This is a genomic window from Pirellulales bacterium (assembly GCA_035939775.1).
In the GTDB taxonomy this organism is placed as follows: domain Bacteria; phylum Planctomycetota; class Planctomycetia; order Pirellulales; family DATAWG01; genus DASZFO01.
In genome coordinates, this window is record DASZFO010000123.1 from 1 (window position 1) to 57,671 (window position 57,671).

43 protein-coding genes (1 of these 43 running past the window's edge) are annotated in these 57,671 nt (G+C 61.0%); 28 read left to right on the plus strand and 15 right to left on the minus strand.

The features are described 5' to 3' along the window. Together VGY55_07800 and nadD are read right to left on the minus strand one after the other, a co-directional pair. Window positions 1–866, minus strand: an 866-nt coding sequence (locus VGY55_07800) for a dihydrodipicolinate synthase family protein (GenBank protein ID HEV2969877.1), incomplete at its 3' end; no start/stop codon positions are given. A gap of 40 nt (window positions 867–906) precedes the next feature. After that, a complete protein-coding gene (nadD, locus tag VGY55_07805) occupies window positions 907–1,530 on the minus strand; it encodes a nicotinate-nucleotide adenylyltransferase (GenBank protein ID HEV2969878.1) in 624 nt (207 codons plus the stop codon). Between the two features lie 173 nt (window positions 1,531–1,703). Between nadD and priA the strand changes: the two genes are divergently transcribed. The 3 genes from priA (at window position 1,704) to VGY55_07820 (ending at window position 4,959) form a co-directional block, all read left to right on the plus strand. Continuing rightward, complete coding sequence (gene priA / locus VGY55_07810; GenBank protein HEV2969879.1) at window positions 1,704–3,986, plus strand: primosomal protein N'; 2,283 nt, start codon at window positions 1,704–1,706, stop codon at window positions 3,984–3,986. A gap of 12 nt (window positions 3,987–3,998) precedes the next feature. Then, window positions 3,999–4,412 (plus strand): VOC family protein, encoded by a 414-nt coding sequence (locus VGY55_07815; GenBank protein ID HEV2969880.1) that lies wholly within the window; start codon window positions 3,999–4,001, stop codon window positions 4,410–4,412. A gap of 199 nt (window positions 4,413–4,611) precedes the next feature. Continuing rightward, complete coding sequence (locus VGY55_07820; GenBank protein ID HEV2969881.1) at window positions 4,612–4,959, plus strand: hypothetical protein; 348 nt, start codon at window positions 4,612–4,614, stop codon at window positions 4,957–4,959. Window positions 4,960–5,062: 103 nt separating this feature from the next. Here the strand turns inward: VGY55_07820 and VGY55_07825 are convergent, their stop codons facing one another. From VGY55_07825 to VGY55_07840, 4 genes are all read right to left on the minus strand, one after another. Then, window positions 5,063–5,434, minus strand: coding sequence for a nucleotidyltransferase domain-containing protein (locus VGY55_07825; protein HEV2969882.1), 372 nt, complete (start codon window positions 5,432–5,434; stop codon window positions 5,063–5,065). Between the two features lie 179 nt (window positions 5,435–5,613). Then, entirely contained in the window at window positions 5,614–7,716 is a 2,103-nt protein-coding gene (gene glgX, locus VGY55_07830; protein ID HEV2969883.1) for a glycogen debranching protein GlgX, read from the minus strand. Window positions 7,717–7,878: 162 nt separating this feature from the next. Next, the gene (locus tag VGY55_07835) at window positions 7,879–8,667 is read right to left on the minus strand and encodes a hypothetical protein (protein ID HEV2969884.1); all 789 of its coding nucleotides are present in this window, start codon (window positions 8,665–8,667) and stop codon (window positions 7,879–7,881) included. 330 nt (window positions 8,668–8,997) lie between these two features. Continuing rightward, window positions 8,998–9,384 carry a hypothetical protein gene (locus VGY55_07840; protein ID HEV2969885.1) on the minus strand — a complete coding sequence of 129 codons (387 nt, stop codon included), beginning with the start codon at window positions 9,382–9,384 and terminating at the stop codon, window positions 8,998–9,000. Between VGY55_07840 and VGY55_07845 the strand changes: the two genes are divergently transcribed. Both VGY55_07845 and VGY55_07850 read left to right on the plus strand, forming a co-directional pair. Next, the gene (locus tag VGY55_07845; GenBank protein ID HEV2969886.1) at window positions 9,364–9,942 is read left to right on the plus strand and encodes a DUF4142 domain-containing protein; all 579 of its coding nucleotides are present in this window, start codon (window positions 9,364–9,366) and stop codon (window positions 9,940–9,942) included. The two genes, VGY55_07840 and VGY55_07845, sit on opposite strands and share 21 nt — an antisense overlap. 1,010 nt (window positions 9,943–10,952) lie before the next feature. Beyond that, the gene (locus VGY55_07850) at window positions 10,953–13,196 is read left to right on the plus strand and encodes an arylsulfatase (protein HEV2969887.1); all 2,244 of its coding nucleotides are present in this window, start codon (window positions 10,953–10,955) and stop codon (window positions 13,194–13,196) included. Window positions 13,197–13,403: 207 nt separating this feature from the next. Here the strand turns inward: VGY55_07850 and VGY55_07855 are convergent, their stop codons facing one another. After that, entirely contained in the window at window positions 13,404–14,267 is an 864-nt protein-coding gene (locus VGY55_07855) for a dienelactone hydrolase family protein (protein ID HEV2969888.1), read from the minus strand. Window positions 14,268–14,448: 181 nt separating this feature from the next. Between VGY55_07855 and VGY55_07860 the strand changes: the two genes are divergently transcribed. The 5 genes from VGY55_07860 to VGY55_07880 all read left to right on the plus strand — a co-directional run bounded on the left by VGY55_07860 (window position 14,449) and on the right by VGY55_07880 (window position 19,926). Next, complete coding sequence (locus VGY55_07860; protein HEV2969889.1) at window positions 14,449–15,711, plus strand: efflux RND transporter periplasmic adaptor subunit; 1,263 nt, start codon at window positions 14,449–14,451, stop codon at window positions 15,709–15,711. A 116-nt stretch (window positions 15,712–15,827) separates the two neighbouring features. After that, a complete protein-coding gene (locus tag VGY55_07865; protein HEV2969890.1) occupies window positions 15,828–16,535 on the plus strand; it encodes an ABC transporter ATP-binding protein in 708 nt (235 codons plus the stop codon). A gap of 125 nt (window positions 16,536–16,660) precedes the next feature. Beyond that, entirely contained in the window at window positions 16,661–17,908 is a 1,248-nt protein-coding gene (locus tag VGY55_07870; GenBank protein HEV2969891.1) for an ABC transporter permease, read from the plus strand. A gap of 156 nt (window positions 17,909–18,064) precedes the next feature. Beyond that, on the plus strand, window positions 18,065–19,633 hold the full coding sequence (locus VGY55_07875) for an ABC transporter permease (protein HEV2969892.1): 1,569 nt from the start codon (window positions 18,065–18,067) through the stop codon (window positions 19,631–19,633). Between the two features lie 59 nt (window positions 19,634–19,692). After that, entirely contained in the window at window positions 19,693–19,926 is a 234-nt protein-coding gene (locus VGY55_07880; protein HEV2969893.1) for a hypothetical protein, read from the plus strand. A gap of 99 nt (window positions 19,927–20,025) precedes the next feature. On the opposite strand, the gene VGY55_07885 is transcribed toward VGY55_07880, so the two are convergent. Then, window positions 20,026–20,331: a type II toxin-antitoxin system RelE/ParE family toxin gene (locus VGY55_07885; protein HEV2969894.1), complete on the minus strand. Its 306-nt coding sequence runs from the start codon at window positions 20,329–20,331 to the stop codon at window positions 20,026–20,028. Continuing rightward, window positions 20,328–20,609, minus strand: a complete 282-nt coding sequence (locus VGY55_07890; protein HEV2969895.1) for an addiction module protein — start codon at window positions 20,607–20,609, stop codon at window positions 20,328–20,330. Before VGY55_07890 ends, VGY55_07885 begins: the two co-directional genes overlap by 4 nt. 326 nt (window positions 20,610–20,935) lie before the next feature. Between VGY55_07890 and VGY55_07895 the strand changes: the two genes are divergently transcribed. Next, the gene (locus tag VGY55_07895; protein ID HEV2969896.1) at window positions 20,936–22,597 is read left to right on the plus strand and encodes an ATP-binding protein; all 1,662 of its coding nucleotides are present in this window, start codon (window positions 20,936–20,938) and stop codon (window positions 22,595–22,597) included. A 343-nt stretch (window positions 22,598–22,940) separates the two neighbouring features. Continuing rightward, window positions 22,941–27,932, plus strand: a complete 4,992-nt coding sequence (locus VGY55_07900) for a PVC-type heme-binding CxxCH protein (GenBank protein HEV2969897.1) — start codon at window positions 22,941–22,943, stop codon at window positions 27,930–27,932. Between the two features lie 32 nt (window positions 27,933–27,964). Here the strand turns inward: VGY55_07900 and VGY55_07905 are convergent, their stop codons facing one another. The 4 genes from VGY55_07905 to VGY55_07920 form a co-directional block, all read right to left on the minus strand. Then, entirely contained in the window at window positions 27,965–28,366 is a 402-nt protein-coding gene (locus tag VGY55_07905) for a PIN domain-containing protein (protein HEV2969898.1), read from the minus strand. An 11-nt stretch (window positions 28,367–28,377) separates the two neighbouring features. Further along, window positions 28,378–28,611, minus strand: coding sequence for a hypothetical protein (locus VGY55_07910; GenBank protein ID HEV2969899.1), 234 nt, complete (start codon window positions 28,609–28,611; stop codon window positions 28,378–28,380). Window positions 28,612–28,775: 164 nt separating this feature from the next. Further along, window positions 28,776–30,644, minus strand: a complete 1,869-nt coding sequence (locus tag VGY55_07915) for a caspase family protein (protein ID HEV2969900.1) — start codon at window positions 30,642–30,644, stop codon at window positions 28,776–28,778. 138 nt (window positions 30,645–30,782) lie between these two features. Beyond that, complete coding sequence (locus VGY55_07920) at window positions 30,783–31,457, minus strand: DUF1080 domain-containing protein (GenBank protein ID HEV2969901.1); 675 nt, start codon at window positions 31,455–31,457, stop codon at window positions 30,783–30,785. Between the two features lie 343 nt (window positions 31,458–31,800). Here VGY55_07920 and VGY55_07925 point away from each other — a divergent pair, with 343 nt between their 5' ends. Both VGY55_07925 and VGY55_07930 read left to right on the plus strand, forming a co-directional pair. After that, entirely contained in the window at window positions 31,801–32,847 is a 1,047-nt protein-coding gene (locus VGY55_07925) for a DUF1559 domain-containing protein (protein ID HEV2969902.1), read from the plus strand. A 67-nt stretch (window positions 32,848–32,914) separates the two neighbouring features. Continuing rightward, window positions 32,915–33,349 carry a hypothetical protein gene (locus VGY55_07930; GenBank protein ID HEV2969903.1) on the plus strand — a complete coding sequence of 145 codons (435 nt, stop codon included), beginning with the start codon at window positions 32,915–32,917 and terminating at the stop codon, window positions 33,347–33,349. A 309-nt stretch (window positions 33,350–33,658) separates the two neighbouring features. On the opposite strand, the gene tatC is transcribed toward VGY55_07930, so the two are convergent. Further along, window positions 33,659–35,056, minus strand: a complete 1,398-nt coding sequence (tatC, locus tag VGY55_07935; GenBank protein HEV2969904.1) for a twin-arginine translocase subunit TatC — start codon at window positions 35,054–35,056, stop codon at window positions 33,659–33,661. Between the two features lie 333 nt (window positions 35,057–35,389). Between tatC and VGY55_07940 the strand changes: the two genes are divergently transcribed. The 14 genes from VGY55_07940 (at window position 35,390) to VGY55_08005 (ending at window position 57,460) form a co-directional block, all read left to right on the plus strand. After that, on the plus strand, window positions 35,390–37,744 hold the full coding sequence (locus VGY55_07940; GenBank protein HEV2969905.1) for a PQQ-binding-like beta-propeller repeat protein: 2,355 nt from the start codon (window positions 35,390–35,392) through the stop codon (window positions 37,742–37,744). A 70-nt stretch (window positions 37,745–37,814) separates the two neighbouring features. Next, complete coding sequence (locus VGY55_07945) at window positions 37,815–38,867, plus strand: MoxR family ATPase (protein HEV2969906.1); 1,053 nt, start codon at window positions 37,815–37,817, stop codon at window positions 38,865–38,867. Continuing rightward, window positions 38,824–39,726 (plus strand): DUF58 domain-containing protein, encoded by a 903-nt coding sequence (locus tag VGY55_07950; GenBank protein ID HEV2969907.1) that lies wholly within the window; start codon window positions 38,824–38,826, stop codon window positions 39,724–39,726. The genes VGY55_07945 and VGY55_07950 overlap by 44 nt, the downstream gene beginning before the upstream one ends. A 12-nt stretch (window positions 39,727–39,738) precedes the next feature. Continuing rightward, window positions 39,739–42,042 (plus strand): VWA domain-containing protein, encoded by a 2,304-nt coding sequence (locus tag VGY55_07955; GenBank protein HEV2969908.1) that lies wholly within the window; start codon window positions 39,739–39,741, stop codon window positions 42,040–42,042. Beyond that, entirely contained in the window at window positions 42,039–44,465 is a 2,427-nt protein-coding gene (locus VGY55_07960; protein HEV2969909.1) for a hypothetical protein, read from the plus strand. The genes VGY55_07955 and VGY55_07960 overlap by 4 nt, the downstream gene beginning before the upstream one ends. An 8-nt stretch (window positions 44,466–44,473) precedes the next feature. Beyond that, on the plus strand, window positions 44,474–48,073 hold the full coding sequence (locus tag VGY55_07965) for a hypothetical protein (protein HEV2969910.1): 3,600 nt from the start codon (window positions 44,474–44,476) through the stop codon (window positions 48,071–48,073). Between the two features lie 48 nt (window positions 48,074–48,121). Next, window positions 48,122–48,958 carry a hypothetical protein gene (locus VGY55_07970; GenBank protein ID HEV2969911.1) on the plus strand — a complete coding sequence of 279 codons (837 nt, stop codon included), beginning with the start codon at window positions 48,122–48,124 and terminating at the stop codon, window positions 48,956–48,958. Between the two features lie 145 nt (window positions 48,959–49,103). Beyond that, window positions 49,104–50,138, plus strand: coding sequence for a prenyltransferase/squalene oxidase repeat-containing protein (locus VGY55_07975; protein HEV2969912.1), 1,035 nt, complete (start codon window positions 49,104–49,106; stop codon window positions 50,136–50,138). 76 nt (window positions 50,139–50,214) lie between these two features. Then, window positions 50,215–51,489: an NPCBM/NEW2 domain-containing protein gene (locus VGY55_07980; protein HEV2969913.1), complete on the plus strand. Its 1,275-nt coding sequence runs from the start codon at window positions 50,215–50,217 to the stop codon at window positions 51,487–51,489. A 109-nt stretch (window positions 51,490–51,598) separates the two neighbouring features. Beyond that, window positions 51,599–52,063: a GntR family transcriptional regulator gene (locus VGY55_07985; protein ID HEV2969914.1), complete on the plus strand. Its 465-nt coding sequence runs from the start codon at window positions 51,599–51,601 to the stop codon at window positions 52,061–52,063. 144 nt (window positions 52,064–52,207) lie between these two features. Then, complete coding sequence (locus tag VGY55_07990; protein HEV2969915.1) at window positions 52,208–53,140, plus strand: ABC transporter ATP-binding protein; 933 nt, start codon at window positions 52,208–52,210, stop codon at window positions 53,138–53,140. Then, window positions 53,137–54,582, plus strand: coding sequence for a hypothetical protein (locus VGY55_07995; protein HEV2969916.1), 1,446 nt, complete (start codon window positions 53,137–53,139; stop codon window positions 54,580–54,582). The genes VGY55_07990 and VGY55_07995 overlap by 4 nt, the downstream gene beginning before the upstream one ends. Window positions 54,583–54,798: 216 nt before the next feature. Beyond that, complete coding sequence (locus VGY55_08000; GenBank protein ID HEV2969917.1) at window positions 54,799–56,181, plus strand: hypothetical protein; 1,383 nt, start codon at window positions 54,799–54,801, stop codon at window positions 56,179–56,181. Between the two features lie 931 nt (window positions 56,182–57,112). Then, entirely contained in the window at window positions 57,113–57,460 is a 348-nt protein-coding gene (locus tag VGY55_08005) for a P-II family nitrogen regulator (GenBank protein HEV2969918.1), read from the plus strand. An 82-nt stretch (window positions 57,461–57,542) separates the two neighbouring features. On the opposite strand, the gene VGY55_08010 is transcribed toward VGY55_08005, so the two are convergent. Further along, a protein-coding gene (locus tag VGY55_08010) for a hypothetical protein (protein HEV2969919.1) crosses the window boundary here: on the minus strand, window positions 57,543–57,671 show its 3' end. It continues 1,215 nt past the right edge of the window; 129 of the gene's 1,344 nt are visible here — the last part of the coding sequence; the start codon falls outside the window, past its right edge — the gene reads right to left on this strand; the stop codon is at window positions 57,543–57,545.

Below are 57,671 nucleotides of genomic sequence, written 5' to 3' on the forward strand. Positions count from 1 at the left end.
ACCGCCGCGCGGTCGGATTGCTGGCGTTCGCTGAGCGGTTGGCGGCTGGGGCCGAGGTGGATGCCGCGGAGTTCGACTGCGGCGCGGAAGCCTTCGGGGAAGTCGGCCGAGTAGAGCATCGCGTCGAAGAGTTCGAGCAGGCGGTATTGGAGCTTCATCGCCTCTTCGGTCCGGCCAGAGCGGGTCAGGTCGTAGAGCGAGCACATCACTTCGGGGACGACGCCGGCCGTGGCGTGCGTGCCGCCATCCACGCCGATCAATAGCGATGGAACCAGGAGCGCTTCCCAGCCGGTGAGGAACGCAAAACCGGGGCGCGCTGGCCGGACCGCGGCGATCATCCGCATCATGAAGGTCAAGTCGCCGGAGGAATCTTTGATCCCCGCGATCCGCGGCAGCTCGGCCAGGCGGCGGATCGTCGGCACGTCGATCGGGCTGGCGAATATCGGGATGTTGTAAAGCGTCACGTCGATCGGGCTGTTCAGGGCGATCTCGCGGAAGTAGGCGTAGACCGATTCCGGGCCGAGCCGGTAGTAGAATGGCGAGACAATGGCGACCGCCCGCGCCCCGAAGCCGGCGTAGGTCTCGCAGGCTCGGATCGTTTCGCGGGTGTTGGCCTCGGCCGCGCCGGCCAAGACGAGCACGCGGCCCGCCGCCTGCTCGCACACAATCTGCACCACGCGCCGCCGTTCCTCCGCGGTGAATCGCGTGAACTCGCCGGTCGAGCCGTTCGGGTACAGGCCGTGGACTCCCTTGGCGATGAGCCAGTCGATGTATCGCCGCAGCTCGGTCTCGTCGATCTGGCCGGCGTTGTCGAGCGGGACCATGTGCGGGACGAAAATGCCCTCGATTTTTGGTGCGGCGGTCACGGGTATCTCCTTTTTGGGCAACGGCGGAAAGATGCCGCCGCTACGGGCTTGTTGCCGGCGCGCGGTAGAGGCCGTTCGCCTCGATGTATTTCTCCACGGATCGAGGAGTGCGGTAACGGATGCTCAGGCCGGCGGCAACGCGCCGGCGGAGGTCGCTCGCGCTCAAGTCGATGACTGGCATCTCGACGCGTAGCCGGCGGATGGCTTCGAGGCGGTCGGCCGGCACGAGCGGAGCGAGGACCGCGTAATCGGGCTCGGCGGCCCCGGCGCGTCGGACGACGATCGGCGGCGCCAATTTGCAAATCCGGCCCGGCTCGCGCCACGTGCCGAATTCGGCGAGTGAATCGCCACCCATCAGGAAGAAGAGTTCCGCCTCGGGCTGCTGCCCGCGGACCGATTCGAGCGTATCGACCGTGTAGCTCACGCCGCCGCGCTCCGTTTCGATCGTCGAGACGGCGAACGCCTCATGCCCGCCAGTCGCCAGTTTGAGCATATCGACGCGGGCGGCGGCCGATGCGACGGCGCCGCGTTGCTTGTGCGGCGGCACCGCGGCCGGCACGAACCAGACCTGATCGAGCCGGCACTGTTCCCGGCAGCATTCCGCGAGGAGCAGATGCCCGAAATGGACCGGATCAAAACTGCCGCCGTAGATGCCGAGCCGCATGGGAGCATTAGACAGTCGGCGCGGCGGGTTGTCTAATGGTCGCGGGATGGGCAACCGAAACTGTCGCAGCGGACTTCGCCAGAATTCCGATGGCGAGCCGCGGCGACCGGATTTCTGGCGAAATCCGCTACGAGATGTGCTCCGACTCGCACGATGTGTACAATTGAATAGTTATGCCACAGCAGAATTTGTTCGAGATCGAGCCGGTCGCCGCTTGGGAAGATGACGATGCGCGCGAGCGGTTGGTGGCGAGCGTCATTTTTCCGAGCGCTCCGGATCGCCCGTTTGATTACCTGGTGCCGGACGATATGCGCGATCGCCTGACCGGCGGAATGCGGGTGCGGGCGCCGTTTGGCCGCGGGAATCGCGCGGTTGTCGGCTATTGCGTCCGGTTGACCAATCAGGCCGACGTGCGGCGGAAGTTGAAACCGCTCGCGGACGTGATCGACCGCCAGAGTTTGCTTTCGCCGGCGATGCTTCGCCTCACGGAATGGATGGCCGGCCGGTATCTTTCGACCTGGGGACAAGCGTTGGAAACGGTGCTTCCGGCCGCGGTTCGCGAAAGAGCCGGCACGCGGCGCGTGAAGCTGATCTCGCTCGCGCCGGACGCCGCTGGTCGGATCGGTGAATTGAAGTTGTCGGAAAAACAGGCCGCGATCGTGCGATTTCTCTCCGAGCGCGGCGCGCCGGTCACTCCGAAGGAACTAACCACAGCGCTCAACTGCACCGCCGCCCCGATTGGCACGCTCCAGCGGAAAGGAATCGTCACCGTCGAATCGCGAATCGCCGCGCCCGACGAAGCGCGCGATCCGCCCGCGCCGCGCGAACCGAACCACGTGCTCAACGACGATCAGCGCCTGGCGCTCGAAGCGATGCTCGCGGCGATCCATTCCGGCCGGCAGGAAACGCTCCTCGTGCATGGCGTCACCGGGAGCGGTAAGACCGAGGTTTACATCCAGGCGATTCAAGAGGTCGTGCGTTTTGGCCGGCAGGCGATCGTGCTCGTACCGGAAATCAGCCTCACTCCGCAAACTCGCGAGCGGTTCCGCGCCCGCTTCGACCAGGTTGCGGTGTTGCACAGCCATCTGCGCGAGGCCGAGCGGCATTTGCATTGGCAGCGAATCGCGCGCGGAGAAGTGTCGGTGGTCGTCGGCGCGCGGAGCGCCGCCTTCGCGCCGATCCCGAACCTCGGCCTGATCGTCATGGACGAAGAGCACGAATCGACCTTCAAGCAGGAAACCACTCCGCGTTACCATGCCCGCGAAGTGGCCCTCTGGCGGGCGAAATCGGAAGGGATTCCGCTGATTCTCGGTTCGGCCACCCCGTCGCTCGAAAGCTGGTATCGAGCTCAGCAGGGGGAATTCCGGCTGATCGAGATGCCGCGGCGGGTGTTCGATCGGCCGATGCCGCTGGTGGGCACGATCGATCTCCGCGACGAGTTTCACAATCGGCGCACGCGCGGAGCGGTCGGCCGGCAGATGCACCAGGCGATCGACGCGGCCTTGCGCGACGGCGGCCAGGTGATCCTGCTGCTCAATCGCCGCGGCTTCTCGACGCACATCCAGTGCCCCAAGTGCGGCATGGTGGTCCGCTGCCCAAATTGCGAATTGGCGCTCACGCATCATCGCCAGGGAGAGTTGGCGATTTGCCACTACTGCGATTATCGCACGGCCGCACCGCGCGAATGCCCCGAGTGCAGTTTTCCAGGGATTCAATACGCGGGCGTGGGGACTCAAAAGCTCGAGGCGGAGATTGCTTCCCGGTTCCCGCAGGCGCGTATTCTGCGGATGGACACCGACACCATGCAGTCGCACGGCGCTCATGCCAAGGCGCTCGACGCCTTCCGCGATGGCAAGGTAGATATTCTGCTCGGCACGCAGATGATCGCCAAGGGGCTCGATTTTCCGCGCGTGACGCTCGTCGGCGTGATCAACGCCGACACGGCGCTGCACCTGCCGGACTTTCGCGCGGCCGAGCGGACATTTCAACTCGTCACGCAGGTGGCTGGCCGCACTGGCCGCGGCGAGCATGGCGGCCGGGTGCTCGTGCAAACCTTCAGCCCCGATCATCCGGCGATTAGGGCGGCCGTGCGACACGATTACCCGATGTTCGCCCGGCAGGAGTTGCCGATCCGCGAAGCGCTCTTATATCCGCCCTACTCGGAAATGGTTCGGATCATCGTCCGCGGGCCGGATGGCAAGGCGACCAAGGAATTTGCCGCCGAGCTGGCCGAGCGATTCAAAGTCGAGTTGGGCCAGGTAGCCACCGCGTGGCGGATGCTCGGGCCAGCGCCGGCCCCGATCGCGAAGCTCCGCGGCCTGCAACGATTTCACGTTCAACTTCAAGCAACCGACGGCGAAAAACTCCGCGCAGTCGTTCGCGATGTAATGTCTGCCGCCCCGCGGAATGGCCCGATTCAATGGACCGCCGACGTCGATCCGCTGGATATGATGTGAGGCAATTCAATCATGACTCATGTCACGGGAATCTTGGAAACGGCGTTGTACATAGGCGATCTGGTCCGCTCCGTTCGGTTCTATCAAGAACTGTTCGGTTTCGAGCAGATCGAAGGGGACGAGCGATTCCGTGCGCTGGATGTCGCCGGGCGGCAAGTGCTGTTGCTATTCCGCGAGGGCGCCTCGACGAGTGGGGCGAAGACCTCCGGCGGATTCATCCCGCCCCACGACGGCCACGGCCATTTGCACCTGGCGTTTTCGATCAATGCCGACGATTGGGATGCCTGGCTAGCGCGCTTGGCGGACCAGAACATCGCCGTCGAAAGCCGCGTCGATTGGCCCCGCGGCGGCCGAAGCATCTACTTCCGTGACCCCGACGGCCATTTGGTCGAACTCATCACGCCGGGGTGTTGGAAGACTTATTGATTCGTAATCCTGACAGAAAGTCCGCGCTATGCATTTTCTCACGCCAACCGAATGTTCCCAATGGTGCGAGGGCATGGAGTCGCCATTGGATGAGAGCCGGCGCCCGACGAGAGAGTTGAACTGCACTCATCGACTTTGCTGCCGCTTTCCACCGTCTTTCACGCAGTTGCAATGGTTCAGCCGTTGCATCGAGTCCGCGATGTTGCCGCGCCGGGAGTGTCTGCTGTGGGTGACCGATTGGGGTATCTCTCACTCGATGGAGAACCTCCACGCTTATTACCGTTTCCGCCAGTCGTACGGCGATTTACGATTGCTGCACGAGGCGCCGGGCCATCTTTGTCTCGACTACGAGCGGCCCGAGGTGGTTACTCTGATTCATTATTGCGTTTTGTTCGCTTGGGACGTTCATTTGATTCCGAGCGTTGGTTTTGGCCGAGCCTTTGTTTGTCATGACGAATGGGTCGAACTTGGTTTCACCGATCGGAGATTGTTCGAGGAGACGAAGCGACAACTTGAGACCGCAAAGCTCAAGGTTTCAGTCTTGTGATGCAGCCCAATGTTGCACCGGAGCTTCCTCGAGATATGCGTCCGGAACGGTCGCTCGGGCGCAGGCGAGGTTGCTGCGGGCCCTGTTGAGCCATTCGCGCGGGTCATTTGGCCGCAGTCGCTTTCGCGGCATACACGACTTTGCCTTCCCTCAATGCCGGATAGATCACTAGACAGAATTCGTCCCGATAGCGCTCAACCTCTTCTGGGGTGACGACGATGACGTCAACCGCTTCGGCCGCCCCATGCATACCGAGGTAGATTCTCTCGACGAGCTGGCCGCGATCGAATCGCCCGCGCTTGATCACCAATAGATCGACGTCGCTGTTCGGTCCCATCGATCCCCGCGCAGCCGAGCCGAACAGAATAATCTTCTCGGGTTGCGCAACATCAACGACTCGCCGGACAATGTCGCGGAGGACCGCCCGTTTCACCGTTTTCGTTTTGGAATGGTCGTTAGTGCGGGAGCGAGGCATGATCTCCTCAGGGAGAGATGACCCGCGCGCGGTCTTGCGGCAAGTCGCGCGGAGAACCAATTGTGGCCGGCAGTGCCAGTATATCTTGCAAGCTGCGAGCGGGCAAAAAATCCGCGCCGTTCGCTGTGGTGTCAAATAACCGCGCCGAACATCGACGGACTGAAATATTTAACGTCCGGTCATCCCGTCGACACGAAGCAAACTAGCGAGCGGCCTTCGAGTTCGAGCATGGAGGTTGCGGGCGCAACCGGGCCATCTAGTTGCGGACAAATGTCGTTCGGCGGGGCGGCGGCGGTGTCGATGAATTGCCGCCAGGCGATGCCGCGGACTAGTGATGGGATCGTGAAGGTGCGCGGATTTGGCCCGGCGTGGAACAGGAGCATCACGTGCCGGCCCGGGTTGCGGGCGTCTTCTGGCTTCCCGGGCGCGCCGAATACGCAGATCAAGCTCGGATCGTTCCGCTCCCAGATCATCGCCGTCCCTTCGGCGCTAAACCAGCTCACGTCGGGGAATTCCCCCGGCCGGGTCGGCTCGCCGCGGAGGAAATCTTTGCGGCGCAATGTCGGATTCGCCCGCCGCATCGCGATCAATCCAGTGACAAACCGGACCAGATCGGCGTGTTTCTCGATCAGCTTCCAATCGAACCACGAGGTTGGATTGTCTTGGCAATAGGCGTTGTTATTGCCGCGCTGCGTGCGGCGGAATTCGTCGCCCGAGAGCATCATCGGCACGCCTTGACTGAGGAGCAGCGTAGCCAGAAGGTTCTTGACCTGCCGCTCGCGGAGTAGCTCGATGTTGCGGCGGCGCGTCGGGCCCTCGATCCCATAGTTGTCGCTGTAGTTGTTGTCGTCGCCGTCGCGGTTTCCTTCGCCGTTTTCCTCGTTGTGCTTTCGGGAATAGCTTACCAGATCGTTCACCGGAAAGCCGTCGTGCGAGGTGATGAAATTGATGCTGTGATACGGCTGCCGGCCACCGGCTTGATAAAGGTCGGCCGAGCCGGCGATCCGCGTGGCCAGGTGGCCCGTCATGAACGACTCGCCGCGCCAATAGCGGCGGATCTCGTCGCGAAACTGGCCGTTCCATTCCGACCACCGCAGCTTGCCGAACGAACCGACTTGATAGGCGCCGGCGGCGTCCCAGGCCTCGGCGATGATCTTCGTGTCGGCCAGGAGGGGGTCTTCGGCGATCCGCTCGACCAGCGGCGGATTGGGCACGAGGTCGCCGTTCCGATCGCGGCTCAAGATCGAAGCCAGATCGAAGCGGAAGCCGTCGATGTGAAAGTTGTGCACCCAGTGCCGCAGGCAGAGAAAGATCAGCTCGCGAACGATCGGGTGATTGCCGTTGATCGTGTTGCCGCAGCCGGAATAGTTTCGATAATAGCTGCCGCCGTTGCCGAGCATGTAGTAGACGCGGTTTTCGAGCCCCTTGAAGCTCAGCGTCGGACCGAGTTCGTTCCCTTCGGCCGTGTGGTTGAACACGACATCGATGATCACCTCGATCCCGGCGCAGTGCAGCGCCTGCACCATCTGCTTGAACTCGACCACCTGCGCGCCTGGCTCGCTGCTGGCGGAATACCCATGATGCGGCGCGAAGAACGCCAGCGGATCGTAGCCCCAATAGTTCGGCCGGGCCAATTCGTGCCCGTGCGGACTTTGCATCGGGAAGTCGTGCACCGGCATCAATTCGACCGCCGTCACTCCCAGCGATTTGAGATAAGGGATTTTTTCGATCACGCCGAGATAAGTTCCCGGATGATCGACGCCGCTAGTCGCGTCGCGGGTGAAGCCGCGGACGTGCAATTCGTAAATCACACTGTCCGACAGGTTGCGGCGCAAATGCCGATCATCCTGCCAATCGAAGTGATCGTCGATCACGACGCATTTCGGCGGGCGGACGACGCCGTCGGGCGATGGCAGGAACCGGCCCGCCAGCGCGCGAGCGTAAGGATCGATCAGCCGCGCGCGACCGTTAAAGCGCTGCCCGCGTTCGGGGTCAAATGGCCCGTCGGCCTGAAAATGGTAGAGTTGCCCCGGCGAGACGCCCGGAATATAGATGCTCCAAACGTCTCCCCAGCGGTCGGTGTCGCGATCGAACGGGATCACCTCGGCCGGCTCTGGATCATCTTGGTGGTTGTAAAGCAGCAGCCGCATGGCGGTCGCCGAACGGCTGAACACGACGAATTGGACCCCACCTTCGTGGAGAATCGCGCCGTAGGGAAGCGGATAGGTAAACTGCAACGCCGGATGCGGGTGAGGGGCGGCTTTGAGCACGGTTCCATCCATCTCCAAGGGGTGAGCTTCTGAGTCGTGCATCGTACCCACTACCATACCACTTGAGTCGCGGCGCGGCGGATCGCCGGCGAACAACTGACCGTGGTTTCGGAGATTCTTTGACGGATCAACTCGGTTAGCGAAAGTAGAACGGCTGATGAAACCGGGAAGGAATCATCGGCGAAAAACTCGATGACATTCCTCGCACGATTTTGATAGTCGCGCGAATGCCTGCCGGGTCCCTTCGGCATCGCCCGCATGAATTGCCCGATTGACGCCACCGGCCGCGTCGCGCATCTCAAAGCAGTATTGCTCCCAATTCGGGATATCGGCGGGCTTCTTGATGGCATCGTGGTCGGTCGCCGCCTCTTGGGCAATGACGGCGAGCGCGGCCGCGGCCCCAGCCGAGGTTTTCGTCTGGGCCTTGAATCGTTCCGGCTGCACGGCCCGTTTGAGATTGCTATTGATGATCGGCACTTCCTTCATCAGCAGGCCGAGCGGGGCGACCGGATGCCAACGAAGTTCCGGCGCGGCTGAGGCCTGCGATGGCTTTCCGCCGGCTGCCAGCTTCAGGCTATCGATTGCCGTGCGGGCTGCGGCAAAGTCAGCGGCTTTCGCCAGCGATTGCGCGGCCGACAAAATCGACGAGGCCGACCGCTTCAGCGCGTGATCTTGGTCGCTCATCCCAAGGCCCAGCGCAATCACGGCCGCGACGTCGGCTTCCTTGGCGATCCGACTTTGGAGCGCGTCGTCAAAATCGTCTGGCTTGGCCAGCGATTCGTCGACGCGAGCGATTATCGAATTGAGCTGGTTCGCGAGGTCTTCCGCCGGGGCGAAACTGGAGACCTTCGCGCCGGCCGAGGGATTATCTGGCGCGGCCGGGGACGCGCCGCGGAGAATGATTGCAAATAGCCCGGCCGTAGAGATCATTCTTAAAACTAGAAACCGAATCGAGTTGCTCATCGTTGCCTCATCATTTGGCGTGACGGCGATCAATAGGTCGGCAAGGCCCTATCGTGCATTCGGCCGCTAGCGTGTGTCAAGCGTTCGCCAATGGGTGTTCGCTTGCGAATGACGTGTGCTGCTCTCAAACCGAGTTGGAACGGCGATGGCTGATAGCAGACCGCTGCGGCTCTCCCCAATCAGATTGGCCCGGACAAACTCAGCGCGGCCAAGCCCTGGCCACGGTCGCAGAGCAATCAAGGGCAGAGAATCTGGTCGCTCGAGAAGTCGCAACCACCGCGAGCATGGCCCTTTTCGCTAGCGGCCCGCGAAACCAGAGCTGTCATCGCTTCAGCCGGAGGCGAGCCATGCGGCACGGAACGCCGATTGCAGAGCATCCGGTCTAATCGCTTGACGCGCCGCTATTTTTGGGCTGGCGGCGATTTCAAGTGGGCGGGCGGAATTGTAGCGCACACGATCCGTATGCCCAACAGAAGGAGCATGGAAATGAGAAGTTTTGTAGCAAGCACATGTCTCGCGGTCGCCGTTGCCGCCCTGGCGCTCGGCTTTGTCAGTCAAGCTGTGGCCCAGCGGAACGACCGGAACCAGAACCAGGATCAACAAAGGAATCAACAACAAAGACAGGATCAAGGCCAAGACCCCGCCCAGCCCGGCCAAAACAGCCAGGCCCACATTGACAAAATGGCGGCCAACGCCATGCAGCAATGCAGCCAGCAAGAAATCGACCTCGCCAACTTCGCCTTGAAGCATACTCAGAATGAGGAGGTGCGCAAGTTTGCCCAGAAGGCCATCGAAGACCATACGAATCTGGACAATCAATTGCAGCGCTTCACCAGCGCGGAAGGCCGCGGGCAACCCGGCAATCAGACAAGCGCTCAGCCGGGCACTTCTGCTGCCGCGCAGCCGGGCACCGAAACCGTCGGTCAACCTGGAACTCAGCCGGGCGCCCCAGCGAGCACCGAGCCGGGATCGAAGGCGAACGAATTTGAAAAGATTCGCCAGGAGATTGGCAACCAAGTCGTCCAGAGCATCGAACGTGAACTCGGTCAGTATCAGGGAAGCGATTTTGACCGCGCTTATGTTGGCCAGCAATTCTGGGCTCACGTGGTGTTCATCGCCTCGGCAACGGCCGGGGGAAACCACGTCTCGCCAGACCTGAAGCAAGTCGTCGACCAAGGGACCAAAACGGCTCAGATGCATCTCGACGACTGCCGCAAGCTGATTCGAGATCTTTCGGCCAACGTGGCCCGAAGCGCGGGAACGACCGAGCGGTGACAAACGGCCTGTGGGGCCAATAACCGCCCGCCAAATCGAGCGGCCGCTCCGGGATGTATTCATCTCGGAGCGGCGCTCTTTTGCGCTCGCGGGACTGTCCCCCTTTGCGCGGGCACCGTCGCCGCGATGGTCGGCGGAGCAAAACGGAGACTGTCCCGTTTGCTAGGCGGTTCTCTATTAGGCTCTAACCAAGGCAGGACTGGTGGCGGGTTCGCGTGGTCACCACGACTTCCCACTGAACTGACCCAAGAACCGGTGGTTTTGTGTGAGAACGCAAAGAATAACGGATTCTTCCCACGAGTTCGTGCAAACGACGGCGGATTGGCCGACCGTGTTTCAACGGCGGTCGATCCGAGCGACGTAGTTTCGCGCCCTCGGTGGTTCGAACCGACGGGCCGGATCCCCCAAAAACAGGAGCGGTTGGCGTTAACGACGGCTCAAATCCCGTCGTCTCGGCTTCTTTGAGAAAAAAGCTATTCGGCCAAAACGTCGAAGGGCTTTCTTCCTTGATTTTCTGGCTCTTTTAGCACATCGAGCATAGTTCAACCCGATTTGATCTGACGTAGTGGCGTTCTTGCGCGTTCGCCGCAGCCCAAATCGGACTTCCCTCTTTCGACGGTTCAAACGGCTTGGAACTGGTAGCTAACGCATCTTGGGCCATATATAATCGCTGTCAATTGCATTGCCGGATGTTCGTAGCGACGTGCGTTGGCTAGCTCGGTAATTCATCGTCGCGGCTCGGCGAAATGTCACGCGGAAGAATCTGGGGCCAACAAGGTGCGACACAAACCGGCCCGGTGACGTCGCATTCACACAGCGAGGATGAGTACTCCATGAAGCGAACAACGACCGCGTTGGTAATTCCGGTCTTGGCGTGCGGTGTCCTGCTCGGCTGGCTCACCGCCGACGGGGGGCCGGCGTCGCTCTTGGCCCAGGACAGGCAACCGCCCCAAGGATCGACGGTCCTGCCCTTCCCGCCCACGCCGTCCGCGTCGACGGCCGGGCTGACAATGAAGGACTCGAACTACAAGAAGCGCGTTGAGCCAAAGCACCTGGCTGCGGATGCGCCCAACATTCTCATCATCCTCATGGACGATGTCGGCCCGGGACAGGCCTCGACGTATGGCGGCGAAATCAACACGCCGACGCTCACCCGCGTCGCGCGGATGGGCATCTCCTACAACCGTTTTCACTCCACGGCGATGTGCTCTCCCACGCGCGCGGCGCTTCTCACGGGGCGCAATCACACGCGCGTCTGCAATGGCCAGATTGCCGAACTGGCCAACGACTTTGACGGTTTTAGCGGCAGCATCCCGAAGTCGGCGGCGACCGTGGCCGAAGTGCTCAAGGATTATGGCTACAACACCGCGGCCTGGGGCAAATGGCACAACACGCCCGCCCAATTGACGACATCGAAAGGCCCATTCGATTACTGGCCCACCGGCTATGGCTTCGAGTATTTCTACGGCTTCCTTGCGGGAGAGGCGTCGCAGTACGAGCCGCGTCTGGTGCGAAACACTACCGTGTTGGACCCGCACACATATGAGCACCCGGGTTATCATCTCTCCGACGACATTGCCACCGACGCCATCAAATGGCTGCGCGAACAGCAGGCCTTCACGCCCGACAAGCCGTTCTTCATGTATTGGGCTCCGGGGGCGGCGCACGGCCCACACCAAGTCCCTAAGGAGTGGGCCGACAAATACAAGGGCAAGTTCGACGACGGCTGGGACAAATATCGCGAGCGCGTCTTCATCAGTGCCAAGGCGAAGGGTTGGATTCCGCAGAATGCGCAGGACACTCCGCGCGCCAAGACAATGGCTTCCTGGGACTCCATTCCCGAAGCGGAAAAGCCTTTCCAGCGCCGCCTGATGGAAGTCTACGCTGGCTTTGCCGAACACGCCGACTACCATGCCGGCCGCGTCATTGATGAAATCGAAAAGGAAGGGAAACTGAACAACACGCTCATCTTCTACATCTGGGGCGACAACGGCGCGTCGGCTGAAGGTCAGGACGGCACGATCTCCGAACTGCTCGCACAGAACGGTATTCCAAGCACGATTCAGCAGCATATCAAGGCGCTGAACGAACTTGGCGGGCTCGAAGCGCTCGGCTCGGCGAAGACCGAAAACATGTACCACGCCGGGTGGGCCTGGGCCGGTGGCACGCCTTACAAGTCCACCAAACTCGTCGCCGCGCATTTCGGTGGCACGCGCCAGCCGATGGCCGTTTCGTGGCCGGCAAAGATCAAGCACGACGACACTCCGCGCCCGCAGTTCCATCATGTCATCGATATCGTGCCGACGATCTACGATGTGGTGGGCATTACCCCACCGCGCGTGGTCAATGGAATCGATCAAATGTCAATGGATGGCGTCAGCATGGCCTACACTTTCGCCGATGCGAAAGCCAAGGGCCGCAAGACGACGCAGTTCTTCGACATCATGGGCAGCCGTGGCGTCTATCACGACGGTTGGTATGCCTGCACTTTCGGACCGCGCATTCCGTGGGTGTCGGGATTGCCCAAGGGCATCGCCACCTGGAACCCGGAGAACGACGTGTGGGAGCTTTACAACCTCGATGACGACTGGTCGCAAGCGGACGACCTCGCCGAGAAGATGCCGGAGCGGGTCGCCTACATGAAGAACCTCTTCCTAATTGAGTCGGCGAAGAACCAGAATTTGCCCATCGGCGGCGGTCTGTGGACGGCAGTGTTTCATCCGGAAGACGCGCCCTCCACACCCTATACCGAATGGACGTTCAGCGGACCGATCGTTGGGATGCCGGAGTTCGCCGCGCCGAAGCTCGGGAAACTCGACAACACCGTCAGCATGAAAGTCGAGGTGCCCGCGAACGCCAACGGAGTGCTCTACGCCCTCGGCGGATTTTCCGGCGGCCTGTCCTGCTACGTGAAGGACGGCGTGCTGTGCTACGAATACAATCTGTTCGAGATTGACCGGACGCATATCAAGGCGAAAAGCAAGCTGCCGGCTGGCAAGGTGCGGATTGAAGTCGAGTCGAAGCTCGCCGCGCCACACCGAGGCGCCCCGCTGGACGTGACGCTGAAGGTGGATGGCAAGGTCGTGGCGCAAGGTCGGGTGCCGATCACGGCCGCTCTCGCCTTCACCGCCAACGACTGCCTCGACATCGGCAGCGACCTTGGCTCGCCTGTGTCGATCGACTATTTCGACCAGGCGCCGTTCGCCTTCAATGGGAAGATCGTCACGACGAAGATCATGTATCCAAAAAAATAGGCCCGGTTTGCCCTTGCGAGCCGTCGCAAGACGGCAGGTGCGACGGGGGGTGTCGTGGACATCGGATTTCGCGCGCGACGCGTAGGCGTTTGGTTCGTCGCCGGATGGCCTTTTACTGACTCCGCACGACGCCACTGTGCGCACGATCCGACAGACGCGCGCACGCCGTGCGGTGTAGACTTCGGCGACACTGTCGAATCGCGGTCCCTAGGCCGCCCCGTATTTCTTGAACCATTCGAGCATTCGCTGCCAGCCGTCTTGGGCAGCCGCTTGGTTGTAGCTAGGGCGATAATCGGCGTTGAAGCCGTGGTCAGCGTCCGGATAGACGTGGATTTCCGTCGGCTCCTTCGACTCCTTCAGCGCCGAGCGCATCTTCTCGATGCTGTCGGCGGTGATGCCCTTGTCCTTGCCGCCGTACAGGCCGAGCACGGGCGCCTTGAGCGACCCAGCCATATCGATCGGGTTCTTCGGGTGGAGGTCGTCGGCTTGCCCGACAAGCCGGCCGTACCAAGCTGCGCCGGCCTTGAGGTTCGGATTATGGGCGGCATAGAGCCACACGATTCGCCCGCCCCAACAAAACCCCGTGATCGCTAACTTGCCGACGTCGCCCTTGCCGGACTCCTTGGCCCATGCCACCGCCGAATCGAGATCGGACATGACCTGCGCATCGGGCACTTTGGAAACCACGTCCTTGATGATCTTCTGAAAGTCGCTGACCTTCGATACGTCTCCCTGCCGCGCATACAACTCCGGCGCGATTGACAAATAGCCGAGTTTTGCCAGTCGGCGGCAAAGATCCTTGATATGCTCATGGACGCCGAAGATTTCCTGCACGACGAGCACGACGGGAAACGGACCTCCCTTATTTGGCATCGCCCGATAAGCCGGGATTTGTCCATCCGGGACCGGGATTTTCACCTCGCCCGCTTCGAGACCGGCCGAATCGGTTGTGATGGTCTCGGCCGAAATCGGCTGCACCGCCAGGGCAAAGCCGGTGGCCAGCGTCGTAACCACGAATTCGCGTCGCGAGAAATCACTCTTCGTCAAAAAGCTACGTGCGTCGTCGTGCATGATCCGGTCCTCCTATCAGTTGATGGCTTGGGCATTGAAGCGAGCAAAACGAGACCCGACGGGAACAACGTGCGCATGATACTGAAACCATCGGCCGCTGTCCAAGTTCCGATGCTGGATCGCGGCCTCCCGATGAGTCGGAATTGACGCCCGGTGCTCGGCCCTATCTAATCAAGCGAGTATGGCAACCGAAACGAAGACCGACCGCGATCCAGTTCCGCCGACCGAACGCGTGGCGCAGCCCGTGCAGTCGTCCGGCGGTCATCATGCTGCCGCAGGGCGACGCGCCGCCGATGGCAGTTTGCTATCCGACCGCGTGAAATCGCTGCAACTGCCCGCGAATGTCACCGCCGGCCGCTTCCGCTGGCGGTCGCTCATCAAATGGCTGGTTGTACTGGTCGTCATCGGCGGCGCGATCGTCGCCGGCCAGCGAATTCTCGGCGGCGGCAAGACCGACGATGCTAAATCGGCCCCCGTCTCCCAAGCGGCTGCGCAATCCGCCGGCCAACCTGGTGCGACGGCGCCGGATCCCGCTGCGGGGGACGTCGTCCTCGAATCCAAGGGCTACATCATTCCCGTCCACGAGATCCTCGTCAGCCCGAAGATCTCGGGAATGATCGAGAAGCTCGACATCATCGAAGGCCAGCATGTAGAGCAAGGAAAGGTGCTGGCGGTATTGGAGAGCGTCGATTACAAGGCCGACATGGATCATTGGCAGGCAATGCTCGACAGCGCCAAGCAGCGGCTCTTGGAACTGGAGCACGGCAGTCGGCCGGAGGAGATTGAAGAGGCCCGCAACGACGCGGCCGAAGCGAAAGAGCAGCTCACCCAGTTGAAGTCAACCTGGGAGCGAACCAAGCGATTGCACGACACGGGCACTCGGGTGGTGACCGACAACGAATACGAAATCTCGGAGAGCGCGTATCTGGCGATGGTACGGCGCGTCGAGCGATTGACAAGCGCTTACAACCTGATGAAGCTCGGCCCGCGGGTCGAGAAAATCGATGCGGCCCGCGCCGACGTCGCGCTCGCTCAGGCCGACTACGACAAAGCTAAATGGCGATTCGACAATTGCATCGTTCGCGCGCCCGTCTCGGGCACGGTCCTCAAGAAGAACGCCGAGGAGGGGAACATCGTCAACCCGATCGTGTTCAATGGCTCCTACAGCATCTGCACGATGGCGAACCTCGCCGATCTGGAAGTGGACCTGACCATTCAGGAGCGCGACATCTCGAACGTATTCGTCAACCAGCGCTGTAAGGTCCACACCGACGCCTATCCCGATCGCATTTGCGACGGCTTCGTGTCGCGGCTGATGCCGACAGCCGATCGGGCCAAGGGAGCGATCCCCGTGCGCGTGAAGCTCAAGATCCCGCCCGAGGAGGAAGGCGTCTATCTCAAGCCCGAGATGGGCGCGGTCGTGTCGTTTTACAAGAAGGGCTGAGGCAAGTACGAAGTGCGAAGTACGAAGTACAAAAACGGAACGCTCGGCCGTCATTACTTCCGGTCGTTCGCTCTTCGAATCATCGTCCAAATTCGTACTTCGCGCTTCGTGCTTGCATGAATATAGTTCGGGTTAGCGGCGTGCATAAGTTCTTCACGCGCGGGAGCGAGCAGGTCGACGTGCTCAACGATCTGACGCTCAGCGTGCCCGACGGCGAGTTCATGGCCCTGATGGGCCCGAGCGGCTCGGGGAAGACTACGCTCTTGAACCTGATCGCCGGGCTCGATCGGCCGAGTCAGGGAGAGGTTTGGGTCGGCGAGGAGTTGATCTCGCGGATGTCGGAGAGCCAATTGGCCCGCTGGCGCACCCGGCATATCGGCTTCGTGTTTCAGTTCTATCATTTGCTCTCGGTGCTGAGCGCTTATGAGAACGTCGAGCTGCCATTGCTGTTGCTGCCGATCTCCGCGTCGGCGCGGCGGCGGCAGGTGCTGACCGCGCTGGAACTTGTCGGCCTCGGCCATCGCATGCACCATCGACCCGGCCAGCTTTCCGGCGGCCAGCAGCAGCGCGTCGGCATCGCACGCGCGATTGTTACCGATCCGACCCTGATCGTCGCCGACGAGCCGACCGGCGATCTCGATGCCAAAAGCGCCGAGGAGATTCTCGATCTTCTGACGGAACTGCACACCACGCTGCAAAAGACCATCATCCTTGTCACGCACGATATCCGCGCCGCGAATCGCGCTCACCGCATTTTGCACCTGGAAAAGGGTCAACTCGTGGCCGACGAACCGACCCGGATCATGGCGTCGCTGGCGCCGTGACGGTTTGCGAGTGGCGACTTGCAAGTGATCGGTGAGACTGGGCGACCGCGGCGAGGCCTCGGTATTTCTCCCTCTCCCTCTGGGAGAGGGCCGGGGTGAGGGGCTGCATCGCCGTTGGCTTAACTATGCAATTCATCCGCCTCATCCTGAAAAACCTTCGCCGCAACCTGCTGCGAACAACGCTGACCTCGCTCGGCACGATATTGCTCGTGTTCGTGGTGACGCTGGTCTGGTCGATCCTCTCGTTTCTCGATCAGGCGACGGCCGAGAAGAGCAACAACTTCAAGGCGATCATCACCGAGCGCTGGCAAATCCCCAGCCGGATGCCATTCGCCTATGCCGCGGCGCTCGCCGACGGCGGCGCGCGGCATCCCGAAGACGTCCGCCCGCTGGATTCGATGAGCTGGCAGTTCTACGGCGGCACGGTCGATCCGGGGAAGATGACTCGCGAGAGCATGATGTTCGCCTTTGCTCTCGAACCGAAGAAGCTGGCCACGATGATGGACGACCTCGATTCGCTTCCGCCCCCCGAGGCCCGCGAGTTGCAGGAGAACATCAAGAAGCTCGAGACGAACAAGCGCGGGATCATCATCGGCAGCGAGCGATTGACGGCGCTCAATAAGCGCGTCGGCGAGCGGGTCAAGATCTTCAGCATGAATTACAAGGACATCGATCTGGAGTTCGACATCGTCGGCACGTTTCCCGACGGCCGTTACAATCAAACGGCCGCGATGAATCGCGACTACCTAAACGACGCGATCGACGACTATCCGCGGACCCACGCCGGCCAGCGGCATGCAATGGCCGACAACAGCCTGAATCTCGTCTGGCTCCGCGTGGCCGATTCGAATTCATTCCAACGGATTGCCGGTCAGATCATGGCATCGCCAAATTTCACGAGCCCGGCCGTGAAGTGCGAGACGGCATCGTCGGGCATCGCTTCGTTTCTCGATGCGTACAAGGACCTGATCTGGGGCATGCGCTGGCTCCTTTCGCCGGCCATCTTGTTCACGCTATCGCTGATCCTGGCCAATGCGATCAGTATCAATGTGCGCGAGCGGCGAATGGAGGTGGCCGTGTTCAAAGTGCTTGGCTTCCGGCCGGGGCACATCCTGGCGCTGGTGATCGGCGAGGCGGTGACGATCGGCGCGCTTTCGGGCTTGACGAGTGCCGCCGCGACTTACTTTGTAATCAATAAGGGGCTCGGCGGGCTGAAATTCCCGATCGCCTTTTTCCCAGCGTTTCTCATCCCGATCGAAGCGATCTGGTGGGGTTTGGCGATCGGGGCGTTCACGTCGCTAGCCGGTAGCATCCTGCCCGCCTGGACGGCTTGTCGGATCAGAGTGTCGGAGGTGTTTGCGAGAGTGGCGTGAGAATTCCTTGTTCCCAGGCTCCAGCCTGGGAACACGATGCCCGGCAGGCTCTGCCTGCCATGCAGTGTCAGTTGACGTCGACCGCCGAGCGATCGCGAGGCAGAGCCTCGCAGGCAGTGGGTTCCCAGGCGGAGCCTGGGAACGAGAGGATTTCGAATGAATATCGCCCCCCTTGCGTTAGCACCGCTCGACCTCACCCCCGCAGTCTATATGCGCGTGGCGGGGTTCATCGGCATCTGCGCGGTCTGGCTAATCGCGGGCAAGATCCCCTTCAAATACAACCTCCGCAATCTGGCCGTGCGCTGGCGGACGACGCTCCTCACGGCGCTGGCCTTCACGCTGGTCGTCGCCCTGCTGGTCGTTATGCTGGCCTTCGTCAACGGCATGACCCAATTGACCGAGCAAAGCGGCCAGCCGGGTAATGTGATCGTGCTGTCCGACGGCGTGACCGACGAGCTGATGAGCAATTTGGGGTACGCCGATTCCGCCGATGTGGCGCTCCAGCGGGGCGTGCTTCGCGACGAGCGGAATCGGCCGCTGGCCAGCCGCGAAGTGTATCTCGTCGTCAATCAGCCGATCGCGCATAAAGCTCCAGAGACAATCCCGCCGCCGAGCGAAAGCGCGACCAACGCGCGGGGACTGCCGCAGTTGGTGGAAGCCGCCGAGAAGAAAGGATCGGTGCTCCTCGCCGCGAACACAAACGAACGGGAACTCTCGCCGTTTGTGGAACCCTCGAAAAAGAGCGGGACTTCCACTGTCGTTAAGCAGTCTAATGCAGACGCAGTCGCCAAGATGCTCTCACAATCCGGCGCGGGGAAGCGGCGGTTCGTGCAGGTCCGCGGCCTGGAAGACCCGACGATGGCGGCAAAGGTTCACGGTCTCGCCCTCTTCCCTGGCGGTCGGTGGATTTCCGATTCGGGCGTGGTGCGGTTGCGGCCTCCCGGCGCCGACCACGATGAGGTTGCCTTCGAGGCGGTGCTCGGCGAAGGAGTCGCCGGCGAATTGGGCAAAGACCGCGGCAAGGAACAGCTCCAGGTCGGCGATCTGTTCGATCTCGGCCCGCGGAAATGGATCGTCGTTGGGATCATGCGCTCGTCCGGCTCTACGTTCGGCTCGGAAGTCTGGGCGAAAGCCGCGCTCGTTGGCCCCGAATTCGGCAAGCCGAACCTGTTCACTTCGATCGTGCTCCGCACCGCCGACGCGGCCGCCGCCGAACGGCTGGCCACGGACATGAAGAACTATAAGAAGGCCGCCCTGCAAGCGATGACCGAGACCGAATACTTCTCGAAGCTCTCGGCCACGAACAAGCAGTTTCTCGTGGCGATCATCTTCGTCACCGTGGTCATGTCGGTCGGCGGGGTGTTCGGCGTGATGAATACGATGTTCGCCGCGATCGCCCAACGCACCCGCGATATCGGAGTTCTACGGTTGATGGGCTTCGCCCGCTGGCAGATTCTCTCGTCGTTCTTCATCGAATCGATGGCGATCGCGATCGTGGGCGGCTTGGCGGGCTGTGCGCTCGGTTCGTTGGTCGACGGCTGGACGGCCACGAGCGTCGTCAGCGGCGGCCAAGGCGGCGGCGGCAAATTCGTCGTACTGCAGCTCATGGTCACGACCGACACTTTGGGCCTCGGCATGCTCGTCACACTCTTGATGGGCGGCCTCGGCGGATTTCTCCCCGCCCTCTCCGCCGTGCGGCTGACGCCGCTGGAGACGCTGCGGTGAGTCGAATCTTCGTAAGCCAACCGCGTGCGCTGTCTGCCCAGTTGTCGTACCTTTAATTCATGGTCAACGTTCAACTCGACGATGCCGTCGCCGCAGCTCTGAGCGCGAAAGCCGCCGCCGAAGGATTGATGGTTCGGGCGTATTTGCAGACCGTCTTGCTCACCGCCAAGCGCCCGCCGGGGCCGCGTCTGTCATTGGAGGAGCTTGAACGCCTCCTTGACGAGGAGGCAACGATCGGCCCCTCTCCATCCGATTACTCTTCAAGGGCCGATCTCTACAGTGATCACGACTGATAGCGTGCGTAATCGACACCGGCGTCACGGTGCGTGTCGATTGGCAAGCGAATTCCTGTTGGATTGATTCCACAGTTGATTGGTCAAGCGCGTCAAAACTCAGCGGCGGCCGAGCCAATAATTGGGCTCGCGGCTGGCATGGGCGACGGCCGTGACCACGATTTCGTCCGGGAGGACTTCGTACACGACCGCGTAGCGAAACGCTTTGAGCAATGCACGGCGGTAAGGTTGATTGTCAGGCAATGTTTCGAGCTTGGCGAACCGAATTGGAGCAGTAGCGATGTCATTCAGCCGCTGCGTCAGATCATCGAGAAAGCGCCCACCCAAATCGGGCGACTGCTCGTTCAAATAGCGACGAGCGGCATCGATTTCCGCTTCCGCTTCCGCGAGGATGCGGAGGATCATTTCGCCGCCTCGCCCGCTTGCTTTCGCCGTTGGTCCGCGAGTACGTCAGCCCCAGGTCGGGCCGTCGTCGCCCCAATCCGGTACGCCTCAGAACGACGCTGTAATTCGCGTAAGAATTCATCGCCGGAAACTGCGTCCGGGCTGGTCGCCCCAACGGCATCCGGAATATCGTCCGCGGTTGGCGGTTCGAGACTCCGCTCCAGTGCGGCCACCACGAAAGCCCGATCCTCCGGCGGCAAGGCGAGAGCCTCGTGCAATACGTGTTCGCGTAACGTCATGGCGAAAACTCCATTTGATTCCCTGATGACGCTATTTTCCCACGCTTTGCTACTGCTGTCGAGTTGTCCTGCTAATTCTTGCTCAAACTGCTTGACAGCGTCGCGTACCCTTGCAATAATCTCGCGAGCGAGGCTGATCGCGTTCCGGCTTGATGTCGGGATGAAAGCGAGCGGCACTACGCGGGCCTGGATCAGGAGCCTTCTGCTCGGTCCGATCTCCCCTCGCCAATGACGCGGATTTTAATTGCGCGCAATTCGTGCGTGGTCCGCATCGTTTGTTCATTTCCGGTCCCGGCTAAATGTCGGGCAGAAAGGAAGTGTGTGTTATGGCGTCGGATTATTCCATCGTGAGGCAGGATCGGTTCATAGAAGCGACGCGTGATAGTGGCTACAAGGGTACCGACAGTGCCCTGTCGGAGTTGATCGACAACTCCATTCAGGCCGGAGCAACCGCCGTTACAATCAATATGCTGACCGCCGAACCGGAGCCGACCGGAATTGGCCGACCGGCCATGCCGCGCGTGGTCGAGGTGGCAATCGGAGACAACGGTCGCGGAATGAGCGTGGAAACGCTTCGTCGGGCGCTTCGCTTCGGCGACAGTTCCCGCTTCAATGACCGGACGAGCTTGGGACGCTTCGGCATGGGCTTACCCAACGCAAGCGTGAGCCAATGCACGCGAGTTGAAGTTTACTCGTGGCGGCGCGGGTGCAAGCCAATATGGACCTATGTTGATGTTGATGAAATCTCGAAAGGCAAAATGACGGAGGTCCCTGAGCCTCGTGAGGCGGCGATTCCGCCAGCTTATGCCGCATTGTTCGACTCTCCGTCGGGCACGGTTGTGATCTGGAAGAAACCCGACCGTCTCGACCATGACCAAAGATGTGAGACCTTGATACGCCATCTCCGGCCCTCGCTTGGGCGTATATTTCGGTACTTCTTAATTCAGGATTTTGAGCTCACAATCAACGGTGCTCAGATCGGGCCGTTTGATCCACTCTATCTGCTTCCCCAAGCGCGACTCGATGGCGATCTGCTGGCGACAAAGCATGGTGACACGCTTACGTTCGATGTCCCGATTCCCGGACAACCGGGGCAGATCTCGGCGGTCGAAGTCACGATCTCACTTCTGCCGGAAGAATGGCAGGTTAGATTTGGGCCTGGAAAGACCAAAGATCAGAAGGAGGCGCTTAGGCTTCGTCAGATCGAGACAACGGCAGGGTTTAGCGTCGTGCGCGCAAATCGTGAGATCGATTTGATTCACAGCCCATACCATGCGCGCCACTGGAAGGACCGCTGGTATCGAGTGGAAATACGCTTTGAGCCAGAATTGGACGAGGTATTCGGTGTTACCCATACAAAGCAACATGCTCGAATCGTGCGCGGTTCACCGCTCTTTAATCAAATGGAGACAGCGATTAAGGCCAATGTCAACACGCTCCTGGACATCATCGAGCATCGAAAGCCAACAAGACGTTTGGCCGATCCTACGCCAGCGGAGGAGTTGGTCAAGCGAATCGAGCCGCGTTTGAAGCCGTTGGAGGGCATTGAGGATAAACCAAGCGGGAAGATTCGTGACGAGATTAACGCGTTCATCCAAGAGCGGGTGGCAGCCGGTGCGACCGGCGACGTCGCGGACCAACTTGACCGGCGACTCTCGCAGTTCCCCGTGATTGTAGAACTCGAACAATTGCCCGGGGCACCGGTCTACCGGATTAAGGTGGTCGGCCGCACGATTGTCGTGATGCTGAATACGGCGCATCCATTTTATGAGCGCGTCTATCAGCGCCTTGAAGAGCAGTCCAATGTCGGCAAGACCGGAGTTGACCTCCTGCTCATGTCACTCGCCCGTAGCGAGGTCGGCGGCTCGGACGAAGCTCGCGAATGGTACGATGCGCAACGGCAGAATTGGAGTCAAAACCTTAAGTTGTTTACCTTGCAGCTTCCAGAATTCGAACGTGAAGCGAATGGGAGCGGCGATGACAAGTAACGAGACGGAGTTTTTTGACGCCGACCCGAGACGCCGGCCGAAAGTTGGGTACTTTCGGCCGGCGTTCGTTAATCCCGTCAAAAGAACGATCGCCGGTCTAGATCGCCAATTCTTCGAGGCGCCGTATCGGACTCTCATCAATTTTGAGACTTCGTCATCAGAGAATTGTCGTGCAAGCGAAACGCGATATAAGAGCGTCAAGACTTAGTCCTCTGAAACGATTGGACATAAGAAGTTCATCAGGGCATAATCAGAGCTTCGTTTGCCCGCCTGCATCTTCCCGCCTCGGGGAATTCCGAGTTCTACTGGCCCGATTCCATCCCATTCGACAGGGTGCATTGCCATGCCCACGATTCGACAGTTGCGTTCCGCTCAGTCCCGATTTCTCTTCGTTGCGATAGCGGTCTTTGCCGTTGGCGCATTGTTCGGGCTGAACACGATTCTCAGGTCGGCTGACGATGCAAAGCCGCCCGCGACGCTGGAGATTCATCCAGGCGACCATATCTGCCTGATCGGTAATACGCTGGCTGATCGGATGCAGCATGATGGTTGGTTGGAGACTTATCTCTACAGCCGATTTCCCAAGGAAAACCTCGTTGTCCGCGATTTGGGATTCTCGGGAGACGAATTGACGCTACGGCTGCGGTCGGCGGGGTTTGGCAGTCCCGACGAGCATCTATCGATCCAGAAGGCCGACGTGATTTTTGCTTTCTTCGGATACAACGAATCGTTCGCCGGCGCCGAGGGGATCGAGAGATTCAAGCGCGATCTTCAAGGCTTCATCAAGCACGCGCTCGGCGAGAAGTACAACGGCCATGGCGCTCCGCAGCTCGTTCTCTTCTCGCCCATAGCGCATGAGAACTTGCACGATCGCAATCTGCCCGACGGGACGGAGAACAACCGCCGGCTCGCGCTCTATACGGCCGCAATGGCCGAGGTCGCGAAAGCCAACTACGTGCCATTCGTCGATCTCTATGAGCCGACGCTCAATCTGTACGCCAAGGCCGACAAGCCGCTCACGATCAACGGGATCCATCTCAATGACGAGGGCGATCGGCAGCTTGCCCAAGTGATCGACCAGGACCTGTTTCCCGGCCAGCCGACGCCGCCGCGCGATCCGGCGGCGATGGAAAAACTGCGGCAGGCGATCGTTGACAAGGATTTCATCTGGTTCAACCGCTATCGAACGGTAGACGGCTATTCGATCTTCGGCGGCCGGGCCGATTTGAGCTTCCGCGACGGGCAGACCAATCGCGTCGTCGCCCAGCGCGAGATGGAGGTGCTCGACGTGATGACCGCCAACCGCGACAAGCGGGTTTGGGCGGTCGCCGGCGGCGGCGATCTTGCAGTCGATGATTCCAACACTCCGCCGTTCATCCCGGTGAAGTCGAATTTCCCCGGCAAGAATCCCGATGGCACGCACGTGTTCGTCGATCCCGAGGAAGAGATCAAGTTGATGACGGTGGCCAAGGGGATGAAGGTGAACCTGTTCGCCTCGGAGAAGGATTTCCCCGAGCTGGCCAAGCCCGTGCAAATGGCGTTCGATCCGAAGGGGCGGCTGTGGGTCGCCGTCTGGCCGACCTATCCGCATTGGAAGCCGAAAGAGGAGATGAACGACAAGATTCTGATCCTCGAAGACACGAAAGGGACCGGCCGCGCGGATAAGTGCACGGTGTTCGCCGATCATCTGCACTGCCCGACGGGATTCGAGTTTTACAACGGCGGCGTGATCGTGGCTCAAACGCCTGACGTCATGTTCCTCAAGGACTCGCGCGGCGGCGACGTATGCGACACGCGCGTCCGCGTTCTCGACGGCATCGACTCGGCCGACACGCACCACACGGCCAATAGTTTCGCGCTCGATCCGGGCGGGGCCCTCTATTTCCAAGAGGGCACGTTCATGCACACGCAGGTTGAAACGCCCTATGCTCCGACGCTCCACAACGTCGACGCCGGCGTCTATCGCTACGAGCCGCGCACGCAGAAGTTCGAGGCCTACGTCACGTATCCCTTCGCCAATCCGCACGGCCACGCCTGGGACCACTGGGGCCAGGATTTCGTCTTTGACGGCACTGGGGCCAATCCATATCACGGGGCGCTCTTCTCGGGGCACCTCGACTATCCGGACAAGCACAACCATCCGCCGCAAGTTTATCAGCAGCGGACCCGCCCTTGCCCGGGGGCCGAGATCATGTCGAGCCGGCATTTCCCCGATTCGATGCAGGGAAACCTGCTCGTGGCCAACGTGATCGGTTTTCAGGGCATCTTGCAATACAAGCTCAATGACGACGGGGCAAGCTTCCACGGCACCGAGGCCGAGCCGATCGTCTCCTCAACCGATTTCAATTTCCGCCCGTCCGACCTGAAGATTGGTCCCGACGGCGCGATCTATTTCCTCGATTGGCACAATCCGATCATCGGCCACATGCAGCACAATCTCCGCGATCCCAATCGCGATCGAACGCACGGGCGAGTCTACCGCATCACCTACGAAGGCCGCCCGCTGTTGAAGCCGGTCGAAATCGCCGGACAGCCGATCGAAAAGCTGCTCGATTTGCTCAAGGAGCCGGAAGACCGCGTGCGCAATCGCGTGAAGATCGAGTTGGGCGGGCGCGACAGCGATCAGGTGACGGCAGCGGCGCAGAACTGGGCCGCCGCTCTCGATACCAAGGATCCGAATTACGAGCACAACCTGCTCGAAGCGCTCTGGATTCATCAATACCACAACGTCGTCAGCGTCGATCTCTTGAAGCGGCTGCTGGCCTCGCCCGATTTCCATGCTCGGGCGGCGGCGACGCGCGTGCTCTGTTACTGGCGCGATCGGGTGCCTGAAGCGCTCGAGTTGCTCAAGAAAATGGCGGCCGACGAGAGCCCGCGAGTGCGGCTCGAGGCGATCCGCGCGGCGAGCTTCTTCAAAGTGCCCGAGGCGATCGAAGTCGTGCTCGTCTCGCAAGATTTTCCGACCGACGAATACATCAACTTCGTCCGCGGCGAAACGCTGCGAGCGCTCGAACCGCACGTCAAGCGGGCGATTGCCGGCGGCGTTGCGATTCAGTTCACGACGCCCGCCGGGGCTCGCTACTTTCTCAAGAACGTCGGCACCGATGACCTGCTAAAGATGAAGCGCAGCCAGGCGGTCTTTGTGGAATTGCTTTCTCGGGCGGGAGTTCGCGATGAATTTCGCCAAGAGGCGGTCGCCGAATTGGCCAAGCTCGAGAACAAAAGCCAAGTGCGCGTGCTGCTCGATGCGATCCATAGCCAGGACGAGCAGCAGATTCATTTGGACGGCAGCGTGCTCTTCGATCTGGTGCGAACGCTGACAGCGCACGGCTCGGCGGAATTGGCGAGCGTCCGCGGCGAACTGGAAAAGCTCTGCACCGGCGCCAAGCAAGCGGTCACGCGGCAGCTTGCCTTCGCCGCCTTGATCGCGGCCGACGGAAATGTCGAAGGCGCGTGGACGCTCGCCACGAAATCGCTCCGAAGTCTACAAGACCTCGTGACCGCTATGCCGCTGGTCCGCGATCCGAACCAACGGGCGGCCCTCTATCCGAAGGTGCAGCCGCTCTTGAACAACCTGCCGAAAGAACTCGCCTCGGCGGGCGGCGGCAAGCCGAGCATGGGCCGCTACGTCCGCGTCGAGCTGCCCGGCCGCGCACGGACGCTAACCTTGGCGGAAGTCGAGGTCTACAGCGAAGGCCGCAACGTCGCGCGGCAAGGAAAGGCGAAGCAAATCAGCACGGCCTTCGGCGGCGACGCTAGCCACGCGATCGATGGCAACACCAGCGGCGATTTTAGCCGCGGAGGCCAAACGCACACCACCGAAGACGTTCCCGATCCGTGGTGGGAGGTGGACCTCGGCTCGGAGTTCCCGATCGATTCGATCGCCGTCTATAACCGAACCGATGAAGATTTTGGAAACCGGCTCAATGGGTTCACGCTCAAGGTGCTCGATTCGACTCGCAAAATCGTTTTCGAGAAGCGCCGTATCCCGGCCCCGAAGCCGGAGGCCGTCTACGAGGTCGGCGGCGCCGCCTCGGAAGCGCTCTTGCGGCGTGCCGCGATGAACGCGCTGGTGACCGTTCGCGGGCAAGAGACGGCGACATTCAAGGCACTCGAAAAGTTCGTCGGCGACGATGCCGAGCGGCAGGCGGCAATCCAGGCGATCGCGCGGGTTCCCACGAGCTATTGGCCAAAGGAAGACGCCCGTCCGCTCTTGGATACGCTCTTGGCCTATATCCGCAAGGTGCCGATTCCCGAGCGGACCTCTCCCGCGGCGGTCGACGCGCTGCAAATGGCCGATACGTTGGCGGCGCTCTTGCCGCGCTCCGATGCCAAACTGTACCGCAAGGAATTGGGCGAGTTGGGAGTCCGCGTAATCCGCTTGGCCACCATGCCCGATCAGATGCTGTTCGACAAGGAGCGGTTCGCCGTGCAGGCGGGCAAGCCTGCGGAGATCGCTTTCGACAATACCGATATCATGCCGCACAATCTCGTCGTGTCGCGGCCCGGATCGCTGGAAGAAATCGGCGGCCTGGCCGACAGCACTGGCACGCAACCCGGCGCGATGGATCGGCAATACGTTCCCGCTTCGCCCAAGATTCTGTTTTCGAGTCAACTGTTGATGCCGCGCGGCGCGCAAAAGATCGACTTCACCGCTCCCATGCAGCCCGGCGTCTATCCGTTTGTCTGCACGTTCCCCGGCCACTGGCGGCGAATGCACGGGGCGATGTACGTCGTCGCCGATCTCGACGAATACCTGGTCGATCCGGAGGCCTATCTCGCCAAGAATCCGCTGCCGATCGCCGATGAACTGCTCAAGTACAATCGGCCACGGACGGATTGGAAGCTCGCGGAACTCGCGCCGCTAGTGAAGGAGACGGACCACGGTCGCTCATTCACCAACGGCAAGCAGCTATTTACCGTCGCCAACTGCATCGCCTGCCACAAGCTCAACGGAGTGGGGACCGTGGTCGGTCCCGATCTGGCGCAACCCAATCCGAAGAAGCAGCCGGTCGACGTTCTCCGTGATATCCTTGAGCCTTCCTACGAGATCAACGAGAAATTCCAGAGCTACATCCTCACACTGGACGACGGCCGGCAGGTGACCGGGTTGATTACCGAGGAAACTCCGGACGTAGTGAAAGTGATGGAAAACCCGTTAGTCAAATGCGATCCAACCGTCGTGAAGAAAGCAAGCATTAGCGAGCGGCTGAAATCGCCCAAGTCGATCATGCCGGAGGGTTTGCTGAGCCAACTCACGCGCGAGGAGATTCTCGACCTAGTGGCATATGTGGCCGCGCACGGCGATGCGCAAAGCAAGTTGTTCTCAAAATAGACCGACGATTTGATGAAATGACTTGTCGCAGATTATCGCGACGAGAGCAGCGACTCGATCACTGAATATCGTTCTTCAATAGCACCTCGATCGGCAGTGAGCGCCTCCGTCAATCCCCGTTCCGTCATTACGGCGAACGAGATGCAATCGGTCAGCGACCATCCCTTGTCCGGACGCCGGGCGTAAAGGTCAAGTCCGCGATCCCAAAGTTCGTGCGACGACGAAATGACCTCCGTCTTCGGATCGGCTCGCAGTTCCTCCAGTAGCTTGACCGTTTTCTCGCGGTGCACCGGATGCGATAGAAAATTCGCAACCTCAGTCAGCACGTCTTCGGTCGTTATGACACGACCGGTAAATGAACCGGCGAACTGCCGGGCGATCAAGTGGTTCTGATCGCGCGAGCTGGATAGCGCGATGTAGAAGGCCGCGTCCAAAAAAACGATCCTTATCGCTTGGGCTGGCCGTACAGATAATGTTTCAAATTAACGGACGCATCTTCGGGAAGGTCGTCGATCGTGCCGACCAGCGGCCTCAATCGATCGAGAAGGGTTGGTCCGTCGCCTGAAGCTGGCTCAGGCGAAGGTTCCAGGATTTCAACCTGCACAGCCGCCCCTTCCGGCAATTCTTGCGGCTCGTCGAGCACGATCAAGCCGTTTTTCACGTGCGCCTGGAGCGTCATAGCCCATCACTCGAGAAAATCATTTCACGCAATGGAATCATGCCCTTGCGAAATAAGCCTTCTCTATTCTAGTCCGTGCTCGCGAATTTCAAAAGACGCGAGTGAAATCGTGTCGCAGCTCTTTAGCGACATACGTGTGAACCGTTGATCAATTCCCCGGGCAGTTACTTCCGAATGAAAACGAAATCGCCGCCGGATTCGCTGCCGCGCAACAGGCCGTTGCGGGGGTCCGTTTCATCGCTATCGACTGCCACGAACCAATGCGGGATCGTCAACACGTCGCCCGGCTTGGCCGCATCGAGCATTGCGATCAGCGGCTTCGCAAATGGTGAGTGCTCGCCGCACTGTCCGTCGGAGGCCGTGTGCCTCCCGACCGACGCCAGGTACGCGCAGCAGCGATGCTGCATTTTTCTGGCGACCAGTGCCGCCTTTGGCATCGGCGTCAGTTCGTCGTCGTGGCCGCGCGAAACTTGATTGGTGGCCGTGTCGAAGTCGAACATTCCACCGAAGCAGGTGTCGAGGACGAGAAACACGTGCCGGCAGCGCAGGGCCGTCTTTTCCATGTCGTCGTGCAGCTCGGCCAGCGAATAATAGCTCCTAATCCGATCGTTGATGCTCTCGGTCGACGCCAACGAGTCGGTCGCCACCAAGTAACCCTTTTGTTCGATTTTTTCTCCGTGGCCGGCGATGTAAATCAGGAGTTGATCGTTCGGTTGGAAATCCTTATTGCGATACTCGCGCACTTTGTCGAAGAACCGATTGTTAGTGTAGTCGGCGCCGATGCAGGGATCGACGATGAATCCATATTCGTCGCGAAGAATCTCGGCGATCCTGCGCGCATCGCTCTCGGCGTTGCAGAGCTTCGGCCAATGCTTGTATTCGTCGCCGGCGAAGATCAGGGCATAGTTCTTGCCACCGTGGACGTCGATCGGCTCGCCCGCCGTATCGGCCGAAACTTTCACGAATTCGAGTCCACGCGGTTTCGGATCGGGCGGCGTTTGGTAAACGTATAAGTACAACGGCAAGCCGCAAATCAAAACCAGCGCGGCAGCGGCCATCGCCCAGCGCGGCGATGGCCGCGCGCCGCGAGCCCGGCTCCAACGCCGCACGATGCCGAGCACTTGGCGATCGGAGAGCTTCGTCCCTTGCCGCGGCGCGGCGACGAGCGTGTGGCCGAACGGCTTTCCATCAAACCAAGGATCGCGCTTGGCCGCCGCCGCATCGCACGTCTCTTCCGCAGCTTGCAGCAAATCGGCAAGCGATTTGATCGGCAGCCGCTGGATGGGATCGGTCGTGAACACCCATTGCCGCGGCCCCCATTGCACGGCCAGAAAGATGAACGGCTGCGTGGCGGCGGAATCCTTTTCGCTCCGGCTCCATTGCTTGAAGAGCAGGCTTTTCGGCTGTCTAAGCACCAGCGCTCGCCCTTGCGGCGGCCCGCCCGGAATACTCACGATCCATTGCTCGCCGCGGCGGAGGTCATGGCCATAGACGGCGCGGTCGCTCGCCAAGAAGGCCCGCTCGCGGGCAAACTCGGCCCCCTGGGCAAAGAGCGACGAAGCAAACGGATCCTGCCCGGCGGCTGCTGCCTGCAAGATGGCCGCTGCCATCCGCGACCAATCGGCGGCGAACCGCTCGCCATTGGCGGCGTCCGCCAGATTCTCGCCCGCTGCGCTGCGGATCGCCAAGTAGGTTCCTTCGAGCGACGTTTCGAGCGAAATCTTGCTCGGCGTCAGCCCTTCACGAACGAGCGCCGCATACCGGGCGAAAGCCTCTAATCCGGTGGGCAACTGCCGGCCGGCGAGCAACTCATCGGCGATCGTGGCCGCCAGCATCTCATCGAGCGTCGGATCGGCCCCGACGACGATCTGCCGAATCGGACCTTCCCCTTGGCGGAGCGAGGCAACGCCGCGCTTGAGCACGAGCGTCGCCAGGTCCAATCGCTCCTGATGCTCTGCCCCGGCCGCGTGCATGTAGAGCGTTCCAGCCGCGGGCGATTCAGATTCAGAAATCGGACGAAAGACCAAATTCACGGCGATTCTTGCCCACAGGAATACGCGTAGGGTGCGTCGAGCGAAGCGCTGACACACCACAAGCGCCGGTGCGTCAGCGCTGCGCTCGACACACCCTACACAACTACGTCCAACCGGCCAGCAAGGTTCGTTGCACCACTACTCGTCCAGCGGCTTGACGAGAATCTCCTTGAAATACGTCTTGCTCCCCGGATCGTGCCCTTGCAGCGCGAAGGTGCCGTGCTGGAGAAAGCGGCCGGAATGACCTTGCGGCGGCTTGAAATCGGCCGGTTGGGTCCAGTCGCAGACCGTCTGGCCGTCGATCTTGAGCAGGACGTGATCTCCTTGGACGATGATCTCGTACAAGAACCACTTGTTGTCTTCATGATGCGGATCTCGGACGTTCACGACGTCATAGAGGCTGCCGGTCTTCTTCCAGTCGCTGTGCGTCGCGTTCACTTGGGCCTCGAAACCCTGATTCGGCCAGTTCGACTCCTGGTACTTCGTGTGGAAGTAGATTCCCGAATTGGCATGGGGGAAGGTCATCACCATCGCCTTCAAGTGGAAGTTCTTGAAGTCGTGATTGTGCACCGGGCCGTCGTAGAACAGATGGGATGGGCCGGGACCGTTGACCACGATCATCCCATCCTGCACCTTCCACGATTCGGCGTTCTTGCCGACCTTCCAGCCATCGAGCGATTTACCGTCGAAGAGACTATAGAACCCGTCCTTGTCCGGCTTCGGCTCGGAAGGCTCGGCGACATTCGCCGCGAAAGCACCCGTCGCGGAAAGAATTGCCAGCACAGAAATAGATAACAGCACTCGCGGTTTCATGGAAGCGCCTCTGGTGAATTCATGGTTAGTTGTTTTACCGACGGACCTCGACCCAGCACAGACCATAATACCTAGACGCGAAACTGCTGCCAATTCGTGCTCGGCAAACCGTCTCGCCTGGTTTCCGGCACTGAGGGGGCCGCGGTTGCGGGCGGCCGCGGCCCGACGCGTCGCGAGAAATCTCAATGCAAACAAAGAGAATTCTCATAGCCAAGGTTTCACGGAACCCTCATAATTGTGTGTGGTGGGCGACTTGTTGTCGAGAGAACTCAAACTCCTCGGAGGCGGTCGCCGTCAATCTCATCTCGAAATCTGGCCATTCGGCAGGCGCGAGGAGTTCGCTATGAATTCATCGATAATCAAGCGGCACATCGCCAGGCACCGAGCGTTCACGCTCGTGGAACTGCTCGTCGTCATCGCTATCATCGGCATCTTGATCGCGCTATTGCTGCCGGCGATCCAGGCCGCGCGGGAAGCAGCGCGGCGCGTCCGCTGCGCGAATAACCTGAATCAGCTAGCCTTGGGGTGCCTCAATTTCGAGTCCGCGGAGAAGCTGTTTCCGTATGGCCGAAAATATGACAGTTGGGACACCTTCACTTGGACCGAGCTGATTCTGCCGCAGATCGAGGAAAAGGTTGTCTACAACGGCTACGATCAGCTCCCGAAACGCGGCTTTGCCCAGGCGTCGCCGGGGGCGAACGGGCCGATTGGCCCTGACCCGCAGATGGAAATTGCGCGAATGACGCTGCTGCCCATTTTCTGTTGCCCCAGCGATCCCACTTGCCCGGCGAAGGATGAATTTGCCCCGCCCCCGCCCAACAACTCCTACGGGTTTTACCGGATGAGCTACCGCGCCTGCACCGGCAGCGGAGACATGTATGGCACGAAGACCGATACGACTTCAGGGCCATGGGGTCGCGGCATCTTCGGAGTTATCCCCGGGCAAAGTTTCGACATTCGGCGGCCGGGGACTCGGGTCAAAGAGATCACCGACGGGACGTCGAAGACGTTATTGCTCTCCGAGGGTTTGACGACCGGCGTCCCCGGCTGGGGCGGGCCGATCAGCGAAACGATTTATGGCAACATGGGGGGCGGGCTGTTCTCGGCGAGCTTGACGCCAAACTCCACCGCGCCGGACCGAGTCATCGGGCCCTGCCCCCGCGATCAGGGAGACACCGACTATAAGCCCCCCTGCTTGAGCCTGGGTTCAAACGCCTGGTACACTCCGAGCGCCGCCGGCGCTCACGCCGCCGCGCGCAGCGACCATCCGGGCGGAGTCAACGTGGCCATCGCCGATGGTTCCGTTCGTTTCGTCGACGAGCTGGTTGATACGTCAGTTTGGCGCGGCCTGGCGACCAAAGCCGGCGGAGAATCCGTTACGTTGCCGTAGGATTAGAATCGCCATGGGAAGTTCGTTGCCTGCCTATTCTGGCCAGTTATTTGCACGAGTCGGTCGCATGCGCTTTGTTCTGGTGGCCGGCGCCGCCGCCATCCTCTTCGTAACGATAGGCTGCGGAAAGACGACTTCGATCTCCGGGAGTGTTACGTTCGAGAGCAAGGCCGTGGGCAACGGCTCGATCGTATTTCAGCCGGCCGACGGCCAAGGACCAACCGCGGGAGCCGCGATCAGCGATGGTCGATATCAAGTCGAACGTCTCACGCCGGGAAAGAAAATCGTGCAAATCATTGCCGTGAAGAAGGTCAATTTCGCCGCGAGCAATGAAGAAATGGAGCGGCAAGCCAAGGAAAATGCGAACCGCGGCGACGCGACCGGCATCGTCGAGCGCGCCGATGAAATCCCCACCGATGCCGTTGGGAACAACCGCGAAATCGACGTGCAACCAGGCAAGCAGACGGTCGACTTCGATTTGAAACGCAAGGCCGGTTCTTAGGAACCCTTACAAAACCGTCTGGGACTGTCCTGGGCCGTTTTCGGAGATACGGGCGCCCGTTTCGCACTGATTCCGGGGCTCAGGGGGCCGGGCAGATTGCCGGGTTGTGAACTCCCAAGAGCCCTAGCGCTCAGCCCTTGCCGCGCGGCGAGACACGAGCCCCAGTGCTCACCCCTCGCCGCACCCTTAAATCAAGAACGCCGGCTCCGAAAGCCAGCCGCAAGTCACCAACAGGATCGGAAATCGAGCGATCGATTTCACGAGACGCGGCCTCGCTGTGCAATCAGCGAAGCCGCGTTGTTTTCATGGTCACTCGCCGCCGATGCCCGTGGGCTTGCGGCGGGAGGCGTATTTGCAGAGCAGGATGCCGCCGAAATAGAGGGCCGTCATCGGGACGGCCATCAGCAACATGCTGTAAGGATCGGGAGATGGATTCAGGATCGGCGCCAAAACGAAGATCACCAAAACCGCTACCCGCCAGCCGCGCAGGTATGCCTCCACTGTGATCAAACCAATCCGATTCAGGAACAACATCACTAGCGGCAACTGAAATCCGATCCCGAACGCCAACGGCAAGAACAGCACGAAACTGAGCCATTCGCCGATCCGCGGCTCCGGCGGGATGCCGAGCCAGTCGTTGAAGCTGAAGAGGAAGTGCAGCACCGGGGGAAATGCCGCGAAGAATGCCAACAGCGCCCCGCTCACGAACAACACGACGCTGAACGGCAAAAAGATGTGAACATATCGTCGCTCGTGAGGATAAAGCCCGGCCGCCACGAATAGCCACAGCTCGCGAAAAATCATCGGGCTGAAGATAATTAAACCGGCGATGAAGGCCGCCTTCATGTAGATCACAAACGCCTCGGTGGCGCTCATCGCCTTGGGGCGGATTCGCTCGTCCTCGCTTCCGGGCCGCCAGATCGTCAGCGCGGCCAGGTAGGGATGCGGCGGTCCGATGGCGTCCGGCGCGGCGGCGGCCAGGAGCAGCCAGTTCAGCCGCTGCACTTCGTTTGGCTTGAGATCCTTTCGCCGCGCGAGCAGCAACGCCACCGTCGAATCTGAAATCGCGGTCGCGGGGAAATCCTCCTCCGGATCAGAGAAATCCGAGCTGGAAACCAATCGACTCAACGCATCGGCCAGTTGCGCCACCTGCTTGGGATCGGGATCGGCGTCTTTGTTGTCCGCGATCGCGGTCGCCAACTTCCGGTCGGCCGGTTGCAGCTTCTCCCAGATTCTGCGGGCCGGCGTGGGCTTGGCTTCGTCGGCACTCGCCGCCTGGATCGTTTCGGCAAGCAAACGCGGGTTCGTGATGTCCGTCGCCGTCAAGCGATATGTCGGGAGTCGGATCGCGGCAGGAGCGGCATCGGGATTCACACCGCTCAGGGCGTCGATCAGCTTGCTGGGTTGGACATTCACCTGCTCAGCGACGAATCCTTCCTTCATCAACTCGACGTCTTCGGCCGGAAGTTGGTCGCCGAACTTGGCCTTCAATGCGACGTCAGCTTTGTCGGCGTAATACTCGGCGAGCGACTTGGTCAGCGGGCTTTCGATCAGATGAACGACCTGCCGCCCGATGAACAGTCCGACGACCAATCCGACCACGAGCCAGATAACCGCTCGAAACAGCCGCCGACGCAGCTCCTCGAGGTGCTCCCCGAAGGTCATCGTGCTTTGGCGAAACAGATCGTCTTCGTGAGGCTTGAGCATCAAGGAAAGACTAGCATCCGGGCAAGCCGGACGGGGAGGAGCAGGGGCGGGAACGCGGGGGATTTTGAGAAAAATCAATAATAGCAGCGCCTCAATGGAGCGGCAACGCATCGGCCGCGCGGTGCAGCGCTATCCAAGCTTTCTTTCCCCACGCTTTGGCCGCTCGTATACTAAGAGCGCCTAACAAATCCGGCGGGGAGAAGGGGACAGTCCCCGTTTTGCTCCGCCGACCATCGCGGCGATGGTGCCCGCGCAAAAAGGGGACAGTCCCCGCCGGACTTATTCGGCGCTCTGAATCCGAGGAATCTCTCGATGAGAACGCCGGAATCTGTTATGCGAGCAGTTGCCGCGGCGTTGACGTTGCTGGCGGCGTTTCTGTCGGCAGGTCGCGCGGCGGCGCAATTCAGTGCGCCCCCGCCCTCCGATCTCTCGGACGCAGTGCAGGTGGATGAGATCAACTCGCCCACCAAAGCGCTGCTCGAACGGGCAAAGGCCAATTCGGTCGAAAAACAGTGGGACGAGGCGATCGACACACTTCGTCAGGTGATGGAGCACGACGGCGGCAAACTGATCCAGATCGATTCGCGGCGTTTTGTCGCTGTTCGCGAGTATTGCCAAATGCAGTTGGCCGAAATGCCGCCGGAAGGCCGGGCGCTGTATCGCAGCCGCGTCGACGCGCTCGCCAAGCGCTGGTACGACGCGGGCCTCGCCAATCGCGACGCCAGCTTGCTCGGCCGCGTGGTCGATCAATTCTTCGTCAGCAGTTGGGGCGACGCGGCGCTCATGGCGCTCGGTGAAATTGCGTTGGAACGCGGCGATTACCAGGAGGCCCGCTGGTGCTGGGAGCGGATCAGTCCGGGGCTGCGCGCCGCGGACGGTCAGCCGCTGCGGCGCAGTTTGCGGGTCGGCCAATCAGCGCCGGCCGAGCCGCGGAATGGGAGCGGCGAGCTTGGCGCGCCGAACGAGGTTGCCGCGCAATCGCCTCGCTGGCTGGCGTATCCCGACACGAAGCTGAATCTGGCCGACGTGCGCGCCCGACTCGTGTTGGTTTCCATCATGGAAGGTTCGCTGGCTCGGGCGCGCGTCGAGTTGGCCGATTTTGTCCGGCGGCATCCAGAGGCCAAAGGGCGCATGGCGGGCCGAGAGGCGCGATATGCTGACACGCTCGCGCGATTGTTGGCCGACGCGGAGGCCCGGCCCCAGTCCCCTGCAATGAAAGATTGGACCACCTTCGCCGGCTCGCCGGCCCGAACGGCCATTTCCGCCGAGCCGAAGTCGTTGGGAAATCTTGCTTGGGAAATTCCGCTCGGCGATGGAAAACCATTTCAAGCCGATGCCAACTCCCTGCACTCCTGGCCGAGGAACCGAGTGGCCGAGGAGCAATCGGCGCTGTTGAGCTACCATCCATTGGTTGTCGGCAACCTAGTTCTCGTCAACAACGTGGACAAGGTCTTTGCCTTCGACTTGCGAACGGGCGAGCCGGCCTGGCCGGTCGCGGCGCAGCAGTCGCCTGACGCCCCAGCTCGGGAGCCAGGAGAGATTTATTGCGGCACGAAAGTTCAGGAGCTGCAGCAAGACCTGGTAGGGGACGAGAATCTGTTTCGGGCGCTCGGCGTCCCGCGATTCACGATGACCGCGGCCGGCGACCGTCTCTATGCTCGTCTTGGATCGCCGGTCACGGGTCATCCGGCAGCAGCACCGTTCGGCAGCGGCTCCAGCTATCTAGTCTGTCTCGATCTGGCGGCCCAGGGACTCTTGGTATGGCGCGTGCCGGGAGATAAAGCGCGAAACGAACGCTGGGCTTACGAAGGCGCGCCGGTCGTCGCCGGGAACAATGTCTTTGTCGTCATGCGTTATAGCGACGTGCGGCCGCAGGTTCACGTCGCTTGCCTCGATGCGCGAACCGGCGCGCTCCGCTGGCGGAAGCTGATCTGCGCCGCCGAATCGCTGGCCCAAGGTCAAGCCGAGGAAATCACCTCCAATCTGCTGACCCTCGCCGACGACACGCTCTATCTGAACACGAACCTTGGAGCAATCGCGGCACTTTCCGCCACCGATGGGGAAGTCCGCTGGGTTAGCACATACCCTCGCGCGAGGCGAACGGCTGGGGAGCCGTTGCGAATCAGCGCCAACTGTTACCGGGATCTGAACCCGGCCGTTTACTACCGCGGCAGCTTGTTCGTTGCCCCCAGCGACGCTCCTGGCATAATAGCGCTCGACGCGGCGACGGGCGCCTTGCTTTGGAAAAGCAACTTCGATCTGCTCGGCCCGATCGTGCATTTGCTGGGGATCGGAGCAGACAATCTGATTGTCTCGGGCAAGAGAATCTGCTGGTTCGACGCGGTCACTGGCAAGGTCGTGAACTACTGGCGCGACGATACGACCAGCGGCTACGGACGCGGCGTGCTCGTTGGCAATGAGGTATACTGGCCAATGCGCACCCAAATCCGCCGCTGCAAGCAGCAAATCGGCGACCATGGCGAACTCGACGCCGACGAGCCGATCGAACTCGGCCGTTTCGATCCGCCGCTGACCGGAGGAAATCTCGTCGCAGCCAATGGAACCTTGTTGATCGCCACTCCAACGAAACTGATCGCCCTCGGCCCCGGCAAGTCGGCCACTCCACCGGCTGAGGCTATTTTGACGCAAGCCAACGCGGCGCCGAGGAAGAATGCAAGCGCCCCGTAAACGGGGGGCGAAATGAATGCGTGCTAAATGATCTCCATTCGTCCTTTGTACTTCGCACTTGGTACTTGAAATGCCCGACGACGATCTGCAAGCCGTACAGAGACTAAGCGACGCCTATCGCCGCATCACCGGCGAATTGGGCAAGGTAATCGTCGGCCAGCAGCAAGTGATCGAAGAGTTGATGGTCGCCCTGTTCGCCCGCGGGCATTGCCTGCTGGTCGGCGTGCCTGGCCTGGCCAAGACGCTGATGATCCGCACACTGGCCGATTCGCTTTCGCTCAAGTTCAACCGCATCCAATTCACCCCCGACCTGATGCCCTCGGACATCACGGGGACCGAGGTGATTCAGGAGGACAAGGCGACCGGTACGCGAGCGTTCAAGTTTCTGGAAGGGCCGGTGTTCGCCAATGTGATCCTCGCCGACGAGATCAATCGCACGCCTCCCAAGACTCAGGCGGCGCTGCTCGAGGCGATGCAAGAGTATCAAATCACGGTCGGCGGCACGCGGCACAAGCTGGCCGAGCCGTTCTTCGTCCTCGCCACGCAGAACCCGATCGAGCAAGAAGGGACGTATCCACTTCCCGAGGCGCAGTTGGACCGCTTCATGTTCAATATCTTCGTCGACTATCCGGATGAGGAGGAAGAGTTCCAGATCGTGAAGCAAACGACGGCCGACGTGCCGACGAACGTCACTCGCACCCTCACGGCTGAGGAGATTCTCGGGCTCGCGCGGATCGTCCGCCGGGTGCCGATCGCCGACCACGTGACTCGCTACGCCCTGCAATTCACTCGGCTTACGCGCAAGGAAAAAGGCAAGGTGCCCGACTTCATTCGCGAGTACGTCAGTTGGGGCGCGGGTCCGCGGGCCAGCCAGTATTTGGTGCTGGGGGCGAAGGCCCGCGCCGTTCTCCAGGGACGATATTTCGCCACTTGCGACGACATCCGCGCGGTTGCCGCCCCCGTGCTGCGGCATCGCATCGTGACTAATTTCAATGCCGAGGCCGAGGGAATCAGGCCGGACGACATCGTGCGGCGGCTCATCGAAACCATCCCGGCCGACGAATTCGAGAAGAGCGCTGGTGGAAAACTTCCAGAAGTATTTAGACCCGCGAACGCTGGCTAAGCTCCAGGGCCTCGAGTTGCGAGCCCGGTTGATCGTCGAAGGCTACGTGTCGGGCGTGCATCGCAGCCCGTTCCACGGCTTCTCGATCGAATTCGCCGAGCATCGCGAGTACGTGCCGGGCGACGACCTGCGGTACGTCGATTGGAAGGTGTTCGGCAAGACCGACAAGTATTATCTCAAGAGGTACGAGCAAGAAACGAACCTCATCAGCTATCTGTTGCTCGACACGAGCCAGAGCATGTCGTACCGCGGCCCCGACGCGGCGCTCTCGAAACTGGAATACGCCCAGTGCATCGCCGCGTCTTTGGCGTATTTGGTCTTGCAGCAGCAAGACAGCGTCGGACTGGTCACATTCGATCAGGAGGTGCGAACGCTCGTGCGGGCGAGCAGCAACCCTTCGCACCTGAAGCAACTGCTGCACGTGATGGAGGTGACCGCGGCCGGGAGGAAGACTGCGACCGGGCCCATCTTCCACGATCTGGCGGAGCGGCTCAAGAAACGCGGCGTCGTCGTGATCCTGAGCGACCTGTTCGACAAAGTGCCGTCGCTCTTGGCCGGGCTCAAGCATTTTCGCCATCGTCGCCACGAGGTGATCATCTTCCACGTGCTCGATCCGGCCGAACTGGATTTCCCCTTCCAGCGAACGACGCTCTTCAAGGGCCTCGAGCAATTGCCCGACGTGCTGACCGAGCCGCGCTCGCTCCGCCGGGCCTATCTGGGGCAATTCAACCAGTTCCTCCGCGAAGTCAAACAAGGCTGCCGCGAGCACCGTATCGATTATGTACCCATGCGCACCGACCAGCCGTTGGACATTGCGCTTTCGGCCTACTTGACCTCGCGGCTGGCGAAGACCGGCTGACGAAAATGACGAATGTCTAACCCACTCTTTGGCTTTGGTTTGACTCAGATCGGCATGCTTTGGTGGCTGGCGGCTGCCGCGGCGCCGCTGTTGATTCATCTCTTGAGCCGGCGGCGGTATCGAGAGGTCCCTTGGGCGGCGGTCGAATATCTTTTGGCCGCGCTGCAGAAAAGTTCGCGACGTTTGCGTGCCGAACAGTTGATCCTGCTCTTGATCCGCACGTTGACGATCATCTGCGTCGTCGTGGCCGTCGCCGGGCCCTATCTCGAGCAACTCGGTGGAACGTTTGTCGCGGGCCAGCCGGTTCACCGGATTCTCGTGATCGACGGCTCCTATTCGATGGGTTACAAGCCGGGAGAAAAGAGCCGGTTCGAGTTGGCGAAGCAGGTTGCTCGCGACATCGTCGGCCGCAGCTCGTCGGGAGACGGTTTTTCGCTCGTTCTGATGAGCGATTCGGCGAGGGTGATCGTCGGCACTCCGGCGTTTGTTTCCGACGAGGTGCGTAGTGCGCTGAAGCGTTTGAGCAGCGCGTCGTCGGGCGACGACCTTTCCGACGCCCAGCGCAAGGTCGACGAAGACGATTTACTCAAGGAGATTCGCGATCTCAAGCTGCCGCACGGCAACGGTAATCTGGCCGACGCGCTCGAGCGAATCGAGGAGCTGGCGGCGCGAGCCAAGCTGGAGTATCCACGGTTGGCTTACACCGAGATCTACTATCTCACCGATCTCGGCCGCACGAGTTGGGACCTGAACGCCGTGGTTGCCGGCCGGCATATTCGCGACAAGTTGACCCATCTGGGCGAATCGATGCGGATGGCGGTCGTCGATCTCGGCCAGGAGCATTGTGAGAACCTGGCGATCACCGGCCTGCGAGCGAACCAGTCGATCGAGACTACGAAGAGCCCGACCAGCTTTCAGGCCGAGGTTCACAACTTCGGCGCCCGGCCGCATCATGCCCAGCTCGAACTACTGATCGACGGCCAACGATTTCAGGAGCGGCCGATCGACATCGTGCCCGGTGCGCAGCAAACGGTTTCATTTGCGCATCGGTTCGAGGCGGCGGGAGATCATTCGGTCGAAGTGCGTCTCACGGGCGACCCGCTCGACGCGCTCGATATCGACAACCACCGCTGGCTATCGGTGCCGGTCAAGGAATCGCTCGAAGCGCTCCTGGTCAATGGCGAGGGATCGCACGAGCAGGCCCGCTACCTGTTCAACGCGCTCGATCCTTATCGCGATGGATCCGGGTCGCCGGCGGTGCACGTCGAGGAAACATCCGATGGCCGGTTGTTGGAGATCGACCTGCACCGGTTCGACTGCGTGTTCTTCTCGAATGTTAGTCAGTTCACACCCGCCGAAGCCCGGATTCTGGCCGATTATGTCAAGGGGGGCGGCGGTCTCGTGTTTTTCCTTGGCGATCGCGTCGATCCGCAAAACTACAATCAAGAACTCGGCGGCGGACGCCCCGGCGCAACCCGTTTGTTGCCCACTTTGCTGGACGGTCCCGCCGACGTCGCGCAATACAGCTTCGATCCGCTCGGTTACAAAGACCCGATCGTTCGCGAGTTTCAGGGAAACGAGCGGGCGGGGCTTTTGAGCACTGCGATCAGGCGGTACGTCAAGCTCAAGCATCCGGATCCCACCGACGCGAAGGCGCGCGTCTCGCTCGGCATTCGCCAGACCGGCGATCCGGCGATTGTGGTTGCGCCAGTTGCCGCCGATTCGGCGGCCCGCGGTGGGTGGTCGATCCTTGTCGCGGTTCCCGCTTCTTTCGCCTCGGTCGATCTGGAATCTAAAGAGCCGTGGTCGAACTGGCCGCTCAAGTACAGCTTTCAACCGGTGGTGCAGAACGTCTTACTGGCGGCGATCGGGCCGCAGGGAGCCGATCGAAACGTGCTCGTCGGTAAGTCGCTCGGATCGATGTTGCCCGCCGCCCAGACCGCGAATTCTCTCACGCTGGAAAGGCCCGACGGCCGGAAGGAGCAGATTCGTATCGCAACGCGCGAGGACGGCAACCGTTGGTCGTATGCCGACACCTGGCAGAGCGGCATCTACCGAGCGGATTTTTCGTCGGGCGGCAATGGTCGCCTGTTCGCGGTGAATGTCGATACCCGCGAAAGCGACCTGGCGAGGATTTCCGCGGATGAATTGCCAGAAGGGTTGACGGTCGTGGCCGGTTGGAACGGCCTGAATGAGCGGCCGGCGGTCGAACTCGGCAGCCGGATGGGACAGCAGCGCTGTTTCCTCTACGCGGCCCTGGGTTTATTGCTGTTGGAAACGGTCTTGGCCTGGTGGTTCGGATACCGAGCATCATGAGCGGCGTTTTACCTCACTGGCTGGAAAGCTACTTCGGCGTCGAAACCGGCGCCGCCGGAGAAGGCACGATCTGGCGGCTCGATGACTCCTGGACGTGGAACCCGTCGATCACGATCCTGTTTGTGCTGTTGGTGATTGTGCTCGTCGTGGCCGTTTACAAATCTGAGATCGGCAGCGCGGGGCGCCTGCTGCGCGGTCTCTTGATTATGCTGCGGCTGACGGCGATCGGGCTGGTCCTGGGCATGATCGCCCAATGGATCCTGAAGCTCAATCCAACGCAGCTTCCTTATCTGGTCGTGCTCGTCGACGATTCGGAGAGCATGCGGATCAACGATCACTATGCGAATGAAAAATTCCGCGCCGATATCGAGCGCCGCGTCAAACAGCTCGGTCTCGATGGCGTCACGCGGCTCAATCAGGCCAAAACGCTGCTGCTGGAGAATGATGCGGCCCTGTTGAAAGGCTTCGACAAGCGTTACAAGCTCAAGGTCTTTTTCTGCTCGGAACTTGCCCGGCCGCAGTCGAACGATTTTGCGGAACTGCGCAAAGCGATTCGCGGGCTCGAACCGACCGGCAAGGCGACGCGGCTCGGCGACAACCTGCGCGCCGTGCTCAGCGACCAGGGGCTGACCGGGATCGCCGCCGTCGTTCTGCTCACCGATGGAGTCACGACCGACGGCGAACGGCTCCTCGGTCAATCGGCCGCTTCGAGCGCGGATCAACCGGCGGTCGCCGAAGGGGGCGCCGCCGATTTTGCCCGCCTGAAGGGAGTCCCGCTGTTCACGATCGGCCTGGGCAGCGACGAGCCGACGAAGGACGTCGAATTGAGTGATCTACGGGTGCCCGAGGTCACGTTCGTCGACGATATACTCGCCTTCAAATTCAATCTCTCCGCGAGCGGCTTCGCGGGACGGGACATCGAAGTGCGTCTTAAGGACAAGAAATCCGGCGCCGTGCTGGCCAAGCAGATTGTGAAGATTGCCGCCGACGCCAAGCCGCAGGAGATGACACTCACGTTCCGCCCCGACAAGATCGGCGACTACGATTTCGTCGTCGAGACCGACAGCCTGCCCGATGAAGTGCGCTTCGACAACAATCGGCTCGAGCGGCAGGTGAGCGTTCGCCAGGCGCAGATCCGGGTGCTGATGGTTCAAGCCTATCCGAGCTACGAGTTTCGCTACCTGAAGAATCTGCTCGAGCGCGACAATACGATCGAGGTACATACGGTGCTGCAAGACGCCGACGTGGATTACACATCGGAGGACAAGACGGCATTGCCTGTCTTTCCGGTCCGCCGCGAGGACCTGTTCGCCTACGACGCGGTGATCTTCGGCGACGTGAATCCCGCGCTGTTGAGCAACGCGGCGATGAGCAGTTTATCGGAGTTCGTGCTGCAAAAAGGGGGCGGGCTCGTTTTCATTGCCGGCCCGTCGTACGATCCAATGGCGCTGCGCGGCACTCCGCTGGCCAATCTGCTCCCGATCGATTTGGCGACCGTCGTCGTTCCCGATTCACGGCAACCAATTGCCGATGGGTTCGTCGTACAGCCGACCGCCGACGGATTGAACTATCCCAACATGCAATTGGGCGATACGCCCGCGGAGACCCGCCAGATCTGGCAGACGCTGCCGCCCGTCTATTGGCTTTTGGAAGCGCAAAAGAAGGAAACGGCCGAGGTCTTGGCCGAGCATCCCACGTTGCGAACGGCCGACGGCCGCAAGGCGCCGGTGATCTTGCAGCGCCGCACGGGCGCCGGCATGGTGCTTTTCCATGCCACCGACGAAACCTGGCGCTGGCGGTTTCAGGTGGGGGATGTTTACTTCGCCCGCTATTGGATCCAGACGATCCGCTACCTGAGCCGCACGAAGCTGCTTGGCAAAGACCAAGCGGCGCGTTTGGCGAGCAACCGCAAGGAATACGCGCGCGGCGAGCCGATCCGGCTCCGATTAGAATTCACCGACGAGCGTCTTTCGCCCCCCGAAGATCGCGGCGCCGTCGCGATGCTGCGCCGTGGCGACCAACCTGAGCGGCAAATCACCCTGCACCGCAATCCGACGCATCGCGAGGTGTTCGACGCTACGCTCGTCGAACTCCCCCAAGGCGACTATCACGCCTGGGTGATCGATCCGGTGCTGCCGGGCGAGCCATCGACGAGCTTCCTCGTGAAGGTCTCGGAGGCTGAATTCGAACGAACGCAAATGGACCTCACCGAATTGGAAGGGGCCGCCGCCAAGACGAAAGGGCGTTTCTATCGCATTGACACGGCCGCCAAACTGCTCGACGACTTACCCTCTGGCCGCCATGTGCCGATGAAACCGACCAATCCGCCCGTGGAACTTTGGAACCAATGGCCCGTGTTATTGGTCCTGCTGCTGGCGCTGGCGATTGAATGGATGCTCCGCAAAAGGAGCGGAATGTTATAATTGTGGCGATGCCCCATCTGCTTCAAATCAAGCTCGCGGCGACACGCCGACGCGTTCGGCGATTGCTCCTCGTTTACGGCCTCAGCCGGATGGCGACCGTCGTCTTGCCGGCGCTGTTGCTGTTGGGCGGGATCGATTTCTGGCTGCGTTTTGAGGATCGTGGCGTGCGGGCAATCTGGTCACTCGCCGCCTTTGGCATCGCGGTGTGGGGATTTGTCCGCTTTATGTTGCCGGCGTTGCAGCGGCGTTTGGACGAGGTAGCGGTTGCCCAGCGGATCGAATCGAATCTCAGCGGATATGGCGACCAGCTTTCTAGCGCGATCGAGTTTCTCGGCGAGCGATCCGATGACCCCTTGGCCGGCAGCGCGGTGCTTCGCCGGGCCGCGGTGGCTCAGGCCGAGGCTCGCATCGGCCAGCTCGATTGGTCGGCCGCCGTCGATCGCCGGCCAGTCTTCCGCGCGGCGGCGTTGGCGGGCGCGATCGCGCTCCTTGCCGCCGCGACCTGCGCGCTCCGCCCCGCCGATTCGCTTCTGGCCGCCGTTCGATTGGTCAATCCGTTGGGAAGCACAGCTTGGCCCCCCTTCAACGATTTGACTTTCACTCACCGCGTCGAGCGGCTGGCCGTCGATCAGCCATTTGAGGTTGAATTGGTTGATCTCAATCGACATTTGCCCGACGACGTGCGGATCGAATACCGTACCACAAGCCAGTCCGGCGCCGAACAAGTCGAGCGCGAGAAGATGCAGCCCGTGGGCGACATGATGGTTGCCCGCAAGGAAAAGGTTGTGCAGTCGTTCGAATATCGGGCGGAAGGGGGCGACGATCACAAGATGGCGTGGATCCATGTCGATGTCGTTGAGCCGCCGCGAATCAAGTCGCTCGAGATCACGCTTCATCCGCCCGCTTACACCGGCCGGCCAGTTCAATCGGCGGAGCGGCGAATCGTCGCCTTGCGCGGCACGGCGGTTGAGATGCACGCAATCGCCACGAAGCCGCTTGTCTCGGCGGTGCTGCGCCAAAAGAATGGCCCCGACGTCGCGGCCCAGGTCACGGATGATGGCCGCGGATTCGTCCTTCGCCCCGATTTACCAGGTCAAACTGCCGGTTCCTCGCCGCCGACGGATTCTTCGGACAAAGATCCCGGCGGCGCCCGCGGCAAATCACGCGCTACGTCTTTAGTGATCGATAAATCCGGCCCATATTGGTTCGAGCTGCGCGATCGCGAAGGACTGGTCGCCGGGCCGGAAGACCGTTGGGAGATCCAGGCCATCACCGATCAGCCGCCCTCGATGGATTTCCAGCAGCCGAATGAAAACCTGCTGGTCACGGCCGGGGCGGTCGTGCCGATCAAGATCGTGGCCAAGGACGATTTGTCGATCCACACGATCGACCTCGTCTACACGCGCTCGGATCACACCGAGATCGGCGAAACGGCAATACGGCTCTTCACTGGACCAGACCGCGCGACCGCTTTCGCTGCTCCCGCCGCCGGCCGTTCGCTCGAAGGCGAGACCGATTCGATCGACTATCCATGGGAACTCGGGCCGCTCAAGCTCGCTCCCGGCGCGCATGTGCTGCTCACGGCAACGGCCTCCGATTATCTGCCGCAAACCGGCGCCAGCTTGCCCCGGCGACTGACGATTATCACGCCCGCGGAACTTGAAGATCATCTATCCCAGCGCGAGATGCTGATCTTCAATGAACTCTCCCGCATTCTAAAAATGCAACAAGCGGCGCGGATGGAAATTGGCACGCTGGAATCGACGTTCGACCATGTCGGGCGATTTCAAAAGAGCGACGTCGACCGGCTTCGCCGAAATGAATTGGACCAGCGGCAAATCCGCCGCTCGCTGGTCAGTCCGACCGAAGGAGCGCGGGCCCAGATCGTCGCGCTCTTGGGAGAACTCGCGAGCAATCGCGTCGCCAATCCGGAACTCCAGGGGCGAATGCAACGCTTCGCGGACGAAATCGCACGACTCGATCGAAACGAGTTGGCAGCCATCGAGCGCGAACTCACGGCAGCCGTGAAAGGCGCCGACGATCTCAAGGCACTCCCGTCGCACGCCTTGAGAGAGTCGCTGGCCGACGTGGGACGCACGCAAAGTGACGTTTCCGCGACACTCGAAGAGATGCTCGGCCATCTGGCCGAATGGAATAGCGTTCGCGGAATCGCGCGCGCGCTGGCCGACATCCGCCGCGATCAAACCATTCTGGAAAGCGACACTAAGGAATTGGCCGCCCGGACGCTGACCAAGGACCCTCAGGACTTGAGTCCAGCGGAGCAATCGGATTTGCGAAGAATCGCCGGCCGTCAACTCGACCTGGGGCGGCAGTTCGAGAAGATCGAGCAGCGGATGGGGCAGGTGGCCGAGCAGCTTAAGTCAACCGATCCGGCCTCCGCCGATTCGATCGCCGACGCCGCCCGCGCGGGGCGCGATGCGGGGATCGGCGGTTTAATGCGCGAAGCCGGCGAAATCATCGAGCAGAACCAAATCGGTCAGGCACTCGGTCGTCAGTCGTCCGCCGGTCGGGGATTGGACGAAATGCTCGACGTACTCTCCAATCGCCGCGAACGGGAACTATCACGTCTCGTGAAAAAATTGCGCGATGCCGAGCACACGTTGTCCGAACTGAAGACACAGCAGGAGGGGTTGCGGAATCAGATACAAGAGGCCGGCGGGAACCAGGACCAGACCGAGCGGCGAAAGGAGCTTGAGCGCCTCAGTCGGCGCGAGCGAGAGTTCCAGGATGAGGCCGATCGGCAGTCCCGCCAGCTTCAGCGGTTACAGGCCGACAAAGCTTCGAACAGCCTCGCGCGGGCGGCCGGGCAAATGGGCTCAGTCCGTAAAGCAGCCGCCAGCGGCGACCACGCCGCGGCCGATGATCACGCGGCAACCGTGAAGGAAGACCTTGACGACGCCCAGCAGCAATTGGCCGACGCCCGCCGCAAGGCCGAAAGCGATTTGGCCGACGAGCAATTGGCTCGATTGGATGACAATTTGAAGGGACTCGTTGATCGACAACGCCATGCGAACGACGAGACGGCCCGCTTGGAAAAGCTCCGCGCCGATCAGGGGCAATCGACGCGCGCCCAATCGCAGACGCTGCACGACCTATCGCGCGATCAGCGGGGCCTGGCCGATGAGACGGCCCAGTTGGGCGAGAAGTTGGCCGGGGCCGAGGCATTTCAATTCGTCCTCGACGCCGCTTCGCAAGAGATGACCAGCGTAGCCGATCGGTTGCAGGATCGCGACACCGGCTCCGCCACGCAACAATTGGAACAAGATGCGCTCTCGCGGTTAAAACAGTTGGTCGAGGCGATGAAGGAAGATAAGCCTGCCGGCGGCGATCCGCAGGCCGGGACGAGCGGCCAAGGGGGCAGCGGCGACCCAGCCAACAGCCAGCAAGGCAACACGATCCGCACGATGGCCGAACTGCGGTTGATTCGGCAGATGCAAGAGGATGTGAACCGCCGCACGCAGCGGCTCACCGAAGCGGTCGGCGATCGCCACGCCACGGACGATCAGCGTGCCGAGTTTTCACGCTTGGCGAAGGAACAAGGACGGTTGGCCGATTTGATGCTCGGTCTTAGTGGCGGCAAGCAATAGTCACAAGCCGCCGGTCGGTTGCTGCCTTGACATGGAATCGAGTTACGTATGCAAACCACTTCACGACAGATGACGATTTTGGCCGTGATGATCGGGCTGTTGCCGGCCGGTGTCGCGACCGCCGACACCGGCAAAACGAATGCGAACAATTCGCCGGCGCCGGCGAAGAGTTCGCTCGACGATGAATTGCTAAAGAGCCTCGACTCCAATCCGCTCGAAAAGCCCGCCGATCGGCCGAGCCTGCCGGCGAATAAACCGATTGACAAGCCATCGGGCGACACGGTCGAAAAGCCCACCGCCAAGCCACCGGCGAAAAAGTGGAAGTCTTTTGATCGTTTGGAGGAGGAATTGCGGAAGTCGCTCGGCGCCGACGATCTGGGCAGCGCCGGCGAAGATCTCGGCCAGAACCAACTCACGAAGATCATGCGTGAAATGCGCTCGGTCGAACAGCGATTAGCTCAGAGCGATTCGGATCCGACCACGCGGAAGCAGCAGGCGCAAATCGCGTCCGAATTGGCGGCGCTCGTCGATCAGTTGCAACAGCAGCGGGCCGCGCAGTGCAAATCCGGCTCGTGCGATAAGCCCGGCAGCTCCGGCTCGAAACCGGGTCAGCCGAAGCAGGCGGGTGGAAAATCCCCCGCCGCCGGCGCGTCGAACCGGCCGCCCCGCGACAGTTCCAAAGACAAACGCCCCAACCACAGCGATCGGCCCGATCCGCAGGCAACGCACGAATTGCTCGCAAAGATCTTGGATGGCCTATCGCTGCCGGCAAAAGACCGCGATCAAATGCTGCAAGCGTCCCCCGACGAGTTTCTCCCCAATTACGAATTCGCGATCAAGAAATACTTTGAGCGGCTGGTCGAGGAGGAAGGGGCTGGGGACTAGGGGCGAGGGGCGAGGGACTTTGACGCGAAGGACTAACATGCACTTACGATCATTGGACGATTCTGACCGGCGAGCAAGGTGCTCGGGCAAGCTCTCGCCTCTTGCCCCTCGTCCCTCGTCCCTTTCTCCCAGCCGCCGCCGTTTCTTGGCGCAAGCAGCGTTATGGGCGGCCGGATGCTGTGCTCTGCGGCCGGCCCTGAACCTCGCGCGCGATCGGGCGACGGATACGGAGAAATCCGGCGCGGAGATGATCACTCCGAAGACCGCCCAGGCGATCAAGAAGGGGCTCGATTACCTTGCCGCCCGCCAGCATGACGACGGCGCTTTCGGCAGCGGGTACGGCCGCAATGTGGCGGTTTGCGGACTGGCCGGGATGGCGCTGATCGCTTCGGGGAGCACGCCGGATCGAGGCCCATACGGCCAGCAGGTCGATCGCATCCTCGATTTCATTCTTGCCAATACGGCCGAAAGCGGCTTCATCGATGTCCCCTCCGCCGCGAGCCACGGCCCGATGTATGGCCACGGCTTCGCCACGCTCTTTCTCGCTGAATGCTACGGCATGACGCAGCGGGCCGACATCCGCGATAAGCTCACCAAAGCGGTTCAGCTCATCGTCAACACGCAAAACGATGAAGGGGGCTGGCGCTATCAGCCGGTCCGCAGCGAAGCCGATATTTCCGTCACCGTGTGCGAAGTCATGGCGCTGCGTGCGGCCCGCAACGCCGGCCTGTTCGTGCCCCGCGAGACGATGGCCAAGAGCATCCAATATGTCAAGAAATGCCAGAACGAGGACGGCGGTTTCATGTATATGCTCACCGGCACGCCCAGCGCCTTCCCGCGATCCGCCGCCGGAGTCGTGGCGCTCTATAGCGCCGGGATCTACGAAGGGCCGGAGATCGACAAAGGGCTCAACTACTTGATGGCCCAAATCCCCCGCGGCGACGATATCAGCCAGCCGAACAATCATTATTTCTACGGCCACTATTACGCCGTGCAGGCGATGTGGCACGCCGGGGGCGACTATTGGACCCGCTGGTATCCTGCCATTCGCGACTCGATCCTTAAGCTCCAGGCGGACGATGGCTCGTGGTTCGATGCCTATAGTCCCGAATATGGCGCCAGCATGGCGTGCATCATCCTCCAAATGCCGAACAATTATCTGCCGATTTTTCAGCGATGAGGCAGGAAGGGACTGGGGGCTCGGGGCTGGGGACGCGCGAGGCGGAGCATTGAGGTTTTGGCAAAGGTGCAAAGCGATGTCCGCAATTCGGATAATCATAGCCGCAATCGCAGGTTGCATCGTTTCCGTCGCGAGTGCGATTGGCGCGGAATTGCTGCCGTTTTCGGACGCAGTGCTGATCGAGGGCACTCCGTTTCGAGCGCGGTTGCAGTCGTTGAACGCCGACGGAATGGCGACTTGGACGCTGCCGAGCGGTGAGACGAGGAATCTCTCGTTAGCCGATCTTTGCTGGTGGGGCAATTGGGTTGGGACGCCCGCCCAGCCGCAACTGGTGCTGGTCGATGGCTCGGTTATCGTGGCCGATGTGACGAGCCTCAACAAGGAGAAGCTCTCGATCGGTTGGGGACTCGGCGGCGAATTGAAGCTGCCGCTGGAATGGGTCGGCGGAATCATCTTCGCACCGTCGGTCGATCGGCAGGAATCGGATCTGATGAGATTTCGGCTGCGTGGCGACGGCCATCCAGACGTGTCTGCTCACTCCCAACCCGCCTCCCAAAAAGAGAGAGTAGAAAACGCGCCAGACGGCGACCGACTGATCCTGCTTAACGGTGACGAGCTTCAGGGCGAGGTTTTGGCGCTCGATGAAAACGTGATTAAATTCCGCACGCTGGCCGGGGAGGTGAGCATCGGCAGGGAAAAGATCGCCGCGCTCCGGTTCAATCCATCTCTGGCCGCCAAGCCAAATTCAAAGGATGGGCAGATCTGGATTGGCTTTCAAGACGGCTCGCGGCTCTTGGCTTCAACGCTAACAATCGACCGCAGCCAGGCGAAGATCAAGCTACCTGCCGGCATCGAGTTCGACGTCTCAGCAGCCAAGATCAACGCGATCCAGCCGCTCGCCGGCCGGACCAAATATCTTTCCGATCTGAAACCATCAGGCTATCAGCACATTCCATTTCTCGACCTCGCGTGGCCCTATCATGCGGATCGCAACGTCGCCGGCTCGCAGCTTCGCGCCGGTGGAAGGCTCTATCTCAAGGGGCTGGGAATGCACAGCGCGGCTCGGCTGACCTATGATCTAACCAAGCCGTATCGCGCATTCAAGGCCGAGGTGGCCATCGACGATCAAACCGCCGGCCGCGGCAGCGCCCTGTTCCGCGCGTACACGAACGACGGCTCCGGCAAATGGCAGATCAAGTACGAAAGCCCGATCATTCGCGGCGGCGCGGCGCCGGCGCCCATTTCGGTCGATCTCACGGGCGCCAAGCGCCTCAGTCTGCTCGTCGATTTCGCCGACCACGGCGACGAGCAAGCCCACGCAGATTGGCTCAACGCGCGGCTCTTGCCCTGACTCGTACCTCATCGCCGGCGTTGCCATCGTCGGCGGGCGCAATCCTTGCTGTCGCACGGAGGGTGGCATTTGCCGCTGGCGACGACGCTTCTGGGCCTCGCGCTTTTTCTTGCTTGACATCGCCGACGAAATCGTTATGCTGTACTATTACCGTAGTGCAGCAGTGGAGGCGACGATGTTCTTTCAAATCGATCCTCACAATGGTCTGGCCATTTACGATCAGATCGTGCGGCAGATCAAATTCGCCGTGGCCTCGGGCGTATTGAAATCGGGCGAGATGATCCAATCCGTTCGCGAATTGGCCCGCGAGCTGGCCATAAATCCCAACACGATCGCCCGCGCCTACCGGCAACTTCAGGACGACGGAGTCTTGCAACCGGTCCGCGGAACCGGGCTGGAAGTCACCATCGGCGCCGGGGAACGTTGCCGAAGCGAGCGGCTCAAGCTCATCCGCGCCCGCTTGCGCCAAGTGCTCACCGAAGCCAAACAAAGCCGTCTCGATCCGCACGGCCTGCGCGAACTCGTCGAGAAGGAAATGCGCATGATTGAAAGAGAATCAAATTCGGGTTTATGAGGAAGCCAGGAAGGCAGGAGAGGGAGTTGTTCTTTATCCTCCTGCCTTCCTGGTCTCCTCATAAAAACTCGTTCGGTTTCAGCCGGAGGCCGTCGCGCATCTCGTCAGGTGTGCAGTGCAAATCCATATCATCGGAACCTGAACATGGAACCTGTCATTCGGTTGCAAAACGTCACGAAGCGTTACGGTTCGCAAACGGCGCTCGACCGTGTGAACCTCGAAGTATCTCCGGGAGTGGTCTGCGCCTTGCTGGGCGAGAACGGCGCCGGCAAGACCACGGCCATTCGGATACTTCTCGGGCTGACCGACCCCGACGCAGGGCAGGCCACCGTGCTGGGGATCGACAGCACGCGGCACGGCCGGGAAGTTCGCGGCCGCGTGGGCTACGTGCCGGAACGCCCCACGCTTTACGAATGGATGACGGTCAGCGAAATCGGCTGGTTCACCGCCGGCTTCTACGGCAGCGGATTCTTCGAGCGCTATTTGCACCTGGCCGCCGATTATCAACTGCCGCTCAAGCGGAAGATCAAGGGGCTGTCGAAGGGGATGCGGGCCAAGGTTTCGCTCGCGTTGGCCCAGGCGCACGAGCCGGAATTGCTGATTCTCGACGAGCCGACCTCGGGGCTGGATACGCTAGTGCGGCGCGAGTTTCTGGAAGGGATGGTGGATATCGCGGCGGCCGGGCGCACGGTGCTCTTGTCCAGCCATCAGATCGGCGAGGTGGAAAGAGTGGCGGACATCGTAGCGATCCTGCGGGCGGGGAAGCTGCTGTTGGTCGAGCGGCTCGAAAACCTCAAGGACCAGATTCGCGAATTGAACGTCACGCTCGCGGAAAACGCCTCGGACCTGCCGCCGCTCGCCGGCCAAATCCTGTCGCAGCGGAGGCATCGCCAGCAGTGGCAAGTGCTCGTGCGCGGGATGAGCGAAGCGAGCCTAACCGCGCTGCAAGGCCAAAGCGGCGTGGAGGAACTGCGAATCCGCACTCCGAGCTTGGAAGAGATTTTCGTCGCGTACCTGAAGTCTTCGGAACCGACGGCAAGCGGCGCGAGCGCCGCGCAGGAGGTGGTTGCGCCATGAACGCCACAATGTTCCTGCGACTCATGTGGAAAGAATACCGGGCGGTCCGACTCTTCTGGCTATCGGTCATCGTGCTAGTGGGATTAATCCAATGGCTGGCGGTGCTGTTTTCGCAGCAACACGCCGAAACTTTGAAAATCGTCTTCAACTTCGCCCTGGGAGCGCCGGCGTTCTTTGCGATCGGCTGCGCAGGCGCGGCATTTGCCGCGGAGCGTGAAGAGGGGACGTTCGATTTCCTCCGCGCCTCGCCGGTTGCTTCGGTTGACGTGCTGGCCAGCAAATTGACCCTAGTGGCGCTTGCCACGGCGGCCATGTATTTCGCGCTTTTGCCCCTGGCCCAGTTCATTACCGGCGCTCGTCTGCCGGATGTCGTGGAGTGGCGGGGCATGTTGGGGCTGTGGCTGGTCGCGGCTGTGGAAGCGATCGTTTGGGGCACGCTCTTCTCATTGCTCGGCGCGCGGCCGCTCCTGGCGGTCGTGCTGGCGTTGGTCGCGGCTTCGACCTGTGCCCACACATTGGCGTGGACGCAGAGGGAGATGCCGAATCTCACGTTTGAATGGCCGGCTTATCTTCGGGCCGCTCCGTGGCGCGGATTGCTCGCCCTGGTCGTATTGAGCGCGGATGTTTATGTCGGCTTGCGCTGGTTGGACGGAGAGAGCCGACGAAAAAAGAAACGCGCGTCGTCACGTCGGAGAATGACGGCGACCGACTCTACACTGCCGACAGCCCTCACCCCGGCCCTCTCCCAAGGGGAGAGGGAGAAGGACTTGCGGCCGCTGCTTGCAAAGCGGGATTGCAGCGCCATGCTGGGCCATCTGCTCTGGCAGCATTGGCGACAGTCGTGGCGCTTGATGCTGACGATGGGGATCCTCTGCCCACCCTTGTCGTTGCTCGGAATTAGCATGACCGACTCGAATCACCACAGGGCAGTTTGGCCGATTGCAGTTTTTGCAACGCTGATGGGTGCCATGGTTTTCTTACCCGATCAAGAGCAGCGTCGGTATCGTTTCTTCGCCGAGCACAACGTGCCGCCGCGGCTGGTCTGGCTCGCTCGACAAGTCCCCTGGCTCGTCACGTTGTTGATCTCAATTTCGGTGCTGTGCCTTGTGTGGCTGTTCGTTCTCGGCGACGGCAGCGAGTTGTTGCGAGTGATCGAAACCGTCACCAATCGCCAACGATTGGAAAACTATGGCTACTATGGCGGCGACTTACCGCCAGAAGGCTTGGCAATCGCCGTCGCTATTGTCGCCTATGCCGCGGGTCAATGGGTTTCGACCCTCGTGCGAAGTGGCATCATGGCGGGGTTCTTGGCGCTGCTCTTTAGCGGCGTACTTTGCGGCTGGATCACGTTGATGCACGCGATGCAAGTTAGTTTCCTCTGGTCGGTTTGGCCGATTCCGCTAGTTCTGCTCTGGGGCACATGGCTGCGCGCGCCAGATTGAATCGGGGAAAACAAACGCTGGAGCGCCCGAAGCCGGCTGGCGGCTGCCTTGCTAGTCCCCGCCATTCCGCTCTTGATCGCGGTGCCCTTGTATCGAGTTCATCAAGTGCCGATCGTTTCGCCCGGATTCGATCCTGCACCGTATGAAGCAGAAATCAAAGTAAATCTCGCTGCGGGCACTGTCACGGCGGACTTGTATCGCCGGGCGAGTGATTTGATGAGGTCACATCCGCGCTACACCGAAGCCGCGGATTCTGCTTCAAATTGGAATGAACGCGAGTTCTCGCGGCCACCCATTCAAGCCGACCAGCAATGGCTTAGAGACAACTCGGCCGCCCTGGCTCTGCTATTGGAAGCCAGCGAGCGGCCGATTTGCATGTTCGGCGATCCACGGAAAGAAAACAATTGGCCAAATTTCCATGACAACCAGGGCGCACAATGGCCGCCGGACTTAATGCTGGTCAGCGCGCGGCAGTTGGAGGGCGAGGGCAAGCTGGACGCGGCGCTTGACCGCTACTTTGCGACGCTGCAAGTTGCTTCACACTTGGGCGAGGTTGGGGGTAGCGATAGTTTTCCGGAGTTATTCCGCCAATTTGCGTATTGGGGGGCGCAGCCAGGGCAAACGCGCGAGCGGATTGGCGGCGCCCTGAAACGGTTGCAAGCGATCGATCCGCAAATTCTGCGGTTGGACGAATGCATAAAATCGGACTACATCCTTGGCCACCGCATGGCGTTTGGCAATCCAGCGGCGATGTGGAGGATCAATCGCTACTTCGTTGACACGGACGTTCTTTGGCTGAAGTTGATGCCGTGGGAATCGGACCGGGCGGTCCGCGTGCTGAATCTACTGTCGCAAACGGCACTTGAGCGATTGCAAGAGATGCGTTTGGCCCTCGATCGAAGCGCCAAGGGGAACATTGAGTATAGCGACAGCGGAAATATCGAAGGCGCCGTTCGCAACTTCTGTCTAGATCGAAATTATTACGCGATCCCAAATGGATTTTTCGAAACCAGGCTTAAATCCGACTGGGAAAGAGCTGCGAGCAAAAAGGCCGAATGGCTCGAGACAACCGTGCCAGATTTAAGAGGCATGGGCTACGCCGGCTTCGAGGTTGCCAATAATCTAGCGGCGTTCGAAACGCAGCGGCGGGCCGTAATGATCGTTCTGGCGCTGGAATCCTATCGGCTCGATCACGGCGAGCTGCCAAATTCGCTTGGCGAGCTCAAGGGACAATACCTCGCCGCCGTGCCGCTCGATCCATACTCGGGGATGGAATTCCAGTATTTTCGAACTGGATTGCCGGCCCCGGAGACCGAAATCGACAACAATGGATTCCGTCGGGCTCGACACGACGAATTGGGCTGGCCAGGAGGGCCGATTGAATACGGTGTGCCGGCAGTTTGGAGTACGGGGCCTCAATTGGTGCCCGCAACTTATCTTCCCACTCGGCCGGACGGCACCGCTGCGGAAAATCGCGAAAAATCCCAAATTATCGTCGGCTATTCACTCGGCTGGGGCCGAGCTTGGCGCGCCTTATCAAAGTCGGACGCCTGGGAATATGGATATTGGTTTGGTGTTCCCTACAACCGTTCGAAGTGAGAGGACTTGGCAGTTGCTTGTAAAGGTCCGAATTTCTGGCCTTCACAAGTCTGCCCGCTTTCGCATCGTCGGCTGCATTGGAAGCGGGCAAGGACGGCTGGCTGATTCACTCCAATCGCGCGTCGCGGCATGGTGCTATTTTTCGTAAGTCTAGCCTGATTAAGCCGGTTGCGATGGGCGGCAGGCCTCGTTGACGGCCGCTGGCACAGTGATTGCTATCTCATCGGCCGTCAATCGGACTGCGGCACCAAAAACAAGTCGCATAATCGGAGAGCTGAAAGCCACGAATCACCCTTGGATGCCATTCGCGTCCGGTGATCGAGCGACTGCGAGATTGGGCGGGTCGGGCCGGCGGTCGGCTCCCTCGCAGCGACAAACGAAATCTTGGAAACGCGTGTGCGGGTGTGTCGCAAGTTGTGTACGGGAGAGAGTTGGGCGTCTCCCGCTGGGTCGGTGGGTGGGATGGTCTGGCCTGGAGCAACTTGCGACACACCATTTTTCTTTGGCTTTCCCTCGAGCGCCATGCAGTTCGCCACGAGCGCGCAAGGAACTTCGCCACGAGAACTTCGGTCCTTGCCTGGGCCAGAAGGATGCCCCAACGGCTTGGGTGGGTGTTCCGCCTAGCTCACCCAGGCCGGGGCGTTTTTTCGGAAGTCGGAGGTCGGAAGCCAGAAGTCGGCGCGGCGACTTGACCTGTCATCAGATCTCTGACCTCCGACTTCCGACCTCTCACCCAAAGTTCCGAGCGGATTTGTCGGCGGGCGACGACTTCATGCAAACCTCTTGAGCCGCGGCCCCTGCTCGACTACGATCTAAAAGGCAACCCAAGAACCGCCGAAGGAGAAGGGGACAGTCCCCTTTTTTTCCGAAGACTCCACAAAAGGGGACAGTCCCCGGCGGTTCTTGACCCAGGCACGGAGCGTTGCGACCGATGAAGCTGATAATCGCCATCATTCAGCCCAGCCGCCTCGAGGCGGTCAAGGCCGCTCTGACCGAGGTCGAGGTGTTCCGCCTCACCATCATGGACGTGCAAGGCTTCGGCCGCCAGAAGGGGCATACCGAGGTTTATCGCGGGCACGAGATTTCCGTCAATCTGCTACGGAAAGTGCAACTTCAGATCGCGGTGAACGAGGAATTCGTCGAGCCGACGATCAACGCGATCATCAAAGGGGGCCGCACCGGCAAGGCCGGCGAGATCGGCGACGGCAAAATCTTCGTCCTCCCGCTGGAAGACTGCATCCGCATCCGCACCGGCGAACGGGGCGGCGAAGCGATTTAGAAAAAGGGGACATTCTACTTTTTAGCTTTGCGGCTCGACTTGCTACGGGCCGTCGCGTAAAAAGTAGAATGTCCCCTTTTTTCTACCGCGAGCGCAGCGAGGTTAGCACGCCCTGCAATCGGGCAACGACTTGCGAATCGATGAGATGCTTCGTCGCCAGCGGCTTGATTTCTTCCAGACGCTTGTCGAGCCAGGCTGCCGCGGCCGCATC

Bases quoted from the DNA above. Each gene is read 5' to 3' on its own strand.
- nadD (HEV2969878.1), bottom strand. From the start codon at position 1,530: ATGCGGCTCGGCATCTACGGCGGCAGTTTTGATCCGGTCCATTTCGGG.
- priA (HEV2969879.1), top strand. From the start codon at position 1,704: ATGCCACAGCAGAATTTGTTCGAGATCGAGCCGGTCGCCGCTTGGGAA.
- VGY55_07815 (HEV2969880.1), top strand. From the start codon at position 3,999: ATGACTCATGTCACGGGAATCTTGGAAACGGCGTTGTACATAGGCGAT.
- VGY55_07820 (HEV2969881.1), top strand. From the start codon at position 4,612: ATGTTGCCGCGCCGGGAGTGTCTGCTGTGGGTGACCGATTGGGGTATC.
- VGY55_07825 (HEV2969882.1), bottom strand. From the start codon at position 5,434: ATGCCTCGCTCCCGCACTAACGACCATTCCAAAACGAAAACGGTGAAA.
- glgX (HEV2969883.1), bottom strand. From the start codon at position 7,716: ATGGATGGAACCGTGCTCAAAGCCGCCCCTCACCCGCATCCGGCGTTG.
- VGY55_07835 (HEV2969884.1), bottom strand. From the start codon at position 8,667: ATGAGCAACTCGATTCGGTTTCTAGTTTTAAGAATGATCTCTACGGCC.
- VGY55_07845 (HEV2969886.1), top strand. From the start codon at position 9,364: ATGCAGCAATGCAGCCAGCAAGAAATCGACCTCGCCAACTTCGCCTTG.
- VGY55_07850 (HEV2969887.1), top strand. From the start codon at position 10,953: ATGAAGGACTCGAACTACAAGAAGCGCGTTGAGCCAAAGCACCTGGCT.
- VGY55_07855 (HEV2969888.1), bottom strand. From the start codon at position 14,267: ATGCACGACGACGCACGTAGCTTTTTGACGAAGAGTGATTTCTCGCGA.
- VGY55_07860 (HEV2969889.1), top strand. From the start codon at position 14,449: ATGGCAACCGAAACGAAGACCGACCGCGATCCAGTTCCGCCGACCGAA.
- VGY55_07865 (HEV2969890.1), top strand. From the start codon at position 15,828: ATGAATATAGTTCGGGTTAGCGGCGTGCATAAGTTCTTCACGCGCGGG.
- VGY55_07870 (HEV2969891.1), top strand. From the start codon at position 16,661: ATGCAATTCATCCGCCTCATCCTGAAAAACCTTCGCCGCAACCTGCTG.
- VGY55_07875 (HEV2969892.1), top strand. From the start codon at position 18,065: ATGAATATCGCCCCCCTTGCGTTAGCACCGCTCGACCTCACCCCCGCA.
- VGY55_07880 (HEV2969893.1), top strand. From the start codon at position 19,693: ATGGTCAACGTTCAACTCGACGATGCCGTCGCCGCAGCTCTGAGCGCG.
- VGY55_07885 (HEV2969894.1), bottom strand. From the start codon at position 20,331: ATGATCCTCCGCATCCTCGCGGAAGCGGAAGCGGAAATCGATGCCGCT.
- VGY55_07890 (HEV2969895.1), bottom strand. From the start codon at position 20,609: ATGACGTTACGCGAACACGTATTGCACGAGGCTCTCGCCTTGCCGCCG.
- VGY55_07895 (HEV2969896.1), top strand. From the start codon at position 20,936: ATGGCGTCGGATTATTCCATCGTGAGGCAGGATCGGTTCATAGAAGCG.
- VGY55_07900 (HEV2969897.1), top strand. From the start codon at position 22,941: ATGCCCACGATTCGACAGTTGCGTTCCGCTCAGTCCCGATTTCTCTTC.
- VGY55_07910 (HEV2969899.1), bottom strand. From the start codon at position 28,611: ATGACGCTCCAGGCGCACGTGAAAAACGGCTTGATCGTGCTCGACGAG.
- VGY55_07920 (HEV2969901.1), bottom strand. From the start codon at position 31,457: ATGAAACCGCGAGTGCTGTTATCTATTTCTGTGCTGGCAATTCTTTCC.
- VGY55_07925 (HEV2969902.1), top strand. From the start codon at position 31,801: ATGAATTCATCGATAATCAAGCGGCACATCGCCAGGCACCGAGCGTTC.
- VGY55_07930 (HEV2969903.1), top strand. From the start codon at position 32,915: ATGCGCTTTGTTCTGGTGGCCGGCGCCGCCGCCATCCTCTTCGTAACG.
- tatC (HEV2969904.1), bottom strand. From the start codon at position 35,056: ATGCTCAAGCCTCACGAAGACGATCTGTTTCGCCAAAGCACGATGACC.
- VGY55_07940 (HEV2969905.1), top strand. From the start codon at position 35,390: ATGCGAGCAGTTGCCGCGGCGTTGACGTTGCTGGCGGCGTTTCTGTCG.
- VGY55_07945 (HEV2969906.1), top strand. From the start codon at position 37,815: ATGCCCGACGACGATCTGCAAGCCGTACAGAGACTAAGCGACGCCTAT.
- VGY55_07955 (HEV2969908.1), top strand. From the start codon at position 39,739: ATGTCTAACCCACTCTTTGGCTTTGGTTTGACTCAGATCGGCATGCTT.
- VGY55_07960 (HEV2969909.1), top strand. From the start codon at position 42,039: ATGAGCGGCGTTTTACCTCACTGGCTGGAAAGCTACTTCGGCGTCGAA.
- VGY55_07965 (HEV2969910.1), top strand. From the start codon at position 44,474: ATGCCCCATCTGCTTCAAATCAAGCTCGCGGCGACACGCCGACGCGTT.
- VGY55_07970 (HEV2969911.1), top strand. From the start codon at position 48,122: ATGCAAACCACTTCACGACAGATGACGATTTTGGCCGTGATGATCGGG.
- VGY55_07980 (HEV2969913.1), top strand. From the start codon at position 50,215: ATGTCCGCAATTCGGATAATCATAGCCGCAATCGCAGGTTGCATCGTT.
- VGY55_07990 (HEV2969915.1), top strand. From the start codon at position 52,208: ATGGAACCTGTCATTCGGTTGCAAAACGTCACGAAGCGTTACGGTTCG.
- VGY55_07995 (HEV2969916.1), top strand. From the start codon at position 53,137: ATGAACGCCACAATGTTCCTGCGACTCATGTGGAAAGAATACCGGGCG.
- VGY55_08000 (HEV2969917.1), top strand. From the start codon at position 54,799: ATGAGGTCACATCCGCGCTACACCGAAGCCGCGGATTCTGCTTCAAAT.
- VGY55_08005 (HEV2969918.1), top strand. From the start codon at position 57,113: ATGAAGCTGATAATCGCCATCATTCAGCCCAGCCGCCTCGAGGCGGTC.